The 55344-nt window shown below is 70.8% G+C and carries 59 protein-coding genes and 1 pseudogene (1 of these 60 only partly in view); 25 read left to right on the top strand and 35 right to left on the bottom strand.

What is annotated here, in order from left to right:
- The 5 genes in view from AB0J42_RS22505 to AB0J42_RS22485 are tightly spaced (at most 55 nt apart) and all read right to left on the bottom strand, a layout consistent with a single transcriptional unit that may run on beyond the window.
- A protein-coding gene (locus AB0J42_RS22505; RefSeq protein WP_364297371.1) for a cytochrome c biogenesis protein ResB crosses the window boundary here: on the bottom strand, positions 1 to 357 show its start. It extends 1200 nt beyond the left edge of the window; 357 of the gene's 1557 nt are visible here — the first part of the coding sequence; the start codon lies at positions 355 to 357; its stop codon lies off the left edge, out of view.
- Positions 357 to 1079, bottom strand: a complete 723-nt coding sequence (locus tag AB0J42_RS22500) for a cytochrome c biogenesis protein CcdA (protein WP_364297369.1) — start codon at positions 1077 to 1079, stop codon at positions 357 to 359. Before AB0J42_RS22500 ends, AB0J42_RS22505 begins: the two co-directional genes overlap by 1 nt.
- Complete coding sequence (locus AB0J42_RS22495) at positions 1072 to 1638, bottom strand: TlpA disulfide reductase family protein (protein WP_364297367.1); 567 nt, start codon at positions 1636 to 1638, stop codon at positions 1072 to 1074. Before AB0J42_RS22495 ends, AB0J42_RS22500 begins: the two co-directional genes overlap by 8 nt.
- A gap of 55 nt (positions 1639 to 1693) precedes the next feature.
- On the bottom strand, positions 1694 to 2335 hold the full coding sequence (locus tag AB0J42_RS22490; protein ID WP_364297365.1) for a histidine phosphatase family protein: 642 nt from the start codon (positions 2333 to 2335) through the stop codon (positions 1694 to 1696).
- Between the two features lie 53 nt (positions 2336 to 2388).
- On the bottom strand, positions 2389 to 3309 hold the full coding sequence (locus AB0J42_RS22485) for a LysR family transcriptional regulator (RefSeq protein WP_364297363.1): 921 nt from the start codon (positions 3307 to 3309) through the stop codon (positions 2389 to 2391).
- A gap of 190 nt (positions 3310 to 3499) precedes the next feature.
- Here AB0J42_RS22485 and AB0J42_RS22480 point away from each other — a divergent pair, with 190 nt between their 5' ends.
- Positions 3500 to 4402, top strand: a complete 903-nt coding sequence (locus AB0J42_RS22480; protein WP_364297361.1) for an EamA family transporter — start codon at positions 3500 to 3502, stop codon at positions 4400 to 4402.
- A 272-nt stretch (positions 4403 to 4674) separates the two neighbouring features.
- Positions 4675 to 5418, top strand: coding sequence for a tyrosine-protein phosphatase (locus AB0J42_RS22475; RefSeq protein WP_364297359.1), 744 nt, complete (start codon positions 4675 to 4677; stop codon positions 5416 to 5418).
- 208 nt (positions 5419 to 5626) lie between these two features.
- Here AB0J42_RS22475 and hemL read toward each other — a convergent pair whose 3' ends face one another.
- The 7 genes from hemL to AB0J42_RS22440 all read right to left on the bottom strand — a co-directional run bounded on the left by hemL (position 5627) and on the right by AB0J42_RS22440 (position 13056).
- Positions 5627 to 6916: a glutamate-1-semialdehyde 2,1-aminomutase gene (hemL, locus tag AB0J42_RS22470; RefSeq protein ID WP_364297357.1), complete on the bottom strand. Its 1290-nt coding sequence runs from the start codon at positions 6914 to 6916 to the stop codon at positions 5627 to 5629.
- 9 nt (positions 6917 to 6925) lie between these two features.
- Positions 6926 to 7558 (bottom strand): bifunctional DNA primase/polymerase, encoded by a 633-nt coding sequence (locus tag AB0J42_RS22465; protein ID WP_364297355.1) that lies wholly within the window; start codon positions 7556 to 7558, stop codon positions 6926 to 6928.
- A gap of 132 nt (positions 7559 to 7690) precedes the next feature.
- Entirely contained in the window at positions 7691 to 8674 is a 984-nt protein-coding gene (gene hemB, locus AB0J42_RS22460; RefSeq protein ID WP_364297353.1) for a porphobilinogen synthase, read from the bottom strand.
- Positions 8671 to 10218, bottom strand: a complete 1548-nt coding sequence (locus AB0J42_RS22455; RefSeq protein ID WP_364297351.1) for a uroporphyrinogen-III synthase — start codon at positions 10216 to 10218, stop codon at positions 8671 to 8673. Before AB0J42_RS22455 ends, hemB begins: the two co-directional genes overlap by 4 nt.
- The gene (gene hemC, locus AB0J42_RS22450; RefSeq protein WP_364297349.1) at positions 10215 to 11129 is read right to left on the bottom strand and encodes a hydroxymethylbilane synthase; all 915 of its coding nucleotides are present in this window, start codon (positions 11127 to 11129) and stop codon (positions 10215 to 10217) included. The genes AB0J42_RS22455 and hemC overlap by 4 nt, the downstream gene beginning before the upstream one ends.
- Positions 11126 to 12382 (bottom strand): glutamyl-tRNA reductase, encoded by a 1257-nt coding sequence (locus AB0J42_RS22445; RefSeq protein WP_364297347.1) that lies wholly within the window; start codon positions 12380 to 12382, stop codon positions 11126 to 11128. The genes hemC and AB0J42_RS22445 overlap by 4 nt, the downstream gene beginning before the upstream one ends.
- A complete protein-coding gene (locus tag AB0J42_RS22440; protein ID WP_364297345.1) occupies positions 12379 to 13056 on the bottom strand; it encodes a redox-sensing transcriptional repressor Rex in 678 nt (225 codons plus the stop codon). The genes AB0J42_RS22445 and AB0J42_RS22440 overlap by 4 nt, the downstream gene beginning before the upstream one ends.
- Before the next feature lie 127 nt (positions 13057 to 13183).
- Between AB0J42_RS22440 and AB0J42_RS22435 the strand changes: the two genes are divergently transcribed.
- Entirely contained in the window at positions 13184 to 13429 is a 246-nt protein-coding gene (locus AB0J42_RS22435) for a glutaredoxin family protein (RefSeq protein WP_364297343.1), read from the top strand.
- 30 nt (positions 13430 to 13459) lie between these two features.
- On the opposite strand, the gene AB0J42_RS22430 is transcribed toward AB0J42_RS22435, so the two are convergent.
- Positions 13460 to 15004, bottom strand: coding sequence for an antibiotic biosynthesis monooxygenase (locus AB0J42_RS22430; protein ID WP_364297341.1), 1545 nt, complete (start codon positions 15002 to 15004; stop codon positions 13460 to 13462).
- A gap of 179 nt (positions 15005 to 15183) precedes the next feature.
- On the opposite strand from AB0J42_RS22430, the gene AB0J42_RS22425 reads away from it, so the two are divergent.
- From AB0J42_RS22425 to AB0J42_RS22415, 3 genes are read left to right on the top strand one after another with little or no spacing between them, the layout of a single operon-like run.
- Complete coding sequence (locus AB0J42_RS22425; RefSeq protein ID WP_364297339.1) at positions 15184 to 15831, top strand: sigma-70 family RNA polymerase sigma factor; 648 nt, start codon at positions 15184 to 15186, stop codon at positions 15829 to 15831.
- Between the two features lie 54 nt (positions 15832 to 15885).
- On the top strand, positions 15886 to 16530 hold the full coding sequence (locus AB0J42_RS22420; RefSeq protein ID WP_364297337.1) for a DUF5667 domain-containing protein: 645 nt from the start codon (positions 15886 to 15888) through the stop codon (positions 16528 to 16530).
- Positions 16531 to 16539: 9 nt separating this feature from the next.
- Positions 16540 to 17412: an HAD-IB family hydrolase gene (locus AB0J42_RS22415; protein ID WP_364297335.1), complete on the top strand. Its 873-nt coding sequence runs from the start codon at positions 16540 to 16542 to the stop codon at positions 17410 to 17412.
- Here AB0J42_RS22415 and AB0J42_RS22410 read toward each other — a convergent pair.
- The 9 genes from AB0J42_RS22410 to AB0J42_RS22370 all read right to left on the bottom strand — a co-directional run bounded on the left by AB0J42_RS22410 (position 17409) and on the right by AB0J42_RS22370 (position 24700).
- A complete protein-coding gene (locus tag AB0J42_RS22410) occupies positions 17409 to 18416 on the bottom strand; it encodes an LCP family protein (RefSeq protein WP_364297333.1) in 1008 nt (335 codons plus the stop codon). The genes AB0J42_RS22415 and AB0J42_RS22410 overlap by 4 nt on opposite strands.
- A gap of 94 nt (positions 18417 to 18510) precedes the next feature.
- Complete coding sequence (locus tag AB0J42_RS22405) at positions 18511 to 19092, bottom strand: RNA polymerase sigma factor (protein ID WP_364297331.1); 582 nt, start codon at positions 19090 to 19092, stop codon at positions 18511 to 18513.
- Between the two features lie 68 nt (positions 19093 to 19160).
- Positions 19161 to 19955 carry an SDR family oxidoreductase gene (locus AB0J42_RS22400; RefSeq protein WP_364297329.1) on the bottom strand — a complete coding sequence of 265 codons (795 nt, stop codon included), beginning with the start codon at positions 19953 to 19955 and terminating at the stop codon, positions 19161 to 19163.
- A gap of 57 nt (positions 19956 to 20012) precedes the next feature.
- A complete protein-coding gene (locus AB0J42_RS22395) occupies positions 20013 to 20885 on the bottom strand; it encodes a lysophospholipid acyltransferase family protein (protein ID WP_364297541.1) in 873 nt (290 codons plus the stop codon).
- Positions 20886 to 20923: 38 nt separating this feature from the next.
- A complete protein-coding gene (locus AB0J42_RS22390; protein WP_364297327.1) occupies positions 20924 to 21931 on the bottom strand; it encodes an NAD-dependent epimerase/dehydratase family protein in 1008 nt (335 codons plus the stop codon).
- 22 nt (positions 21932 to 21953) lie between these two features.
- Positions 21954 to 22052, bottom strand: coding sequence for an AURKAIP1/COX24 domain-containing protein (locus AB0J42_RS22385; RefSeq protein WP_018654693.1), 99 nt, complete (start codon positions 22050 to 22052; stop codon positions 21954 to 21956).
- A gap of 176 nt (positions 22053 to 22228) precedes the next feature.
- Complete coding sequence (locus AB0J42_RS22380; RefSeq protein ID WP_026214222.1) at positions 22229 to 22432, bottom strand: helix-turn-helix domain-containing protein; 204 nt, start codon at positions 22430 to 22432, stop codon at positions 22229 to 22231.
- A 312-nt stretch (positions 22433 to 22744) separates the two neighbouring features.
- Positions 22745 to 23527, bottom strand: coding sequence for a phosphatase (locus AB0J42_RS22375; protein WP_364297325.1), 783 nt, complete (start codon positions 23525 to 23527; stop codon positions 22745 to 22747).
- A gap of 9 nt (positions 23528 to 23536) precedes the next feature.
- On the bottom strand, positions 23537 to 24700 hold the full coding sequence (locus AB0J42_RS22370) for an acetoin utilization protein AcuC (protein ID WP_364297323.1): 1164 nt from the start codon (positions 24698 to 24700) through the stop codon (positions 23537 to 23539).
- A gap of 109 nt (positions 24701 to 24809) precedes the next feature.
- Here AB0J42_RS22370 and AB0J42_RS22365 point away from each other — a divergent pair, with 109 nt between their 5' ends.
- The 4 genes from AB0J42_RS22365 to AB0J42_RS22350 all read left to right on the top strand — a co-directional run bounded on the left by AB0J42_RS22365 (position 24810) and on the right by AB0J42_RS22350 (position 28319).
- Complete coding sequence (locus tag AB0J42_RS22365) at positions 24810 to 25949, top strand: histidine kinase (protein WP_364297321.1); 1140 nt, start codon at positions 24810 to 24812, stop codon at positions 25947 to 25949.
- Entirely contained in the window at positions 25946 to 26611 is a 666-nt protein-coding gene (locus AB0J42_RS22360; RefSeq protein WP_364297319.1) for a response regulator transcription factor, read from the top strand. Before AB0J42_RS22365 ends, AB0J42_RS22360 begins: the two co-directional genes overlap by 4 nt.
- Positions 26612 to 26691: 80 nt before the next feature.
- Complete coding sequence (locus AB0J42_RS22355) at positions 26692 to 27582, top strand: ABC transporter ATP-binding protein (protein ID WP_364297317.1); 891 nt, start codon at positions 26692 to 26694, stop codon at positions 27580 to 27582.
- Positions 27579 to 28319: an ABC transporter permease gene (locus AB0J42_RS22350; RefSeq protein WP_364297315.1), complete on the top strand. Its 741-nt coding sequence runs from the start codon at positions 27579 to 27581 to the stop codon at positions 28317 to 28319. The genes AB0J42_RS22355 and AB0J42_RS22350 overlap by 4 nt, the downstream gene beginning before the upstream one ends.
- A 336-nt stretch (positions 28320 to 28655) precedes the next feature.
- On the opposite strand, the gene proC is transcribed toward AB0J42_RS22350, so the two are convergent.
- Together proC and AB0J42_RS22340 are read right to left on the bottom strand one after the other, a co-directional pair.
- Positions 28656 to 29450: a pyrroline-5-carboxylate reductase gene (proC, locus tag AB0J42_RS22345; RefSeq protein WP_364297313.1), complete on the bottom strand. Its 795-nt coding sequence runs from the start codon at positions 29448 to 29450 to the stop codon at positions 28656 to 28658.
- 166 nt (positions 29451 to 29616) lie between these two features.
- On the bottom strand, positions 29617 to 30498 hold the full coding sequence (locus tag AB0J42_RS22340) for a proline dehydrogenase family protein (RefSeq protein ID WP_364297311.1): 882 nt from the start codon (positions 30496 to 30498) through the stop codon (positions 29617 to 29619).
- A 137-nt stretch (positions 30499 to 30635) separates the two neighbouring features.
- On the opposite strand from AB0J42_RS22340, the gene AB0J42_RS22335 reads away from it, so the two are divergent.
- From AB0J42_RS22335 to AB0J42_RS22305, 7 genes and pseudogenes are all read left to right on the top strand, one after another.
- Positions 30636 to 31091 (top strand): hypothetical protein, encoded by a 456-nt coding sequence (locus AB0J42_RS22335; protein ID WP_364297309.1) that lies wholly within the window; start codon positions 30636 to 30638, stop codon positions 31089 to 31091.
- A 158-nt stretch (positions 31092 to 31249) separates the two neighbouring features.
- A complete protein-coding gene (gene dnaK / locus AB0J42_RS22330; RefSeq protein WP_364297307.1) occupies positions 31250 to 33121 on the top strand; it encodes a molecular chaperone DnaK in 1872 nt (623 codons plus the stop codon).
- Entirely contained in the window at positions 33118 to 33726 is a 609-nt protein-coding gene (gene grpE, locus AB0J42_RS22325) for a nucleotide exchange factor GrpE (RefSeq protein ID WP_364297305.1), read from the top strand. The genes dnaK and grpE overlap by 4 nt, the downstream gene beginning before the upstream one ends.
- 19 nt (positions 33727 to 33745) lie before the next feature.
- Positions 33746 to 34921, top strand: a complete 1176-nt coding sequence (dnaJ, locus tag AB0J42_RS22320) for a molecular chaperone DnaJ (RefSeq protein ID WP_364297303.1) — start codon at positions 33746 to 33748, stop codon at positions 34919 to 34921.
- 4 nt (positions 34922 to 34925) lie between these two features.
- A pseudogene (locus tag AB0J42_RS22315) lies at positions 34926 to 35228 on the top strand (helix-turn-helix transcriptional regulator); the annotation flags it as partial.
- Positions 35229 to 35276: 48 nt separating this feature from the next.
- Positions 35277 to 37847, top strand: coding sequence for an ATP-dependent chaperone ClpB (gene clpB, locus AB0J42_RS22310; RefSeq protein ID WP_364297301.1), 2571 nt, complete (start codon positions 35277 to 35279; stop codon positions 37845 to 37847).
- A 215-nt stretch (positions 37848 to 38062) separates the two neighbouring features.
- A complete protein-coding gene (locus tag AB0J42_RS22305; protein WP_364297299.1) occupies positions 38063 to 38659 on the top strand; it encodes a hypothetical protein in 597 nt (198 codons plus the stop codon).
- A 21-nt stretch (positions 38660 to 38680) separates the two neighbouring features.
- On the opposite strand, the gene AB0J42_RS22300 is transcribed toward AB0J42_RS22305, so the two are convergent.
- Positions 38681 to 39211, bottom strand: coding sequence for a tetratricopeptide repeat protein (locus AB0J42_RS22300; RefSeq protein WP_364297297.1), 531 nt, complete (start codon positions 39209 to 39211; stop codon positions 38681 to 38683).
- 162 nt (positions 39212 to 39373) lie between these two features.
- Between AB0J42_RS22300 and AB0J42_RS22295 the strand changes: the two genes are divergently transcribed.
- Entirely contained in the window at positions 39374 to 39631 is a 258-nt protein-coding gene (locus AB0J42_RS22295) for a hypothetical protein (protein WP_364297295.1), read from the top strand.
- Here the strand turns inward: AB0J42_RS22295 and AB0J42_RS22290 are convergent.
- The 4 genes from AB0J42_RS22290 to AB0J42_RS22275 form a co-directional block, all read right to left on the bottom strand.
- Complete coding sequence (locus tag AB0J42_RS22290) at positions 39628 to 40290, bottom strand: TetR family transcriptional regulator (RefSeq protein ID WP_364297293.1); 663 nt, start codon at positions 40288 to 40290, stop codon at positions 39628 to 39630. The genes AB0J42_RS22295 and AB0J42_RS22290 overlap by 4 nt on opposite strands.
- 74 nt (positions 40291 to 40364) lie before the next feature.
- Entirely contained in the window at positions 40365 to 41441 is a 1077-nt protein-coding gene (locus AB0J42_RS22285) for a CapA family protein (protein ID WP_364297291.1), read from the bottom strand.
- Positions 41442 to 41852: 411 nt separating this feature from the next.
- A complete protein-coding gene (locus AB0J42_RS22280) occupies positions 41853 to 42074 on the bottom strand; it encodes a DUF397 domain-containing protein (protein WP_364297289.1) in 222 nt (73 codons plus the stop codon).
- A 57-nt stretch (positions 42075 to 42131) separates the two neighbouring features.
- The gene (locus AB0J42_RS22275; RefSeq protein WP_364297287.1) at positions 42132 to 42995 is read right to left on the bottom strand and encodes a helix-turn-helix transcriptional regulator; all 864 of its coding nucleotides are present in this window, start codon (positions 42993 to 42995) and stop codon (positions 42132 to 42134) included.
- A gap of 862 nt (positions 42996 to 43857) precedes the next feature.
- Here AB0J42_RS22275 and AB0J42_RS22270 point away from each other — a divergent pair.
- The 5 genes from AB0J42_RS22270 to AB0J42_RS22250 all read left to right on the top strand — a co-directional run bounded on the left by AB0J42_RS22270 (position 43858) and on the right by AB0J42_RS22250 (position 48833).
- Complete coding sequence (locus AB0J42_RS22270; protein ID WP_364297285.1) at positions 43858 to 44472, top strand: hypothetical protein; 615 nt, start codon at positions 43858 to 43860, stop codon at positions 44470 to 44472.
- Between the two features lie 117 nt (positions 44473 to 44589).
- On the top strand, positions 44590 to 46776 hold the full coding sequence (locus AB0J42_RS22265; protein ID WP_364297283.1) for a molybdopterin-dependent oxidoreductase: 2187 nt from the start codon (positions 44590 to 44592) through the stop codon (positions 46774 to 46776).
- 1 nt (position 46777) lies between these two features.
- A complete protein-coding gene (locus AB0J42_RS22260; protein WP_364297281.1) occupies positions 46778 to 47389 on the top strand; it encodes an HD domain-containing protein in 612 nt (203 codons plus the stop codon).
- Positions 47390 to 47509: 120 nt separating this feature from the next.
- Positions 47510 to 48331 carry a Rieske (2Fe-2S) protein gene (locus tag AB0J42_RS22255; protein WP_364297279.1) on the top strand — a complete coding sequence of 274 codons (822 nt, stop codon included), beginning with the start codon at positions 47510 to 47512 and terminating at the stop codon, positions 48329 to 48331.
- 28 nt (positions 48332 to 48359) lie between these two features.
- On the top strand, positions 48360 to 48833 hold the full coding sequence (locus AB0J42_RS22250) for a hypothetical protein (protein WP_364297277.1): 474 nt from the start codon (positions 48360 to 48362) through the stop codon (positions 48831 to 48833).
- Here AB0J42_RS22250 and AB0J42_RS22245 read toward each other — a convergent pair.
- The 4 genes from AB0J42_RS22245 to AB0J42_RS22230 form a co-directional block, all read right to left on the bottom strand.
- Positions 48830 to 49051 carry a hypothetical protein gene (locus tag AB0J42_RS22245; RefSeq protein ID WP_364297275.1) on the bottom strand — a complete coding sequence of 74 codons (222 nt, stop codon included), beginning with the start codon at positions 49049 to 49051 and terminating at the stop codon, positions 48830 to 48832. The two genes, AB0J42_RS22250 and AB0J42_RS22245, sit on opposite strands and share 4 nt — an antisense overlap.
- Before the next feature lie 30 nt (positions 49052 to 49081).
- Positions 49082 to 49837, bottom strand: a complete 756-nt coding sequence (locus AB0J42_RS22240; protein ID WP_364297273.1) for a sulfite exporter TauE/SafE family protein — start codon at positions 49835 to 49837, stop codon at positions 49082 to 49084.
- Positions 49838 to 49891: 54 nt separating this feature from the next.
- Positions 49892 to 50815, bottom strand: coding sequence for an SPFH domain-containing protein (locus AB0J42_RS22235; protein ID WP_364297271.1), 924 nt, complete (start codon positions 50813 to 50815; stop codon positions 49892 to 49894).
- Between the two features lie 70 nt (positions 50816 to 50885).
- Positions 50886 to 51674, bottom strand: a complete 789-nt coding sequence (locus tag AB0J42_RS22230; RefSeq protein WP_364297269.1) for an ABC transporter ATP-binding protein — start codon at positions 51672 to 51674, stop codon at positions 50886 to 50888.
- A 97-nt stretch (positions 51675 to 51771) separates the two neighbouring features.
- Between AB0J42_RS22230 and AB0J42_RS22225 the strand changes: the two genes are divergently transcribed.
- On the top strand, positions 51772 to 52464 hold the full coding sequence (locus tag AB0J42_RS22225) for a hypothetical protein (RefSeq protein ID WP_364297267.1): 693 nt from the start codon (positions 51772 to 51774) through the stop codon (positions 52462 to 52464).
- A 3-nt stretch (positions 52465 to 52467) separates the two neighbouring features.
- Here AB0J42_RS22225 and AB0J42_RS22220 read toward each other — a convergent pair whose 3' ends face one another.
- Both AB0J42_RS22220 and AB0J42_RS22215 read right to left on the bottom strand, forming a co-directional pair.
- Positions 52468 to 53082: a response regulator transcription factor gene (locus AB0J42_RS22220; protein WP_364297265.1), complete on the bottom strand. Its 615-nt coding sequence runs from the start codon at positions 53080 to 53082 to the stop codon at positions 52468 to 52470.
- Entirely contained in the window at positions 53079 to 54194 is a 1116-nt protein-coding gene (locus AB0J42_RS22215) for a GAF domain-containing sensor histidine kinase (RefSeq protein WP_364297263.1), read from the bottom strand. Before AB0J42_RS22215 ends, AB0J42_RS22220 begins: the two co-directional genes overlap by 4 nt.
- Before the next feature lie 238 nt (positions 54195 to 54432).
- Between AB0J42_RS22215 and AB0J42_RS22210 the strand changes: the two genes are divergently transcribed.
- Entirely contained in the window at positions 54433 to 55089 is a 657-nt protein-coding gene (locus tag AB0J42_RS22210) for an SDR family oxidoreductase (protein ID WP_364297261.1), read from the top strand.
- Positions 55090 to 55344 lie beyond the last annotated feature (255 nt).

Genomic DNA, 55344 nt, shown 5'->3' with positions numbered 1-55344 from the left:
GCGGCGCAGCTCGCGCAGGTACGTGACGGTACGCGGGACGATGCAGCCGATCAGCGAGGTGAACAGCAGCAGGTAGATGGCCGCGAACCAGACGGAGCTGAAGACGTCGAAGAGCTGGAACCGCTCGTACCACTCGGCCAGGCCGGGGCTCTCCTCGTACAGGAGCGCCACCTTGTCGGGCTCCACGCCGCGCTGCGGGATCAGCGAGCCGGGGATGCTGGCCAGCGCGAACAGGAACAGCAGGATCAGCGCCGTCTTCATCGAGGTGAGCGACCGCCAGGTCCAGCGCAGCCAGCCCACCGGCCCGAGCCCCGCCCTCCGGGGCTCCTGCTCCTTCTTCAGCTCGGAGACCGTCATCAGATCACCGGCCTGAAGCCGCCGATGAGGCCCTGCATGGCCGCGATCATCTCGCCCCACAGCCCGGTCACCAGGGCCAGGCCGACGGCGACCATCATGCCGCCGCCGATCCGGGTGATCAGCCGGGAGTGCTTGCGGATGGCGCGGAAGGTGCGCAGCGCCTTGCTGTAGGCCAGGGCGGCGGCCACGAACGGCAGCCCGAGCCCCAGCGCGTAGGCGACGGCCAGCAGCGCGCCGCGCGAGGCGCTGCCCTCGTTCAGCCCGAGCGTGAGCACCACCGCCAGGGTGGGCCCGATGCAGGGCGTCCAGCCGAGCCCGAACACCACGCCGAGCAGCGGCGCCCCGGCGAGCCCGGCGGCGGGCACCTTGTGGATCCGCACGTCGCGCATCAGCCACGGGAAGACGCCCAGGAACGCCAGCCCGAGCACGATCGTCAGCACGCCGAGCACCCGTGTGATGAGGTCGGCGTTGACCAGCAGCGTCTGCCCGAGCTGCCCGAACAGCGCGCCGCTGAGCACGAACACGGCCCCGAACCCGGCGACGAAGAGCGTGGTGCCGAGCACCAGCCGCCCCCGCCGGGGATCGTCGCTCATGCCCGTCACGTACGAGAGATAGCCCGGTACCAGCGGCAGCACGCACGGCGACAGGAACGACACCAGCCCCGCCAGCGCCGCGATCGGCACGGCCAGCAGCAGGGAGCCGGAGGCGACGAGCTCACTCATCACGCACCTTGACCACCGCGTCCTTCAGATCGGTGTAACGGACGGCGCCGAGCGCCCTGGCGGCGATCCTGCCCTGCTTGTCGATGATGAGCGTGGAGGGGATGGCGGCGGGCGGCACCGTGCCCTGGAAGGCCAGCGCGACCTTGCCCGGCTGGTCGTAGATGCTCGGGTAGCCCGTGTCCTGGGCGCGCTCGAAGGCCAGCGCGTCGGCCTTGCGGTCCTTGAAGTCGACGCCGAGGAACTCGACGCCGGTGTCCTTGGTCTCGGCCGCGACCTCCTTGAGCACCGGTGCCTCGGCCCGGCAGGGCGCGCACCAGGATGCCCAGAAGTTGAGCACGACGACCTTGCCCTTGTGCGCGGCAAGCGAGGCCGTGCCGCCGTCGAGGGTCGGGCCCTCGACCGCGGGCGCGGGCTTGCGCTCCGCGGCCTCGAACACCTGCATCTTCCCGTCGCCCGCGACGAATCGCGTGTCGCCCGCCTGCGGTTGCCCGCTCTGGCTGCCCGCGCATCCGGTCACCAGAGCGGCGAGAAGGATCAGGGAGATGGACTTCACGCGCACGGGAGAAGATCTCCTTGTACTACAACCGGTAGAGCTTGCAACTCTACCGGCGTCATCAGGCGCCCGGGACGCTGGGGCCCCGCTCGATCGACCCGGCCGGCTCGCTGTAGCCGACGCTGACGAGCCGGTCGCCCTCGAAGGTGAACGTGGTCAGGCTGGCCAGCGCGCACTGCCTGCGCCGGGGGTCGTGCCAGAGCCTGCGCCGGCCCTCCGCGGCCATCCGGACGGCCCAGATCGGCAGTTGGTGGCTGACCATGATGATCTCGTGGCCGCGCCATTCCTTCCGCGCGTCGTCGATGGCCGCGCGCATCCGCGCCACGATCGCGGGGTACGGCTCGCCCCAGGACGGGCGCATCGGGTTCCAGAAGTAGCGGTAGTTGCGCGGGCTGCGCAGGATCTGCAGGCCCTGGCCGACGGCCCGGCCCTGCAGCAGGTTCTCGGCCTCCAGCAGCCGGTCGTCGATGATCACCTCAAGCCCGTGGACGGCCGCGACCGGCGCCGCGGTCTCGCGGGCCCGTTCGAGCGGCGAGCTGTAGACGGCCGCGATGTCGCGGCCGGACACCGCCTTGGCGACGGTCTTGGCCATCAGCTCGCCCGTCTCGGACAGGTGATAGCCCGGCAGCCTGCCGTAGAGGATGCCGCCGGGGTTGTGCACCTCACCGTGGCGCAGCAGGTGGACGACGGTGGTTTCAGCCATGGTGCCGCCCAGCTTATCCGCTCTTGAGCGCCGTTCCCGGCTGCTGAGCGTCCTCAGCCGGACGCCCAGCCGTTCTCCGCGCCGCTGCTGGCCCGTACGAGGGCGTCGACCGTCGCCCTGATGGCCGGGCGGCGCGCCGCGTCGCTGCGCCAGAGCGCGGAGATGCGGCGGGTCTGCCGCGGCAGCAGGGGGATCAGGCGGACCCCCGGCGGCACCGGGTCGCGGCCCAGGCGCGGCACGATCGCGCAGCCGAGCCCGGCGGCGACCAGTGCGAGCTGGGTCGGGTACTCGTCGGCCATGTAGGTGATCTCGGGCTCCAGCTCGGCGCTGCGCAGCGTGAACACCAGCCAGTCGTGGCAGATGGTGCCGGGCGAGGAGCTGATCCACCGCTCGCCGGAGAGCGCCGACAGCTCGATCTCCTTGCTGCCGGCCAGCGGATGGTCCGCGGGGAGCGCCACGTCGGCCACGTCGTCGAGGAGCGTCTTCCTGGACAGGCCGTCGGGGAAGGGCATCGGCCGGTTCAGCCAGTCCTGCACGATCACCAGGTCCAGCTCTCCCCTGGCGACCTCGCGGATCACCCTCTCGGGCTCCCGCTCGTACAGCTGCACCGACAGGTCGGGGTGGCGCTGCCTGAGCTCGGCCAGCGCGGCCGGGAGCAGGCCGCGGGCGGCGGTCGGGAACGCGCCCACGTTGAGCCTGCCGACGACCTCGCCGCGCAGCGCCTCGAAGTCGGCCTCGGCGGTCTCGACCAGGGCGAGGATGCGCTCGGCGTGCTCGGCGAGCAGCCCTGCGGCGTCCGTCAGGCGGACCCCGCGCCCGTTCCGCTCGACCAGCCGCGCGCCCGTCTCCCGCTCCAGCTTGGCGATCTGCTGCGACACGGCCGAGGGGGTGACCATCAGCGCGTCGGCGGCGGCGCCCACCGAGCCGTAGACGTGCACGGCGTGCAGGGCCTTGAGCCGGTTCAGGTCCAACATGTAAGCGAGTCTAAAGCGTTGAGGGTAGAAAGTCTCGCTTGTCCTTCATTCTGTAGCAATGGAAAATAGTTGCCATGAGAATCCTTAAGCATAAGAAGAAGCCCTACCAGTCCACCCCCTACCTCAAGACCCTCGCCCAGCAGGCACGCGAGCTCCGCTCCCGCAAGACCGCCTGAGCCCGCGACCCGCCGTGACCACCCTCCGCCCCCTCCACCTGGCGCTCGCCATCGGGCTGGCGGCCGTATGGGGCGTCAACTTCGTCGTCATGCAGGTGGGGCTGGAACACTTCCCGCCCCTCCTCTACGCGGGCCTCCGGTTCGCGATGGCGGCCTTCCCCGCACTCCTCCTGGCCGGCCGCCCGGCGGTGCCCTGGCGCTGGGTCGCCGCCGTCGCCGCCACCCTCGGGGCCGGCCAGTTCGGCCTGCTGCTGGTCGGCATGCGGGCCGGCATGCCCGCCGGGCTCACCTCGCTGGTCCTGCAGATGCAGGTGCTCTTCACCATCCTGTTCGCGGTGACGCTCCTCGGCGAACGCCTCACCACCCGCCGCGTCCTCGGCCTGACCGCCGCCTTCGGCGGCCTCGCCCTCGTCGCCCTCGACTTCGGCGCCTCCGGCCCCATCGGCGCCTTCGCCCTCTGCGTCGCCGCCGCCGCGGCCTGGGGCCTCGGCAACGTCGCCCAGCGCAGAGCCGCCCCGCCGGACGCGCTCCGCTTCATGGTCTGGGTCAGCGCCCTGTCGTCCCCGCCGCTCCTGCTCCTGTCCCTCTGGCTGGAAGGCGTCCCCGACCTGGCCTCTCCCCTGGAGGGCTGGCTGTCCCTCCTGTACGTGGCCTTCATCTCGACACTCGGCGGCTTCGGCCTCTGGGGGTTCCTCCTGCGCCGCTACGACGCCTCCACAGTCGCCCCCTACACACTCCTGGTCCCCGTCTTCGGCATGACCTCGGCCGCCCTCTTCACCGGCGAGCCCCTCACCTGGCTCAGGATCGCGGCAGGCGCGTTGATCGTCACCGGCGTCCTCTACGCGGGCACCCGGCCCCGGCGTCGTGCCGAGGTCGTCAGCCCGCGAACCCGAGAGGAGATCGCGCTGGCGGAGTAGGGCGGATCCGGGGTCGGCAGATCGGGGATTGAGAGCTCGGCAGATCTGGGACTCGGAGCCCGGCAGATTCGGGACTCGGAGCCCGGCAGCTTGGCGACTCGATCTACGGCAGATTGGCGACTACAAGCCCGGCAAATCTGGGACTGGAGGCGCGGCAAGCTTGGGAAAGCGCCGACACCAGCCGACCTCAGAGCGACCCGATCTTCACCTCGCCGGTGATCAGACAAGCCACTGAGGTCGAACATAACCGGCTTTATCCACATCTATCGTTTATGGACTTCATCGATGTGGACAGCGAGCGGGAACGGCACCTCGACTGGGACGGCTGCTTCAACATCCGAGACCTCGGCGGCATCCCCATCCCCGGCGGCGGAACCACCCGGCGCAAGGCCGTCATCCGATCGGACAACCCCGAGCGGCTCACCCCCGAAGGATGGTCGGCCCTCGTCGCCCACGGCGTCCGGACCATCGTCGACCTGCGCGACCCCGCAGAGCACCGAGCCGACACCCACCCCAGGCCCGCAAGCCTGACCACCGTGCACGTGCCGCTGGACGACTCGGACGACACCCCGTTCTGGAACCGGATCCGGGACGACCAGCTCGACGGATCGCCGCTCTACTACCGGCCGTTCCTGGAGCACAAGGCCGAACGGTGCGCCGCCGCACTGACCGCCGTCGCCCGCGCCCAGCCGGGCGGCGTCCTCATCCACTGCGGACTCGGCCGCGACCGCACCGGCCTCATCGCCATGCTCCTGCTCGCCCTCGCCGGAGCCAGCCCGGACGACATCGCCGCCGACTACGAACTGAGCGCCTCCCGCCTTCCCCCGCTCTTCACCGCCCTGGGCCTCGACGACCAGACCGAGACGATCCGCAACATCCTGGCCCGCAGGAACACGACAGCCCGCGCCGCCCTGCTCGCCGCTCTGGACGGACTCGACGTGGCGGAACGGTTACAGCAGGCAGGCTTGTCCCCTCAGGATGCCCAGGCCATTCGTGGTCGCCTGCTCGACGCTTGAAAGAGACGCCTCACACACGGGGGTCAGGTCCAGCCCGCACTCGGCGGCACATTGGCCAGACCGAAGGGCCTCACACACGGGGGTGCAGGGGGCCGGGAGGCCCCTTGCCAAGGGGTGCGGGGAGCTCGGCTCCCCGCTGAGCACAGCCCGAGCACGATCGGCGCGGAGCGCCTGACGGGCGAGGACCTTGCTTTTCAGCCCGGCAAAGTCAGAGAACCGCCGCGGCGGCCTTGGCGGCGGCCGGGAGAGCCTCACCGATCCGGTTCAGGGCGGCGTCGTCGTGGGCGGCCGACAGGAACCACGCCTCGTAGGCCGACGGCGGCAGGTAGACGCCCCGGTCGAGCATGGCGTGGAAGAACGCCGTGTAGGCCGCCGTGTTCTGCGTCTGGGCGTCGGCGAAGTTCGTGACCTGGCGGTCGGTGAAGAAGATGGAGAACAGGCTGCCCGCCGTCTGCAGCCGGTGCGGCACCCCGGCGGCCGTCAGCGCCTCGGTGGCGGCCTGGGCGACGGTGCGGGCGGCGGCGTCCACCTTGGCGTAGGCGTCGTCGTCGAGGGCGCGCAGGGTGGCCAGCCCGGCGGCGCAGGCCAGCGGGTTACCCGACAGCGTCCCCGCCTGGTAGACGGGCCCCTCGGGCGCCAGATGAGCCATGACCTCGGCCCGCCCCCCGAAGGCCGCCGCAGGAAGCCCGCCGCCCATGACCTTGCCGAACGTCATCAGGTCAGCGTCGACCGGGTCCAGCCCGTACCAGCCGGAACGCGAGACCCGGAAGCCCGTCAGCACCTCGTCCACGATGAGCAGCGCCCCGTGCCGGTCGCACAGCTCGCGCAGCCGGGAGTTGAAGCCGTCGAGCGGCGGCACGACGCCCATGTTGGCCGGGCACGCCTCGGTGATCACGCAGGCGATCTCGGCCGCCGAGAAGGCCTGCTCCACGAGGTCGATCGCGTTGTAGGGCAGCACGATCGTGTCGGCCGCGGAGGCGCCGGTCACGCCGGGGGTGTCGGGCAGCCCGAACGTCGCCACCCCGGACCCGGCAGAGGCCAGCAGCGCGTCGACGTGCCCGTGGTAGCACCCGGCGAACTTGATCACCTTGGACCTCCCGGTGAACCCGCGGGCCAGCCGCACCGCGCTCATCGTCGCCTCGGTGCCGGAGCTGACCAGCCGCACCTTCTCCACGGGCGCCATCCGGGCGACGATCTCCTCGGCGAGCTCCACCTCTCCGGGGGTCGCGGTCCCGTACGAGAAGCCGCGCGCGGCGGCCTCGGCCACCGCCTCCGCGACCGCCGGGTGGCGGTGTCCCAGGATCATCGGCCCCCACGAGCACACCAGGTCGACGTACTCGTTGCCGTCGGCGTCGGTGATCGTGGCTCCCTGGCCGGAGACCATGAAGCGCGGCGTGCCGCCGACCGCGCCGAACGCGCGGACCGGCGAGTTCACCCCTCCCGGCACGACGGCGCTGGCGCGGGCGAACAGGTCCTCGGAGTTCTGTGTACGGCTCACGCGACCAGGTTAGTCGGCCAGTACCTCGAGGACCCTGAGCGGGTCGGGGAGCGGGCGGCCGTCGGGCGGCCGGAGCCAGGAGACGGGCTGGCCGGTGGGAAGGGTGGAGGGCGGTGCCAGAACGTAGCTGTCGCGGCAGTGCCAGCGCAGGCCGGGGGTGTCTTCGATGGTGGCCGGGACGCAGTCGAGCTGGCAGGTCCACCACTCGTCCTCGTCCTCGGGGTTGCCCCGGGTGGCCACGTAGAACAGAACCCGGTCGCCGTTGGCGGCGACCGGGCCCGATGGAGTCTCTCCGCTGTCGATCTTGCTGAGGGCCGGCAGGCCGGCGGAGAGCGGCACGTCGAACACGTCGAACACGCGGCCGGTCGGCAGGATGATGTTGGCTTCGGGGTCGCTCTGCCACCAGCGGGTGAGCTGGGCCGTGTCGGTCGTGGCCTGGAGGCTCCAGGCGGGTGAGAGCGGGTGAGCGCCGGGGTTGGGACAGCCGACCCGGTCACAGGAACAGGCGCGCGGTCCGTGGCGCAGCGGGTGCGCGCCCCGCACGACAGGCCATCCCAGCGCCGCGTAGTTGAGTACGGATTCGAGTCGACTATGCCGCCGCGTCCGTTTTCTGGTACGGCGAGCCAGAGGTACCCCCACCATGGTGTCTCCCGTCAAGATCCCCGTGCTTGCGGCAGCCCCGTTACCTGCGGCCTAGCGCGCACTCGGGACACACCAGCACTTCTCATGGCACTCTAACGCACAGGCCTCAGGGGTTGACCGGAAACCCCTGGGTTAGAGACGGCGCGCCACCTCGGTCGCCCAGTAGGTCAGGATCAGGCCAGCCCCGGCGCGTTTGATGGAGACCAGCGATTCCATGATCATCCGCTCGCGGTCGACCCAGCCGTTGGCGGCGGCGGCCTCGATCATCGCGTACTCGCCGCTCACCTGGTAGGCGGCGACGGGCACGTCCACCTCGTCGCGGAAGCGGCGGATGACGTCGAGGTAGGACAGCGCGGGCTTGACCATGACGATGTCGGCGCCTTCGGCCAGGTCGAGCCGGACCTCGCGGAGCGCCTCCTCCACCGCGCCCGCCGGATCCTGCTGGTGGCTGGCCCGGTCGCCGAACTGCGGCGCGCACTCGGCGGCGTCGCGGAACGGCCCGTAGAAGGCGGAGGCGTACTTCGCCGAGTAGGCCATGATCGGCAGCTCGGCGAAGCCCTCGGCGTCGAGCACCGCCCGGATGGCCCCGACCTGCCCGTCCATCATGCCGCTCGGCGCGATCACCTGGGCGCCCGCCCTGGCCTGCGCGACCGCGATGGACGCGTAGCGCTCCAGGGTGGCGTCGTTGTCGACCTCACCGGCGTCGGTGAGGATGCCGCAGTGGCCGTGATCGGTGAACTCGTCGAGGCAGGTGTCGGCCATCACCACGAGGGCGTCGCCTACCTCGGCGCTCACCTCGCGCAGCCCTGCCTGGAGGATGCCGTCGGGGTCGTCGGCGGCCGAGCCGCGGGCGTCCTTGACCGCGGGCACGCCGAACAGGATCACCCCGCCCACCCCGGCCTCGGCGGCCTCCAGCGCGGCCTTCCGCAGCGAGTCGAGGGTGTGCTGGTAGACGCCGGGCATCGAGGCGACCGGGTTCGGCTCGGTGATGCCCTCCTTGACGAACATCGGGAGGATCAGGTCGGCGGGGTGCAGCCGGGTGCCGGCGACCATCCTGCGCAGCGCCGGAGCGCGGCGCAGCCGCCGCGGGCGGGCCACCGGGAACTCGGCGCTCACTTGGCGGTCCTCCTCCTGGCTCCCCGGCGCATCTGGGACGGCTTGCGCAGCGTCTCGCCCGCGGCCAGGGCCGCCGACCGCCGCTTGGCGCCGAACTCCGCGAGCGCGGCCGCCAGGTGGGAGACGGACGGCTTGTCGGCCATGACGTCGACCCGCAGCCCGAACTCCTCGGCCGTCCGCGCCGTCTGCGTCCCGATCACCGCGATGACCGTGACGTTGTGCGGCTTGCCGGCGATGCCGACGAGGTTGCGTACGGTCGAGGACGAGGTGAACAGCACCGCGTCGAACCCGCCGCCCTTGATGGCCTCGCGGATCGGCGCGGGCGGCGGCGCGGCCCGGACGGTCCGGTAGGCGGTGACGTCGTCGCACTCCCAGCCCAGCTCGGTGAGCCCGGCCACGAGCACGTCGGTGGAGATGTCGGCCCTGGGCAGCAGCACCCGGTTGATCGGGTCGAGCATCGAGTCGTACGGCGGCCACTCCTCGACCAGGCCCTCCGACGACTGCTCGCCGGACGGCAGCAGGTCGGGCTTGACGCCGAAGTCGATCAGCGCCTGCGCGGTGGCGTCGCCGACCGCGGCGACCTTGAGCCCGGCGAAGGCACGCGCGTCGAGGCCGTACTCCTCGAACTTCTCGCGCACCGCCTTGACGGCGTTGGTGCTGGTGAAGGCGACCCACTCGTAGCGGCCGGTGACCAGGCCCTTGATGGCCCGGTCCATCTGCTGCGGGGTGCGCGGCGGCTCGACCGAGATGGTCGGCACCTCCTCCGGCACCGCCCCGTACGAGATGAGCTGCTCGGAGAGGGCCTGGGACTGCTCGCGGGTCCGCGGCACCAGCACCCGCCAGCCGAACAGCGGCTTGGTCTCGAACCACGACAGCGTGTCGCGCATGCCGACGCCCTCGCCCACGACGATGAGGGCGGGCTCGGTCAGCGCGGCGTTCTTCAGGTCTGCCTGCAGCTTGCCCAGCGTGGACACCACCGTGTGCTGGTCGGTGGTGGTGCCGGAGGCGGTGACGGCCACCGGCGTGGTGTCGGGCTTGCCCCCGGCGATCAGCGCCTTGGCGACCGGCGCCGCCTCGGCCACGCCCTGGTAGATGACGAGCGTGCCGGGACAGGCCGCGTGGGAGGCCCAGTCCTGGTCGCGGGCGGCGTTCACGATGCGGAACTCGGGCATCGACTCCGTGGTGGCGATGCCCGCGTAGCCGGGCACGGCGGTCGCCGACGGCACGCCGGGCACGACCTCGAAGTCCACCTCCGCCGCGGCGCAGGCCGCGGCCTCCTCGGAGATCGAAGAGAACAGCATGGGATCCCCCTCGCACAGACGCACCACGACGCGGCCGGCGGCGGCGTGGCGGAGATAGTCGCCCTCGACCACCTCCACCTCGGGCCGGCTGTGCCGCAGCAACGGCCGGTGCCTTTCGTCGCCCAGCACGACGACGTCGGCCTTGCCGAGCAGTTCGGCACCACGCAGGGTGAGGAGGTTCGGGTCACCGGGCCCGGCGCCTACGAACGCGACGAGTCCAGAGGTCGGACGATCGGAGCTCAATGGGAATGCTCCCCCATCAATCTGTCGGCTCCTTCGTGAAGCATCTCGGCCGCGAGCCGGCGTCCGAGATCGTCCGCTTCCGAAGGAGAGCCGGCGGTGGACTTGCGGACCGCCTGACGGCCGTCGATGGCGACGACCGCGGCGGTCAGGTGAAGAGTCTGCCCATCATCGATGCCGAACGCACCCACGGGGGCAGAACAGCCGGCTTCGAGCGCGGCCAGGATGGACCGCTCGGCGGTCACCGCGGAGCGGGTCCGCGGGTCGTCGAGCCGGCCCAGGAATTCGACCATATCCTCTCGTTCGGAGAGACACTCCACGGCGAGCGAGCCCTGGCCGGGCGACGGCAGCATCTCGTCGACCTCGAAGATGTTCGCGATCTCGGCCGTACGCCCGATCCGGGTCAGGCCCGCCGAGGCGAGCACGACCGCGTCCACCTCGCCGTCGGCGATCTTGCCGATGCGGGTCTCGGCGTTGCCGCGAATCGGCACGTACTCCAGGTCGGGCCGGAGCGCGCTGAGCATGGCGACGCGGCGCGGCGAGCCGGTGCCGACGCGGGCGCCCGCGGGCAGGTCGAAGAACTTGGTCGGCCCGACGAGCGCGTCGCGGTGGTCGTGGCGGACGGGCAGCGCGGCCAGCGAGATCCGCGGGTCGGGCTTGGTCGGCAGGTCCTTCAGCGAGTGGACGGCGAAGTCGATCTCGCCCTGCAGCAGCTTGTCGCGGAGCGCGCTGACGAACACGCCCGTGCCGCCGAGCTGGGCCAGGTGGGCCTTGCTCACGTCGCCGAACGTGGTCACGCCGACGAGCTCGATGGCGCGCCCGGTCTTCTCGGTGTACGCGTCGGCCACCATCCGCGACTGCGTGGTGGCCATGTTGCTGCGACGAGTGCCCAGCTTCAGGGGCTGCGAGGTCACAGCTCTACCTCCCTTACCGCTTCAGGCATCTTCGGATCGAGGTCGAACAGCTCACGCAGCGCTTCCGCGTAGTGATCACCGCCCGGCGAGGTGGCGAGCCGCTTGACCCGCACGGTCGGTTCGTGCAGGAGCTTGTCGACGACCCGCTGCACGGTCAGGGTCACCTCGTCCTTGGTCTTCTCGTCCAGGCCGGGCACCCTCATCATCAACCTGCCCAGCTCGGACTCGACCACGCCCGCTGCCTTGCTCCTTAGCGCCACCACGGTCGGGGTGACGCGGGCGGCGCGGGCGGCGTCGAGGTAGGCGGCCAGCTCCTCGGCGACGAGCTTGCGCACCTCGCGCACGGCGTCGCCCTCGCGGGAGCCGATGCCGGACTCACGGATCGTCTCCAGGTCGACCAGGGTGACGCCGGGGACGGCGCGCACGCCCGGGTCGATGTCGTGGGGCAGCGCCAGGTCCAGCATGAACACGCCGCGCGTCACCATGTCGGCGGTGATCACGTGGCGTCCGCCGCCGGTGCAGGTGATGACGAGGTCGGCGCGGGCCAGCTCCTCGCGGACCGCGGAGAACTTCACCGCCCGGCCGCCGACGGTCTCGGCCAGCCGCGCGCCTCGCTCGTACGTACGGTTGGCGATGACGATGTCGGTGACCCCGGCGCGCGCCAGCGTGGCGGCGGCCAGGGAGCTCATGGAGCCGGCGCCGATCACCAGGGCGCGCCGCCCGGGCAGCTCGCCGGCGAGGGCGAGACCGGCGGTCACGAGGGAGGCGCCGGCCTTGTCGATGCCGGTGTCGGTCTGGGCCCGCTTGCCCACGCGCAGCGCGTACTGGGCGAGCTCGTTGAGGGTGGCGCCGACGGTGCCGTGCTTCTGCGCGAGCTTGAGCGCCTGGCGGACCTGGCCGAGGATCTGGCCCTCGCCGACCACCATGGAGTCGAGGCCGCACACGACGGAGAACAGGTGCTCGACGGCCCGTTCCTCGTAGTGCACGTACAGGTGCGGGGTCAGCTCGTCGACGGGCACGCCGGAGTGGCGGCTCAGCAGCTCGGTGACGGCGGTGACGGCGGGGTGGAAGCGGTCGACGGCGACGTAGACCTCCACCCTGTTGCAGGTCGAGACCACGAAGGTCTCGGCCACGTTGGAGTCCTTCTGGACGTCGCCCAGGAGCTTGACCAGCGCTTCGCCGGCCACCGACACGCGCTCCAGCATGGCCACCGGTGCCGTCCGGTGGCTGAGCCCGATGGTCAGCACGCTCATTGCGTGTCCACTGCCATGAGTGGCCCCCCAGCCTTGCGTTGCTCGTGGAACGCGAGAATCTGCAGTTCGATGGAGAGATCGACCTTCCGGACGTCGACCGAGTCCGGGACCGTGAGCACGACAGGGGCGAAGTTGAGGATGCTGGTCACCCCAGCGGCAACTACACGATCGCACACTTCCTGTGCCGCTGCCGCCGGTGTCGCCAGAACCACGATCGAAACTCCACGCCGCTTGATCACGGCTTCCAAATCGTCGATATGGTCAACATTCAACCCCGCGATGGTGTCGCCCACTACTTCGGGGTCGGCATCGAGCATTGCAGCGATACGGAAACCCCGGGAAACGAACCCTCCGTAGTTGGCCAGGGCGCGCCCCAGGTTGCCGACGCCGATGATGGCGACGGCCCAGTCCTGGGTCAGGCCGAGCTCGCGGGATATCTGGTAGACGAGGTACTCCACGTCGTAGCCGACGCCGCGGGTGCCGTACGAGCCGAGGTGCGACAGGTCCTTACGGAGCTTCGCGGAGTTGACCCCGGCCGCGGAGGCCAGGTCCTCGGAGCTGACCGTCGGTATCCCGCGCTCGGCCAGTCCGTGCAGTGCCCGCAGGTAAAGCGGCAGCCTGGCGACCGTTGCGTCGGGAATGCCCCGATCGCGGGGATGGGACGGGCTCTTCACGTGCGGGAGCTCCAGGGGAACGGGCGGCCCGGGCCGCGGGGTGGCATCGAACTGTCTTTCAGGTTAATCCTTTTGTGAACCGATGCACAAAGTAATCACCCTGTCCAGGGGCGCTACGGTGGGTGATATGCATCGCATCACCCTCATCGGCAAGCCCGGCTGCCACCTGTGCGACGACGCCCGGGAGATCATCGCCCGGGTGGCCGGCGAGCTGGGCGTCACCTGGGAGGAACTGAACATCGAGACCTCCGAGGAGCTGCGCGAGCGCTACTGGGAGATGATCCCGGTGACGCTCGTCGACGGTGTCCAGCACGACTTCTGGCGCGTCTCCGAAGACCGGCTGCGGGCCGCGCTGACCGCGCCGCGCTCCTAGAACATCACCGCTCCTAGAACATCACCGCTCCTAGAACATCACCGTCGGCAGCGGCACCACCTTGGCCGCGTTGATGTCGAGCTCGATGACGTTGGTGGCCAGCACCATGGCCTGCCGCTCGTTGACGAACCGCTCCACGTGCGGCTGGCGCTGGTGGTCGCGGTAGGCCACCTCGTCGCGGTAGATCTCGTAGACGATGCGCTGCAGGGGCGCCGACTTGACCGAGTGGCAGGCGTACACGAGCGTGTCCGGCTCGTTCTTGCGCACCGCGTCGACGGTCTGCTCGGCGAGCTGGTCGAAGGCGGGGCCGGTGCCGTCGATGAGCGTGAAGACGGTGAGCATGCCGTAGATGTTCGGCGACAGCTTCCCCGACGGGCCCTGCCCGGCGGGCTGGACGGCCGGCTGCGGGCCGGTCACCGGCACGCGCGGGGTGAACACGTCCGCCCCCGGGTAGATCGCGCCGGTCGCGGGCCCCTCGTCGGCCATCGGCGGCGGCGCGGGCTCGGAGTGGACGCCGTTCATCACGTAGCCCGTGGCCGGGCCGGCGTCGGGCAGCGCGTGGTCCTGCGGCATCCTGCCCCCGTAGCCGGTCTCGGGCGGCGCGTGGCCCTGCGGCGTCCTGCCCCCGTAGCCGGCGTCAGGCTGGGCGTGGCCCTGCGGCGTCCTGCCTCCGTAGCCGGTCTCTCCCGTGGCCGGGCCCCGGGACATCCGGGCCGCGTAGTCGGTCTCGCCCGTGGCGCGGTACTCGGCCACCAGGTCGCCCAGCCCCGAGCTGCGCGGCCGCGGCGGGACCGGGGCGGGCCCGTGCGGGCTCGCGGCGACCGGCTCGGGCTCCATCCGGTGCCCCGCCGGGCGCCGTTCCTGGCGCGGCTCGTCGTCGAAGTCGTCGAAGTCGTCGTCGTCCTCGTACGGGGCCAGCGGGCGCAGCACGCAGTACCAGATCGCGGCGGCGGCGACGACCAGCAGCACGGTCGTGATCACGCCGGGCACCGCGAACCGCATCCCGCCCATCAGGGCCAGCCCGGACGGCACGATGACCAGCGAGGCGTGCAGGTTGTCGGTGTCGTACTCGTCGCCGTCGCGCCAGCGCAGCGCGGCCACCACCACCGCGACCGCCATGATCAGCGCCGCCACCACGTGCGCGCCGACCAGCAGGTAGTCGGGGATGATCGCCCAGTGCGTCGCCGCCTTCGGCAGGGTCTTGCCCATCTCATCGGAGCGGAGCGGGTCCATGATGAGGATCACCGACGCCGTGACCGTGTAGGCGCTGCCGAGCAGCCAGGCCAGGAACTTCGGCGGCGTCTTCTCCGCCAGCAGCTGGATCAGCCCGATGGCCATCCAGAGCGGCGCCAGCAGCGACCCGGTCAGCTGGAAGAGCTTGAACGTCACGGCGCCGAACCCCACCACGTGGCCGATCCCGATCACGGTGAGTGACAGGCACAGTGAGCCGGCTGCAACGGTCCAGGCGATCAGCCATCCCTCGCTCTCCTCACGCAACCGCGTGACCAGCGCGCCCGTGGCGATGGCGGCCAGGAGCGCACCTGCGAAAGCGATGACAGCAACGAGGATCTCCATGGTGACTCCAATGCTGCCGGACAAAGCCTCCCAGCCGGTAGCCGAAGAGGGAACTGGTTGGTCCCACACCGTATCTGCCGCTTACTGGAAGTCATGCCACGGGCAAGTGGATTGTGCAATTTCCGGTTGATTTCTAGAGTGTTCGAGCACGCCGCACCCCTTACCCGTAGGGATACCGGATGCCTGACTCGTGGCCGTTCTCCGGGGTCCTCGCGCCGGCTGTCGCCGCGCCGAGCCGGACGACCGAGCCTGACGTGCGTGAAGACCGTGACACCGCCGATGACGACCTGCGCACCCTGGTGCTGCATGCCAAGACCGGAGACTCGAACGCCTTTGGCACGCTCTACGACCGATATGTGGATCTCGTCTACCGCTACATCTATTTCCGGGTCGGCTCCCACCCGCTCGCCGAGGACCTGACCAGCGAGACCTTCCTGCGCGCGCTCCGCCGGATCGCCGATTTCACCTGGCAGGGCCGCGACTTCGGCGCGTGGCTCGTGACCATCGCCAGAAACCTGGTCACCGACCATTACAAATCCGGCCGCTACCGGCTGGAGATCTCCACCGGCGAGGTCCTCGACGTCCCGCTCGACGGGCCGCACATCCCGGAGAACGCCGTGGTCGACGCCATCATCAACGACCGGGTGCTGCGCGCGGTCCGCGACCTCAACCCGGAACAGCAGGAGTGCGTGGTGCTGCGGTTCCTGCACGGCCTGTCGCTCGCGGAGACCGCGCTGATCATGGGGAAGAAGAGTGGAGCGATCAAAGCCCTCCAGTTCCGGGCCGTGCGCTCGCTGGCCAGAGCACTCAAGCATGACCTCGCGTAACCCGCCGCCCCGCAGCGTCGTTAGGCAGGTGTCAAAGCAGCGCAGGGAGCGGCCATGAAGAGGGCGCGCAGATCGCGCGAACGGGTGCTCGACCACCTCACCGAGCTGAGCGAGCGCCCGCTGGGCGGCGGCCCCGACCCCGCCTTCCGCGAGCGCCTGCGCGCCGAACTCGCCTCCGCCCGCGCCCTGGACCAGGCCCCGTCCCCGCGGCACGCCAGGCCGGCGCACCGGCGGCCGCGCCGCAGGCGGCCGTTGCTCGCGCAGCTCGCCTCGGCCGGCGCGGTCGTCACCCTCCTCCTGTCGATGGTCTCCACCTACCAGGCGGTGCCGGGCGACACGCTGTACCCGCTCAAGCGCGCCGCCGAGAGCACGCTGGTCCGTCTCACGACCGACGACGTGGTACGGGCCGAACGCGAGCTGGTGTCGGCCAAGACGCGTGCCAAAGAGGTGGCCCAGCTCCTCGGCGAGTCCGGCGAGGGCCCCCTGGTGGGCAGGACGCTGAAGGAGATGGAGCAGTCCACCCGGGCGGGCATAACGCGGCTGGAACGGGTCGAGCCGCGCTCCCCGAAGATCGGAAAGTTCGCCGAGTCGCAGAAGAACATGGTCGAACCGATGATCGAGAAGCTCGACGGCGACGAGCAGGATCAGGCCGTCGGGTACCTCGATTACATCGAGGGCCTGGTACCCCCGTCTGGGTAAGCTGAGCCCATGTGGCGGCTCATACGACGACGTAACGGTGCCGAGGCCGAGATCGCGGGCGAGGCCGCGGCGGCGGCAGCGGTCGTCATGCCGCCGGCCGAGCCCGACCTGCAGGCGGCGGCGTTCTTCGACGTCGACAACACGATGATGCGCGGCGCCTCGATCTACCACTTCGCCAGGGGGCTGGCCACCCGCGGCATGTTCAACACCCGCGACCTGGCGAAGTTCGCGATCGGCCAGGCGGTGTTCCGGGTGCGCGGCGCCGAGAACCCCGAGCACATCGCGGTGGCCCGCGAGACCGCGCTGGCGTTCGTCGCGGGCGCCAAGGTCGACGACGTGGTCCGGCTCGGCGAGGAGATCTACGACGAGGTCATGGCCGACCGCATCTGGGCCGGCACCCGCGCGCTCGCGCAGAGCCACCTCGACCAGGGCCAGCGGGTGTGGCTGGTGACCGCCACCCCCGTCGAGCTGGCCCGGGTGATCGCCCAGCGGCTGGGCCTGACCGGCGCGCTCGGCACCGTCGCCGAGAGCAAGGACGGCATCTACACCGGCCGGCTGGTCGGCGACCTGCTCCACGGGCCGGCCAAGGCCGAGGCGGTGCGCGCGCTGGCCCGCCGCGAAGGACTCGACCTGACCCGCTGCACCGCCTACAGCGACTCGGCCAACGACCTGCCGATGCTGTCGCTGGTCGGCCACCCGGTGGCCATCAACCCCGACAGCGAGCTGCGCGAGCACGCCAAGAAGCACGACTGGCCGATCAAGGACTTCCGCACCGGCCGCAAGGCGACGCTGACGGCGCTGCCGATCGCGGCCGGGGTCGGCGCGGTGGCCGGCGGGGTCGCCGCCGGCGTCGCGCTCCGCAGGCTCTACCGCTCCCGCTAGCGGAGCGAGGCGAAGAGCCGGTCGGCCTCGGGCTGCTTCCAGGCGATCCGGTTCGGCTCCTCCGGATGGGGGGCCCACGGGACGGTGAGCAGCTTCACCTCGCTGTCCTCCAGCGACATGGCGATCCCGACCATGCGCTCCACGTCGAGCCCGGTATCGGTGGTGACCGACTCCGCCATCACGGACGCGAACTCTCGAAGCCTGTCCGGGTGGCCGAGCAGCGTCTTGGCCTTCTCCACCAGGGCCCGGACCACGACCTGCTGGCGCTTGATGCGGGCGGTGTCGGAGCCGTCGCCGTAGTCGCGCAGCCGCATGTAGGCGGCGGCCTGCTCGCCGTCGAGCAGGCTCTTGCCGGCCGGGAGCGTCAGCTTGGCCTTCCGGTCGTCGACCGGCCGCTTGAGAGTGACCTCGACGCCGCCGAGCGCGTCGACGAGCCGCCCGAACCCGGCGAAGTCCACCTCCAGCATGTGGTCGATCCGGACGCCGGTCAGGCTCTCCACGGCCTGCACGGTGCAGGTCAGCCCACCCCGGGCGTACGCTGAGTTGATCATGTCGGTGCGGGCGGGCGCCGACCCGCAGGCGGGGAGCGCCACGTACGAGTCGCGCGGGATGCTGATCGCCCTGGCCTGCCCCCGGTCGGCGGGCAGGTGCAGCAGGACGATCGAGTCGGTGCGGCCCGGGTCGTCGGTGACGCGGGGGGCGGACCCCCGGTCGGTCCCCACCAGCAGCACGTTCAGCGCCTCGGTCACCTTGGCCGGGCGCGGACCGGCGGGATACGCCGCCGTCGCGTGCGGGCCCCCGAGCAGGAGTGCCGGCACCGCGAAGGCGGCGACCGTGGCCATGGCCGCGGCGGCGACCAGCACGGCGGCCATCCAGCCGCCCCGCCGGCGCTCCTTCCGCCCGGCCGCGGCGCGGAGCAGCCGCTCCCGCTGGCGCACGAGCGTCGCGGGAGGCCGGTGTTCCAGCCGCCTCCCGAAGTCCGCGAGCTTCTCCAGGTCGTTCATCGTCACTCCCCTCCCAGCATCGGGTTGGCGTCGCCGAGGGCCGCGCGGACCTTCCGCCTGCCGAAGCCCGCGAGCTTCTCCAGGTCGTTCACCGTCACTCCCCTCCCAGCATCGGGTTGGCGTCGCCGAGGGCCGCGCGGACCTTCCGCCTGCCCCTGTTGAGGCGGGAGCGCACGGTGCCGATCGGGATGCCGAGCGCCCGCGCGGCTTCCTCGTACGAGAGATCGCCCCAGGCGATGAGCAGCAGCACGTCGCGGTCCTTGGCGGGCAGCGCGGCCAGCGCGCCGGCCAGGCCGGGACGGGCGGCCTGCGCGGTCACCCCGGCGGCGACCCGGTCGGCCGGCGACTCCACGTCGGGGTCGACGGGGGCGCGGAGCAGGGCCCGGTAGCGGGCGGCCTCGGTGCGGTGGTGCCGGGAGACGAGCTTGGTCAGGATGCCGAACAGCCACGGCCGCGCGTCGGGATAGGACAGGTCGTAGCTGCGGCGCCGGGAGAAGGCGACCAGGAACGTCTCGCCGACCAGGTCCTCGGCGGGCTCCGGGCCGAGGCGGCGCGAGACGTACCGGTAGAGCATGCCGGAGTAGCGGTCGAAGAGCTCGGCGAACGCCTCGGGTTCGGTCAGCGAGGCGCCGATGAGCTCCGCGTCCGCGGCCCGGGTGGCGGGTTGTGTGATCATCTCCGCCCTTCTGCGGGGGGATCGGTCGAAGATGTCTCGCCACAACCCGCCATCCGGGTTCACGGCGGCTACAGCTCCTTGCGGAAGCCGCCGTCGACGGCCAGGTCGGCCCCGGTCGTGCTGGCCGAGCGCGGCGAGGCGAGCAGCGCGACCGCGTCCGCCACCTCCTGCGGGCGCACCAGCCTGCCGGTGACCAGGCGCATCATCTCCGGCGCGACCGAGGTGACGACGGTGGCCGCGTCGGCCCCGGCCATCGCGCTGATGACGTCGGCGGCGCCGCCCTCCTTCGTCCACCAGTCGGTGAGCACCGGCCCGGGCGAGATGGTGTTCACCCTGATGCCGCGCGACCCGTACTCCTCGGAGACGGCCTTGCTCACGTGGTTCAGCGCGGCCTTGGCGGCGCCGTAGTCGACGTTCATCGCACCCGGTTGGACGGCCGAGCCCGAGGAGATGTTCACGATCGACCCGCCGCCGCGCTCCAGCATGACGGGCACGGCGGCCCGGATCACGCGCACGGCCGAGAACAGGTTGAACTCGAACATCGCCTGCCAGTCGGCGTCCTGCGGCGTGAGGAACCCCACCCGCGGCAGCGTCACCCCGGGCGGCGGCCCGCCCGCGTTGTTGACCAGGACGTCCAGCCCGCCGAACTCCTCCACGGCGCGGGCCACCGCCCGCGCCGGCGCCTGCGGATCCATCAGGTCGGCGGCGACGTGCACCGCCTTCTCGGGAAGCTCCGCGGTACGGGTGCGGGACACGGCCACGACGTGGGCCCCCTCGTCGGCGAGGGTCCGGGCGACGGCCAGGCCGATGCCCTTGGACGCGCCGGTGACGAGCGCGACGCGGCCGGAAAGCTCAAGATCCATGATGTTCCCCTTCTTCTCTGTCGCCTGGAGAACACCGGCGCCGCCCGGACGGTTGCGCTAGAGGAAGGGCGGGAAAGCGTGGCCGCGGCGCAGCCCGAGCTGGTCGAGCATCTGCTGGATGACCTCGCGGACATGGTCGGTGAGGTTGAAGACCAGCATCGGGTCGTCGGCCGCGCCCGGATCGTACTCGTCCGTACGGATCGGCTCGCCGAACTCGATCAGCCACTTCGACGGCAGCGGCACCAGCCCGAGCGGGCCCAGCAGCGGGAAGAACGGGGTGACCGGCAGGTAGGGCAGCCCCAGCAGCCGGGCCAGCGGCTTCAGGTCGCCGATCTTCGGATAGATCTCCTCCGAGCCCACGATCGCGGTCGGCACGATCGGCACCCCGGCCCTGATCGCCGCGGCGACGAACCCGCCGCGGCCGAACCGCTGCAGCTTGTAGCGCTCGGAGAACGGCTTGCCGACGCCCTTGAACCCCTCAGGGAACACGCCGACCAGCTCGCCCTTGCGCAGCAGCCGTCCGGCGTCTTCGGGGCAGGCCAGCGTGTGGCCGGTCTTGCGGGCCAGGTGGCTGAGGAACGGCAGCCGGTAGACCAGGTCGGCGCCGAGCAGCCGGAGCGCCCGCCCCGCCTCGTCGTGCAGCGCCACCTGCATCATCAGCGCGTCGACCGGGAGCGTGCCGGCGTGGTTGGCCACGACCAGCGCGCCGCCCTCCTCGGGGACGTTCTTCAGCTCCAGCGCCTCGACCCTGAACCAGTGGCGGTAGACGGGCCGCAGCAGCTCCAGCAGCACCTTGTCGGTCAGCTCGGGGTCGTAGCCGAACTCGTCGACCTCGTAGTCGCCGGTCAGCCGCCGCCGCAGGAACGCCAGCACCTCGGCGACCGGGTCGGCGTCCTCGCCGTCGCGGGAGTAGGACGGCGCCGCGCTGATCGGGACGACCTTCGCCCCGTCCTCCTCGCGGGGAACGCTCACCAGCGGTTACCTCCGAACGGGCCTCCGAATGGGCGCAGCCCACGCGAGCGGAGGAAGTCGTCGAACGCGGCCGCGGTGGTGAACTTCGGCCGCCAGCCCAGCTCGGACTCCAGCGCCCCGGTGTCGACCACGCGGCCGTGACTCATGAGGCGGAGCTGCTCGGGAGAGTACTCGACCAGCCCGGCGCCTCGCGCGACGTTGCCCAGCAGCCGGAACGCGGGCGACGGCATGGCCAGCGGCAGCCGCCCGGCCCTGCGCACGCACTGCGACAGCAGCAGCACGCCTGCCCCGGCCACGTTGAACGTGCCGGGGTGATCCTCGGTCGCCATCCGGCGCAGCACCTCGACCGCGTCGTCCTCGTGGACGAACTGCAGCCGCGGGTCGAAGCCGAGCACCGTCGGCAGGACCGGCTGGGTGAAGTAGCGGGTCAGCGGCGAATCGACGCCCGGACCCATGAAGTTGGCGAAACGCAGCAGCGACACGCGGACGTCGGGGCGGCGGCGCGCGAAACCCCGCACGTAGCCCTCGACCTCCACCGCGTCCTTGGCGTAGCCGTGCTCCGGGCTGTCGTGCGGCTCCAGATCCTCGCTGAACACCGCGGGGTCACGCGGCGAGGAACCGTAAACAGCCGTGGTCGAGCGGACCACCACGCGCCGCACGGTCGCCGACCGCTGGCAGGCGCCGAGCAGCTGCATGGTGCCGATGACGTTGTGCTCTTTCATCGCGGCCCGGCCGGTGCTCCTGGACGGGGCGCTCACCAGGCTCATATGGACGACGGTGTCGATGTCGGCGGCCGCGAACACCTGGGCGATGTCGGGGCTGCGCAGATCCACCCGGACGAACTCCGTCCGGCCGAGGGGGATGCCGCCGTCCCCACGGGACGAGGGGGGCGGCACGGTGTCCACTCCGATGACGCGGCCGATGCCCGGATCGGCGGCCAGGACACTCGCCACCCGGGCGCCGATGTGGCGCGAGACCCCGGTGACGAGCACGTTGTGGGTCATCTGCGCCTCGCAGCTGCGTCGTCTACTTCTTGTTGCGCCGCTGGATGCGCGTCTTCTTGAGCAGCTTGCGGTGCTTCTTCTTGGCCATCCGCTTGCGGCGCTTCTTGATCACAGAGCCCACGGGACCCCCAGGTCTTGGTAGCACGTAAAGAATGCGTGCGAGCGCACGCAGGCTCACAGACTACCGGCGATCGACGGTAGATCGCCCCTTGGGGGTGAGCACCCGGCCGCGCGCCGCGGCCGGGCCTCTCCCGCGACTGCACTCACGGCGTGTCGCGACACGCCGCTACACCTGACTCAACCGGCCTCGATGTAGGCCTCGCGAAGATAGTCGTGCACCGCCTGTTCCGGCACCCGGAACGAGCGGCCGACGCGGATGGCCGGCAACTCGCCCGAGTGCACCAGTCGGTAGACAGTCATCTTCGACACTCGCATGACGGTGGCCACTTCAGCCACTGTCAGGAACTTCACCTCACTGAGAGGTCTTTCGCCTGCACCCATCGGACGCCTCTTCCGCACGTGTTTCCGGGTTATCCCCACTGGTGCCATTGCTCACGCACGTGTACTGCCGTCAGCGTAAGTCGGGACTGCGAGTGCGCAAACCCCCTAGTTTCTCAGGACGTTGATCCGCTTGTCAGCCGAATCCGGGAAATGGCAGGTCAACCACCATGTTCAGCGGCTCGTAGAGGTCTTGGAACTGTCCAGACTGCCACACATAAGAGTCGCCCGCGCTGTATCAAAAGTTGGCATAGGGGCTGCGAGCCGCTGGGAATGCAGGGGCGAAAAGACGGTATGAGGATGACCGTTTTGGACTCATAGGGCTGCTGTGACGCGTGTGACGACGCGTTCTGTGAGCGGTTCGTAGTAGCGGGGTAGCACGTTGTCATCGAGCGGCACCACCACTTCGATCTTGCCCTCGGCCTCTCCGACGAAGAGCCCGGGGTCGTTGCAGTCGGCGAATGCCACAGTGGGCACTCCCGCCTCTCCCGCTGCCCCTGCCCAGCCGTGGTCGGCGATAACCAGATCGGGCCGCTCGTCTCCCAGCTCGGCCAGCATGCGCTCCATCGGCTCCGCGTCGTGGGTGTGGACGAACGCGCCCCGGTCGTCGAGCATGGCCACCTCGCCGAGGTAGCGGATACGGCGCGGGCGGCCGAACCCGGAGTTCGAGTAGGTCCAGCCCTCGGCCGGGGTCAGCAGCCGCGCCCCGCGCTCCATGGCGAACCGGGCCAGCGGCAGGTGGATCGCCAGCAGCCCGGTGGGGTGGCCGGTGGCGAACAGCAGCCGCGGCTCCGGACGCGCCAGCGCGCCGGCGATCCGGTCGGCCATCGCGTCGAGCGCGTCGATGGTCCGCTCCGGGTCGATCGTGTCCTGGCCCCAGCGGTGGCCGGGGTCGGCGCTCACCCCCGCCGACTTGACCATGAGCGCCAGCACGTCGCGGAAGCTCCACGACTGCTCGAACGTCAGCCCGAGCATGTAGTAGGGGTCGCCGTTGGCGAGCGAGCTGTAGTGGTCGAGGTTGTTCTCTCGGGGAGTCGCGACATCGCCGGCGATGCGCGTCCGGATCAGATGCTCGCGGAGTTGGTCGCGGCTCAGCACAGATCTTCCTTAAGGCATCGGATCGAGGCCGTGCAGCGGGAACACCGCGTTCCTGGTCGCCATGATCGCACGGTCGATCGGGTCCGCTGGGTCATAACCACCTGACAGGTCGGAATATTCGGGGTCGCGTCCGTCGGTCATCGTGAGCGGCGGCAACTCGCCCGTACGCTCCCGTACGAAACGGCGCCATTCCTCGCTCGTCGGCGTGGCCGGGTCGATCGGGTGGCCGGCGACTTCGGCGATCAGGTGGGTCCAGGCCCGGGGCACCACCTGGACCAGCTCATAGCCCCCGCCGCCGGTGGCGATCCAGCGGCCGCCCGCCGTCTCGTGGGCCAGGCGGTGCAGGTGGGCGTAGGCGGTGCGCTGGCCGTCGAGGCTGAGCATCAGGTTGGCGAGCGGGTCGAGGGCGTGGCTGTCGCAGCCGTGCTGCGTGACCAGGACCTCCGGACGGAACTCGTGCAGCAGCGGCGGCACCACCGAGGCGAAGGCCCGCAGCCAGCCGGCGTCGCCGCAGCCCGCCGGGAGCGCCACGTTGACCGCAGTGCCGTCGGCACCGGTCTCGCCCGGGAACCCGGTGCCGGGGAAGAGCGTGCGCGGGCTCTCGTGCAGGCTGATCGTCAGCACCCGCGGGTCGTCGTAGAACACGGCCTGCACGCCGTCGCCGTGGTGGACGTCGACGTCCACGTAGGCGACCCGGCGCGCGCCCTGGCGCAGCAGCCAGGCGATGGCCAGGGCCGGGTCGTTGTAGACGCAGAACCCGCTGGCCGTGGCGGGCATCGCGTGGTGGAGCCCGCCGGCCACGTTGACCGCGTGCTCGGCCGTACCCTCCCAGACCAGGCGGGCGGCGGCGAGCGAGGCGCCGGCGATCAGCGCGGACGCCTCGTGCACCCCCTTGAAGGCGGGGTTGTCGGTCGTGCCGAGCCCGGCCGACAGGTCGGGGCGGCCGTCGGCGGAGACGCGCTTGACGGCCTCGACGTAGCCGGGGTCGTGGACCATCGCCAGCTCGTCGTCGGTGGCGGGCGTGCAGCCGACCACCTCGACCTTGTCGAGCACGCCGAGCTCTCTGGCCAGCGCCATGGTCAGCTCGACCCGGACGGGCGCGAGCGGGTGTCCGGGGCCGAAGTCGTACGAGGTGAGAGCGTCGTCCCAGATGACCCGCGCCGGCTGGCTCATGCATGCTCCTGTTTCCCTCGCCTTGAGCTGACGTTACCGCAGCGTCAACGGCGGACGTCCATCCACCTCCCCCGGCAAATACCTAGAAACTTCCTTTAACCTCACAAGCATGGGCGTTGGGCGGCGTATCCGTGACGCATGGCGGTTTCTCCATCGCCCTCGGGTCTTCGACATCACCCTGGTGGTCCTGCTGGCCGTGCCGGCGGTCGTCGGCGGTGTCGTGACCTGGTCCCTCGGCGGCGACCTGTCCTTCCTGGTGCCCTACACGCTCAGCCTGCCGCTCCTGCTGATGCGGCGGCAGCGGCCTGTACTGACCGTCGTCCTGCTGCTCGGGATCGACATCGCCGGGATGTTCCTCGGGTCCCCCTCCCGCGTCCCGACGGTCCTGATCGGCTGCTACAGCCTCGGGCGTTACACGGACGGGCGCTGGGCCGCCATCGTCGGCGGAGCCGGCGGCTTCCTGTACGGGGCCGCGATCACGATCGCGAGCGCCCTGGATCCGGGGCCGGACCCGGAGGGGCTCTGGCTGGCCGGCCTGGGGAACGTCCTGCTCCCGGTGGGGCTGGGCCAGTTCGTCCGGATCCGGGCGGAGCTGCAGGAGCGGGCCCGGCGGGAGGCCGCCGACGAGGCGGTACGGGCCGAGCGGCGGCGGATCGCCCGCGAGCTGCACGACGTGGTGGCCCACCACCTGAGCGTGATCAACGCGCTGGTCGGCGGCGCCCGGGCCACGCTGCCTCCGGAGCAGGACGTCACCCGCGACGCGCTCCAGGGCGCCGAGGAGACGGCCCGCCAGGCGCTGGCCGAGATGCGCCAGCTCCTCGACGTGCTGCGGGCCGACGACGGCGGCGGCGCCGACGCGGCCACCGGGGTGGGCACCGCCCGGCTGCCCGCGCTGGTCGAGGAGGCCGGGACCGCGGGGCTGCCCGCCCAGCTGACCGTGCAGGGCGAACCGGTGCCGCTGCCCACCGCGGTCGACCACGCCGTGTACCGGATCGTCCAGGAGGCGCTGACCAACACGCGCAAGCACTCGGTGGGCGCGCGGGCCAGCGTGCGTCTCTCGTACGAGCCGGCGGCGATCGAGGTGGAGGTGCTCGACGACGGCATCGCCAAGCAGTCACCCGGGCAGGGCGGCTTCGGGCTCGGCGGCATGGCCGAGCGGGTGGCCCTGTGCGGTGGCAGGCTGTCGACGGGTCCCCGTGAGGAAGGCGGTTTCCGCGTGCACGCGCGCATCCCCCTGGAGAAGACGTGATCTCGGTGTTGCTGGTGGACGACCACGCGCTGGTCCGCAAGGGCTTCCGGCTGATGCTGGACGCGCAGCCCGACCTGACGGTCGTGGGCGAGGCGGGCGACGGACAGGAGGCGGTGCGGCTCAGCACGGAGCTGCGGCCCGACGTGGTGGTGATGGACCTGCACATGCCCGGCCTCGACGGGGTCCGCGCCACCGAGCTGATCACCCGCGAGCTGCCGGACGTGCGGGTCCTCGCGCTGAGCACGTTCGACCTGGACGAGAACGTGGTCGCGGCGCTGCGCGCGGGCGCCTGCGGGTTCCTGCCCAAGGACGTCTCGCCGGAGGAGCTGGTGGAGGGCGTACGGGTCGTGCACGCCGGTGAGGCGGCCCTGGCGCCCCGGCTGCTCACCCGGCTGATCGGCACGTTCGTCCGGGCCCCGGAGCCGCGCCGCGCCCCGCCGCGCGGGACGGCCAAGGTGGACGCGCTCACCGACCGCGAACGGGAGATCCTCACCCTGATCGCGCGCGGCCTGTCCAACGCGGAGCTCGCCGCCGAGCTGGGCGTCTCCCCCTCCACCGTCAAGAACCACGTCACCAGCCTGTTCGCCAAGCTGCAGGTGCGCGACCGCGCCCAGGCGGTGATCGTCGCGTACGAGTCCGCGCTGGTCAGCCCCGGAGAGTAGGACCACGGTCCTAGGGGCGCCGGCCGGAAACCGTACCCCGGGCCGACGATAACGATCTTGAACGCGGTCAGGCTGGACCCATGACCGCGATTCAGGCAACCAACCTGACCAAGCGCTACGGCAAGACCACCGCGGTGGACGACCTGTCGTTCGCTGTGCGGCCCGGCCAGGTGACCGGATTCCTGGGGCCGAACGGCGCGGGCAAGTCCACGACCATGCGCATGATCCTCGGCCTCGACCACCCGTCCGGCGGGTCCGTGCTGGTCGACGGCAAGCCCTACCGCGAGCTGCGCCACCCGCTGCGCAAAGTGGGCGCGCTGCTCGACGCCAAAGCCGTCCACGGCGGGCGCAGCGCCCGCAACCACCTGCTGGCCATCGCGCAGAGCAACGGCATCCCGGCCCGCCGGGTCGAGGAGGTGCTGGAGCTCGTCGGGCTCAGCGGCGTCGCCCGGCGGCGCGTCGGCGGCTTCTCGCTGGGCATGTCGCAGCGCCTCGGCATCGCCGCAGCCCTGCTCGGCGACCCGGAGATCCTGCTCTTCGACGAGCCCGTCAACGGGCTCGACCCCGACGGCATCCTGTGGATCCGCACCTTCATGCGCGACCTCGCCGCCGAGGGCCGCACGGTGTTCGTCTCCAGCCACCTCATGAGCGAGATGTCGCAGACCGCCGACCATCTGATCGTCATCGGCAAGGGACGGCTGATCGCCGACACCAGCACGGCCGACTTCATCGGCCGCAGCTCCCAGGGGTACGTGCTCGTGCGCTCGCCCCGGCTGGCCGAGGTGGCCGAGCTGATCAGGGTGGGCGAGCTGCACCCCGACCACCTCCGCGTGACCGGGGTGTCGCCGCTGGAGATCGGCACGATGACCGCCCGGGCGGGGCTGCCACTGGAGGAGCTGACCTACGTCAAGCCCTCGCTCGAAGCCGCCTACATGGAGCTCACCAAGGACAGTCTGGAGTACACGTCGTGATCGACATCATCCGGTCCGAGTGGACCAAGATCCGCTCCGTGCGGTCCACGCTGTGGACCCTCGCCACCGCCGCCGCCGTGATGCTGGGCATCGGCGCCCTCGTCAGCGCCTCGGTGAAGAGCATGGCCGAGGGGCCGATCCCGGGCTCCCAGGCGATCCCCCTCAGCCTCAACGGCGTGCTGCTCGCCGCCCTGGCGATGGCCGCGCTCGGCGTCCTGGTGATCTCCAGCGAGTACCGCACCGGCGGCATCCGCGTCTCACTTGCCGCCGTCCCCCGGCGCCTGCACCTGCTGACCGGCAAGATCGCCGTCTTCACGGCGGTGTCCCTCGTCGTCTGCCTGCTCGCGTCGGCCGCCGCCATCGCCGCCGGCCTGGCGATCATGCAACCCGAGTCCGTCGCCATGGCCGACGTCTGGCGGGCCGTGCTCGGCTCCGGCCTCTACCTGACCGCCTGCGGACTGTTCGGCCTCGGCCTGGGCGCCCTGGTCCGGCACACCCCGGGCGCCCTCGTCTCGGCCATCGCCCTCATGCTGGTCCTGCCCCCGCTGACCACCCAGCTCCCCGGCGAATGGGGCGCCGCCGTCTCCCGCCACTTCACCACCAACGCCGGCATGCTCATCGTCTCCGGCGAGACCAACGGCTCCCTGGGCCCCTGGAGCGGCTTCACCGTCTACCTCGCCTGGATCGCCGTAGCCATGCTCGCCGGCGCCATCCTCATGCACCGCCGCGACGCCTGACCCCTGGACAGCGCCCCGCCACCCCGGACCTCGCCACCCCGGGCGGTCGCCCCCACCCCGGACCTCGCCACCCCCCGGAGGTCACCCCCCGCACCGCCCGCCACGCCGAGTCCCACCGCAGCTCCAGGCGTCGCCCCCCACCGAACCTCGCCCTCCGCGCTGGCTGGGACCCACCTCGCGCAGTTGACGGACATCAAGTGGAAGCCGCGACAACTGATAGCAGTCGCCGCACAGGTGAAGGAGGTCACCGCCCTGGCACGAACACCGTCTCCGGCGGTGCCAGGATCACCTCGGCGAGCCTCAGGTGTCGGGAAGGCGAGCCAGGTAACGGATGGTTCAGCCGGAGGCGAGTGCGCGGCCTCGGTCGCGGGCCGCCTCGATGGCCGCCAGGAAGGCCGCGCGGACGCTGTGGCGCTCCAGTTCGGCGATGGCGGCGATGGTGGTGCCGCCCGGGGAGGTGACCGCTTCGCGCAGGATGACCGGGTGTTCGCCGGAGTCGCGGAGCATGACGGCGGCGCCCACGATCGACTGGGTGACCATGTCGAGCGCCGCCGCCCGCGGCATGCCGAGCAGGATCCCGGCGTCGACCATCGCCTCGACCAGGTAGAAGAAGTAGGCGGGCCCGCTGCCCGACAGCGCCGTGGCGGCGTCCTGCTGCGCCTCGGGGATGCGCAGCACCTTGCCGACCGGCCGCAGCAGGTCTTCGGTGCGCCGCAGGTGTTCTTCCTCCGCGTGCGCGCCCCCGGAGATGACGCTCATCGCCTCGTCGAAGCGGATCGGCGTGTTCGACATCACCCTGACGACCGGGGTCTCCAGCCCGAGCCGCTCTTCCACGAAGGCGGTGGTGATGCCGGCCGCGGCGCTGATCACGAGGCGCCCGGCGGGCAGGTGGGGGGCGATCTCGGCGAGCAGCGCGGCCATGTCCTGCGGTTTGACGGCCAGGATCAGGGTGTCGGCGGTCTTGGCGGCCTCGGGGTTGGAGACGACCTTCACCCCGTAGCTCTCGGTCAGCGCCGCCGCCCGCTCGGGCCTGCGCGCGGTGGCCAGCACGTCGTCCGGCTTGAACCCGGCCCGCAGCAGCCCTGACAGCAGAGCCTCGCCCATCTTGCCGGTGCCCAGAATCGCGATCATCCGATGCCCCTCATCGCAGTAGTCGCCGGACGCAGCCTACCGGCGTCCGGAGGGACGGCAGGCGCTGACCCAGGCCATGAAGCGGAGCGGGGCAAGCGTCCGGAGTCAGCCAGAGGGACAGGAGCAGGAGCGGCGGGGACGACAGGGCACCGGCCCAGACCCGGGGTCAGCACCGTGACAGCAGGGAGCGGGCGAAGAGGGCCAGGTTGGCGGGGCGTTCGGCCAGCCTGCGCATGAAGTAGCCGTACCAGCCGGCCCCGTACGGGACGTACACCCGTACCCGGGCCCCCTGTCCCGCCAGTCGTTCCTGCTCGTCGGGGCGCACCCCGTACAGCATCTGGTACTCGAAGCCGTTGTGGTCGCGCCCCTCCAGCACGGCCAGCGTGGCGGCGATGCCGAGCAGCCGCGGGTCGTGGGTGGCGACCATCGGGTAGGCGGTGCCGGCCATCAGCACGCGCAGGCATCGTGCGTACGAGCGATCGACGTCGGCGGGCGAGGCGTGGCCGCCGGGCACCGTGAGGGCCCCCTTGCGGAGCCGCACCCTGGCCCCGTCGAGCTTCGCGCAGCGCTCGGCCGCGTCGGGCAGGCCGGCCTGGACCACGACGCCGACGCTCGGGTGTTCCTTGCGCAGGGTGTCGTGGATGGAGTGGAGGCCGGCGATCGTGTCGTGTTCCTCGGCGTCGAGGGTGACGGTGAGGCCCCGGGGCGCGGCGGCCTCGCAGATGGTCGCGGCGTTGTCGAGCGCGAGCTGCTCCGACAGCCGCAGCCCGAGCGCGGTGAGCCTGACGGACACGTCGGAGCCTTCCGGCAGCACCCGGAGCACGTCGAGATAGGCCCGGACCGCGCCCTCCGCCTGTGCCCGGTCGCGGACGTCGCCGCCCAGGTGGTCGACGGTGACGAGCAGACCCCGCCGGGTCAGTTCCTTGACCGTGTGGGCGACATCGTCGGCGACGTGACGCTTGACCACGCCGCGGGTCAGCGGCGACGCGGAGATGACGCGCTCGGCGCGCGCGCTCCGGGAGACGGCGAGTAGAGCCTGACGCAGCACGCCCCAACCCTACTCATCCGCGCACGACCCGCCGTCACAACGGTTCATGACCCGATCCGCGCACAGCCCGCCGCCACAACCGTTCATGACCCGCTGAACCGGTCGCCGGTCGGATCCGTCGTAGGGGTATGCGCACAGTGACAGCGACTCTCGTGGCCGGATGTCTCGTCTTCGCCGCCGGGTGCGGCGCGGAGCGGCCCGCCCAGCAGGCCGCCACCCCGGGGCCGGACACGCCGGTGTCCAGCTCGCCCGTGGCCGACTCGGCGATCACCACGCCGCCGTCGGCGAAGCCGCGCCCGGTCAAACCGACCGGCGACGCGGTCAACCCCCGCAAGGTGCGCTTCACGAAGGCCACCCCGGTCGACGAGGGACGCAAGGTCCGGCTCACCTGGTGGTCGGGCGTGGAGCCGTGCACGGTGCTCGACCGGGTGAAGGTGAAGGAGACGAAGAAGCGGGTGACGATCACCCTGTACGAGGGGCCGTCGGCCAAGGCGAGGAACGTCTCCTGCATCATGATCGCCATCGAGAAGACGACGACGGTGAAGCTGAAGTCCCCGCTCGGCAAGCGGAAGATCGTCGACGGCGCGGCCTGACAGAACGTCCGGGCGCGGCGACCCCTAGGGGACATCTCAGGGGAACAGAACGCCCACGTCAGGGGTTGAGCGCAGTAGGCTCAAGCTGTTTGACAAAGCTCAGTGGCAAACCATAGCTTGAGCGTGACCGACTCAACTTTGACTACAAGGACGTACTCATGGCACGTGCGGTAGGTATCGACCTGGGGACGACCAACTCTGTCGTCTCGATTCTCGAAGGCGGTGAGCCCACCGTCATCGCCAACGCGCAGGGTTCGCGGACCACGCCGTCCGTGGTCGCCTTCGCCAAGAACGGCGAGGTCCTGGTCGGTGAGGTCGCCAAGCGGCAGGCCGTCACCAACGTGGACCGGACGATCCGATCGGTCAAGCGCGAGATGGGCAGCTCCTGGTCCCAGGAGATCGACGGCAAGAAGTTCTCGCCGCAGCAGATCAGCGCCTTCGTCCTGCAGAAGCTCAAGCAGGACGCCGAGGCCTACCTGGGCGAGAAGATCACCGACGCGGTGATCACCGTCCCCGCTTACTTCAACGACGCCCAGCGCCAGGCCACCAAGGAGGCCGGCCAGATCGCGGGCCTCAACGTGCTCCGCATCATCAACGAGCCGACCGCGGCCGCGCTCGCCTACGGCCTCGACAAGGACCAGGACCAGACGATCCTGGTCTTCGACCTCGGCGGCGGCACCTTCGACGTGTCCCTGCTGGACGTCGGCCAGGAGGACGGCCACGGCTTCGTCGAGGTCAAGGCCACCAGCGGCGACAACCACCTCGGTGGTGACGACTGGGACCAGCGGGTCGTCGACGAGCTGGTCAAGCGCTTCCAGAACGCGCACGGCGTCGACCTGTCCAAGGACAAGATGGCCCTCCAGCGCCTGCGTGAGGCGGCTGAGAAGGCCAAGATCGAGCTGTCGGCCCAGTCCGAGACCTCGATCAACCTGCCCTACATCACGGCCTCGTCTGAGGGCCCGCTGCACCTCGACGAGAAGCTGACCCGCGCCGAGTTCCAGCGGCTCACGGCCGACCTGCTCGAGCGCTGCAAGGGCCCGTTCAACCAGGTCATCAAGGACGCCGGCATCAAGGTCTCCGACATCGCCCACGTGGTGCTGGTCGGCGGCTCGACCCGGATGCCCGCCGTCACCGACCTGGTCAAGGAGCTGACCGGCGGCAAGGAGCCCAACAAGGGCGTCAACCCGGACGAGGTCGTCGCGATCGGCGCCGCGCTCCAGGCCGGTGTGCTCAAGGGCGAGGTGAAGGACGTCCTGCTGCTCGACGTGACCCCGCTGTCGCTGGGCATCGAGACCAAGGGCGGCATCTTCACCAAGATCATCGAGCGGAACACCACGATCCCGACCAAGCGCTCCGAGGTCTTCACCACGGCCGAGGACAACCAGCCGTCGGTGCAGATCCAGGTGTTCCAGGGCGAGCGTGAGATCGCCGCGTACAACAAGAAGCTCGCCACGTTCGAGCTGACCGGCATCGCGCCGGCGCCGCGCGGCATCCCGCAGATCGAGGTCACCTTCGACATCGACGCCAACGGCATCGTCAACGTCTCCGCCAAGGACCTGGGCACGGGTAAGGAGCAGACGATGACGATCACCGGCGGCTCGGCGCTGCCGAAGGAAGACATCGACCGCATGATGCGCGAGGCCGAGTCGTACGCGGAGGAGGACCGCAAGCGCCGCGAGGAGGCGGAGGTCCGCAACAACGCCGACCAGCTCGCCTACCAGACGGAGAAGTTCCTCCGCGAGAACGACGACAAGGTCCCCGGCGACGTCAAGACCGAGGTCAACGACGCGCTCGCCGAGCTGAAGAAGGCTCTGGAGGGCACCGACGTCGACTCCATCCGCAACTCCGCGGAGAAGCTCGCGACCGTGAGCCAGAAGATGGGTTCCGCGATCTACGCGCAGAGCCAGGGCCAGGCCGCGGGTGACGGCGCCGCCCAGGACGGCTCCGCCGCGGGCGGTCAGGAGCAGAAGGCCGACGAGGACGTCGTCGAGGCCGAGATCGTGGATGACGAGCCGAAGAAGGACAAGTGAGGCCGTTGCGTGAGAACGGGCATGAGGAGCCGGTGATCCGCGACAACCGCAAGATCGACCCGGAGACGGGGGAGGTTAGGGTGCGAGCCGAAAACGACTCGGCCGAGCAGGTGCAGCAGCAGGCGCCGCCGGAGGAGACCGCTCCGGCCGTCGCCGAGCTGGAGGCCCAGCTGGCTGAGCGGACGGCCGACCTGCAACGAGTCCAAGCCGAGTACCAGAACTACCGCCGCCGCGTCGAGCGGGACCGGGTGGCCGTCCGCGAGCAGGCGACCGCCAACGTGCTCGTGGAGCTGCTGCCCGTGCTCGACGACATCGGCCGGGCCCGCGACCACGGCGAGCTCACCGGAGGCTTCCTCGCGGTGGCGGAGTCCCTGGAGTCCGTGCTCACCAAGCTGGGGCTCAGCCCCTTCGGTCAGAAGGGCGACCCGTTCGACCCGATGATCCACGAGGCGATGACGCACAGCTACTCGTCGGACGTGACCGAACCCACCGCGGTCGAGGTGCTGCAGCTCGGCTACCGGATGGGCGAGCGGATACTGCGCCCGGCCCGCGTGGCCGTGGCCGAGCCCGAGGACGCACCGGCGTCCGATGACGACGACAACTGACGAGGACGAAGGGCCGTAGATGAGCACCAAGGACTACCTGGAGAAGGACTACTACGCCGTCCTTGGTGTGCCCAAGTCAGCCACCGCCGACGAGATCAAGAAGGCGTACCGGAAGCTGGCCAGGCAGTACCACCCCGACACCAACCAGGGCGACGCGGCCAAGGAGAAGAAGTTCAAGGAAGTCTCCGAGGCCTACGACGTCCTGTCCGACAGCAAGCGCCGCAAGGAGTACGACGAGGCGCGCACGCTGTTCGGGTCCGGGGTGGGCGGCCAGCGTCCGGGTGGTGGTGGCGGCTTCCCGTTCGACTTCGGTGACCTGTTCGGCGGCTCCGGTCAGCAGACCGGCCACGGGGCGGGCGACCGCTTCAGCGACCTGTTCGGCGGGCTGTTCGGCCGGGGCGGCACGACCCGTACCGGCTCCGCCACCAGGCCGCGGCGCGGGCAGGACATCGAGTCGGAGGTCACGCTGTCGTTCACGGAGGCCGCGGAGGGCGCCACGGTGTCCCTCCGGCTGACGAGTTCGGCGGCGTGCGCCGCGTGCACCGGGACGGGCGCCAAGGCCGGCACCACCCCGCGGGTCTGCCCGACCTGCGAGGGCACCGGCGCGGCCAGTCGTAACCTGGGCAGCTTCGCCTTCTCCGAGCCATGCCGCGACTGCAAGGGCCGCGGGCTGCTGGTCGACGACCCCTGCCCGGTGTGCGAGGGCAGCGGGCGGGCCAAGAGCACGCGGACGATCCAGGCGCGGATCCCGGCCGGCGTGGCCGACGGCCAGCGGGTCAGGCTCAAGGGCAAGGGCGCACCGGGCGAGAACGGCGGCCCGGCCGGTGATCTCTACATCGTGACGCACGTCAAGCCGCACGCCGTCTTCGGAAGGTCGGGCGACAACCTGACCGTCACGGTTCCCGTGACGTTCTCGGAGGCGGCACTCGGCGCCGAGATCAAGGTGCCGACGCTCAAGGGGATGCCGGTGACCCTGCGCATACCCCCGGGCACGCCGAACGGGCGCACGTTCCGGATCCGCGGACGCGGCGTCACCCGCAAGGACGGCACCAAGGGCGACCTGCTCGCCACCGTCGAGGTCGTGGTGCCGAAGACGCTCGACGACAAGTCTCGTGAGCTGCTCACGGAGTTCAGCAACGCCTCGGCGGGCGAGGACCCCCGGGCCGAGCTCATTTTGAGAGCCAGAAGCGAGTGAGCCGATGGACGCCAAGTACTTCGACCTGTCCGATGACACTCCTGTTTATGTGATCTCGGTGGCCGCGCAGCTGTCGGGGCTGCATCCGCAGACCCTGCGGCAGTACGACCGGCTCGGCCTGGTATCCCCCGGCCGCACCGCGGGGCGCGGCCGCCTCTACTCCACAAGAGACATCATCATGCTGCGCGAGGTGCAGCGCCTCTCCCAAGAGGAGGGCATCAACCTCGCCGGCATCAAGCGGATCCTGGAGCTGGAGACCGAGACGCTGCGGTTGCGCGAGGAGGTTCACCGGCTCCGCGCCGAACTACAGACGATCAAGGCGCTGATCCGCTACGAGCTGCCACCGGGGGCGTAGATGGAATACAAGCTCACTCAGAAAAGTCAGGAGGCGATCTCGGGCGCCATGCGGCGGGCGGCCGCCGAGGGCAACCCCGAGATCTCTCCGGTCCACCTGCTGACCACGCTGCTCTCGCAGACGGGCGGCACCGCCGTCCCGCTGCTGGAGGCGGTCGGCGCCGACTGGCGGGCGCTGCGGGCCAAGGCCGAGGAGCAGCTCGCGGCGCTGCCCAAGGCGCAGGGCGCGACGGTGGGTGCGCCGACGAGCTCACGTCACCTGCTCACGGTGCTCAACACCGCGGCCCAGCGCGCCAAGCAGATGGAGGACCTGTACGTCTCCACCGAGCACCTGCTGGTGGGCCTGGCCGCCGACGGCGGCCAGGTCGCCGACCTGCTGAAGTCTCAGGGCGCCACGCCGCAGGCGCTGCTCGACGCGTTCGAGAAGGTACGGGGTCACGCCCGTGTCACCAGTGAGACGCCGGAGGACACCTACCAGGCGCTGGAGAAGTACGGCGTCGACCTGACCGAGCGGGCCCGCGCGGGCAAGCTCGACCCGGTCATCGGCCGTGACTCCGAGATCCGGCGGGTGGTGCAGGTGCTCAGCCGCCGCACCAAGAACAACCCGGTGCTGATCGGCGAGCCCGGCGTCGGCAAGACGGCCGTGGTCGAGGGCCTGGCCCAGCGGATCGTGGCCGGTGACGTGCCGGAGTCGCTGCGCGACAAGCGGCTGATCGCGCTCGACCTGGGCGCGATGGTCGCCGGCGCGAAGTACCGGGGCGAGTTCGAGGAGCGGCTCAAGGCCGTGCTCTCCGAGATCAAGGAGAGCGACGGCCAGGTCGTGACGTTCATCGACGAGCTCCACACCGTCGTCGGCGCGGGCGCCGCCGAAGGCGCGATGGACGCGGGCAACATGCTCAAGCCGATGCTGGCCCGCGGCGAGCTGCGCATGATCGGCGCGACCACGCTCGACGAGTACCGCGAGCGCATCGAGAAGGACCCGGCGCTGGAGCGCCGCTTCCAGCAGGTGTACGTGGGCGAGCCCACGGTCGAGGACACCATCGCGATCCTGCGCGGGCTGAAGGGCCGCTACGAGGCCCATCACCAGGTGCAGATCGCCGACAGCGCGCTCGTCTCCGCGGCGGCGCTGTCCGACCGCTACATCACCAGCCGGTTCCTGCCCGACAAGGCCATCGACCTGGTCGACGAGGCCGCCTCCCGGCTGCGTATGGAGATCGACTCCCGTCCGGTGGAGATCGACCAGCTCCAGCGTGCCGTCGACCGGATGAAGATGGAGGAGCTGGCGCTGTCCAAGGAGACCGACGAGGCCTCCGTGCAGCGCCTGGAGCGGCTCCGCCAGGAGCTGGCCGACCGCCAGGAGGAGCTGAACGCCCTGGTCGGCCGGTGGGAGCAGGAGAAGGCCGGGCTCAACAAGGTCGGTGAGCTGAAGAAGCAGCTCGACGAGGCGCGCGGCCTGGCCGAGCGGGCGCAGCGCGACGGCGACTTCGAGACCGCCTCCCGCATCATGTACGGCGAGGTGCCGCGGCTGGAGCAGGCGCTGCAGGCCGCCTCCGAGGCCGCCCCGGCCGAGAACTCGATGGTCAAGGAGGAGGTCGGCCCCGACGACATCGCCGAGGTGATCTCGTCGTGGACCGGCATCCCGGCGGGCCGCCTGCTGGAGGGCGAGACGGCCAAGCTGCTGCGCATGGAGGAGGAGCTGGGCAAGCGCCTCATCGGCCAGCACGAGGCCGTGCGGGCCACGTCCGACGCGGTGCGGCGCAGCCGGGCGGGCATCGCCGACCCCGACCGGCCGACTGGATCGTTCCTGTTCCTCGGCCCGACCGGTGTCGGCAAGACCGAGCTGGCCAAGGCGCTGGCGGAGTTCCTGTTCGACGACGAGCGGGCGATGACCCGTATCGACATGAGCGAGTACTCCGAGAAGCACAGCGTCGCCCGGCTGGTCGGCGCGCCTCCCGGCTACGTCGGCTACGAGGAGGGCGGCCAGCTCACCGAGGCCGTCCGGCGCCGCCCGTACACGGTGGTGCTGCTGGACGAGGTCGAGAAGGCCCACCCTGAGGTCTTCGACATCCTGCTCCAGGTGCTCGACGACGGGCGGCTGACCGACGGCCAGGGCCGCACGGTCGACTTCCGCAACACGATCCTGATCCTGACCTCCAACCTCGGCTCGAACTACCTGGTCGACCCGACGCTGGAGAGCGGCGCGAAGCGCGACGCGGTGATGGGCGCGGTGCGCAGCGCGTTCAAGCCGGAGTTCCTCAACCGGCTGGACGACGTGATCCTGTTCGACGCGCTCGGCTCCGAGGAACTGGCGCAGATCGTGGACCTTCAGGTGGATCGGCTCGCCCGGCGGCTGTCCGACCGCAGGCTGACACTGGAGGTCACGCCGGCGGCCCGCGAGTGGCTGGCCCTGACGGGCTACGACCCGATGTACGGGGCGCGCCCGCTGCGCCGCCTGGTCCAGTCGGCGATCGGCGACAAGCTGGCCAAGGCGGTGCTCTCGGGCGAGATCGCCGACGGCGACAAGGTCGTCGTCGACCTCGGCGACGACGAGCTGACCGTCCAGCGGGCCTGATCCCGCCTTCCCGAACGCCCGGAGGTGCAACCTCCGGGCGTTCGACGTTCCAGGCCAGGTCATCCCGATACCCCGTTGGGTAAGGAACGGGCCAGCCTTCCGGCAACCCGCCTCCCCGGTGCCGCGCATCTGGCTAGCTTCTGCGTTCGTCAGATCATTCAGAACGATCAGGGGGACGAGAAGTGCCGACACGAGGCATCCGGACCATCCTTGCCATGGCCACCTTGACCGCGGGCGTCACCTGGCTGGGCACCGGCCCCGCTGCCGCCGCCGCCCACGACTGCCGCACGGCCCACCTGGGCTCGCCCGCGGCGGCGCTCTGCGACGAGCTCACCGTCCTGCGGCTGAGCGACCGCCGCAGCCGCCCGCTGCTCGGCTCGGCCGACACCCACGAGGCCCTGGAGTCGGCCAGGCTGGCCGAGCGGCTCAACCTGACCGGGCTGGCCATCACCCGCTCCCGCACCGGCCTGTCGGACCTGGGCGGCTTCATGGGCACCTCGGAGATGCCGACCCTCACCCGGACCCCGTCGCGCGTGACGGAGGTGGACGTCGTCAAGCTGTCGCGCATGCCCGCGCTGCCCGGGTTCAAGCGGCACGAGGCGAAGAGCAGCAACCAGCGCACGCACGACCGCTGGAGGGGCTACAGCAACAACAGCATCCCGCTGGAGGTGACCCGCCCGGTCAACCGCATCAAGGACGAGGTCGTCCGGCGCACGCTGCCGAGGGCGACGAGGTCGTTCGACACGGGCACCGTCCCGACCGACTCGGTCGAGAGCGTGTCGCTCCTGCTGGGCAACATCAAGCTGCGCTGACCTTCCGGCACACGCGGAGGGTCAGGAGACGAGGGCGTCGATCTCGTCTTCAGGCAGACCCAGGTCCAGGCGGATGCGGTAGCGGGTGCGCAGCATCGACGCCCGCTCCGGATCGTCGGTGTCGCAGGTCAGCAGGGCCTGGGTGACCCACTCGTGACCCGCCTCCAGGTCACCGTAGGCGACGAGCGTCTCGGCGATGCTGTAGGCGGTCGCCGCCGAGACGCCGCCCTCGGCGCGGATCGTCTCGATGACCTCCCTCGCCTCATCCGTACGGTCGAGCTCGAAAAGCGTGTCGGCGATGCCGGCACGCGGATCGACGCCGGTCTCACCGCCGTCTTCGAGCGCGCGCTGGAAACACTCCAGCGCGCGGGCCGGCTGGCCGGCCGCACGCCACTCCTCGGCCGCCTGGACCAGGATGGCCGCCCTGGACACGTCGCCACTGGAGTAGTCGAGCGCGACGTCGTACAGCCGGCGGGCCAGCGCGGCGTGGTCGTCGGCCAGCAGCGCCTGCTCAAGCAGGCGATCAAGGTGCTCACGGGTCACATGCGCCACAACGCGAGACTACCGAGCGCCGTGCGGTTTTGCCCGCGCAATACGCATCGCCGATGCCTCTCTGAGACCGCTACGTGAGGTCATCAGAATCTCACGATACGCATATAACTGCAGGTCGTGGGCATATACCGGTCACTTCGCCGCGAGCGGAAGGGGCTGGAGATGGGCGGATCCAGGCAGATGACGCTCGCGCTGGCGGTCGGCGTCGTGCTGTCGGCGGTGGGGCCCGGAGTCGCAGGCTACGTTTCGGCCCGGCTGGAAGGGGCCGAAGCGGCCGAGCGAAGACTGCGGGTCCTTGAGGCCGAACTGCGGGCGCACGACCATGAGGTCCAGCCGGTGTCGTCCCCCGAGGCGTGCGTCCGGCGCGACGAACCCCACTGGCTGCCGGAGCTGCTCGAAGCGTGGGAGCGGACGCGCTAGTCGGGCTGCGGCGTGTACGACCGGAGCTGGCGCGACAGGAAGCCCCGCACGAGCTGCCGGGCCGCGTCGATGATCTCCTCGGAGCCGCCGGGGTCGTGGCGGAAGGCGAGCTTGAGCACCGCGTCGCCCGCCTCGACGGCCACCAGCGCGGCGACGTCGAGCTCGTGGCTGTCGGCCAGGCCGAACTCCGTGAGCAGCAGCTCGCGGAGCCGCCCCGCGATCACCGTGTTGTTGTCGGAGGCGGAGTCGAGCAGGTTGAGGTCGACCACGTCACCGAAGTGGACGCTCTTGAACCCGGGCACCGACCGGTGCATGTCGACGTACTCGTCGATGATCGCGTCGACCGCGTCCCACCAGCCCCGGTAGTCCTCCTCCATGAACCGGCGTCCCACCCGGGTGACGAACAGCTCGACGTTGCGCCTGGTCAGCTCCTGGGTGATGGCCCGCTTGTCAGGGAAGAACTGGTAGACCGAGCCGATGGCCACCCCCGCGCGGTCGGCGATGCGGGTGGTGGACAGTCCTTCGTAACCGACCTCGTCGAGGAGTTCGGCGCAGGCGTCGAGCATCCGCTCGACCCGTCGTGCGCTGCGGCGCTGCGTGGGCTGCCGCCGGAGCGGTTTCGGCGACGCACAGTCATCTTCCAGTTGCGGCGTGGACACGACCTCATCTTCCCCCGCCTGACCCGATCGTTACCCGCGTTTGACGGGATTTCCCGGGGAATCCGGTGAACAGTTCAGGGGCGGGAGGACAAACCGGTACAGGACCGCAGCGCCTTCCAGTCGGCCACCGCCTGCTTCCGCTCGGGCCCGGTCATCGGGACCGGCACCCCGCCCTGGATCGTGGCAGGGGTCCACTTGTCCTTGAGGATCTTGCGGCCGTTGATGGTGAGGGTCAGCACGCCGGTGCGGCCGGTCGTGGCGGGGTTGGAGTTGTAGAAGACGAAGTTGCCCATCCCGTAGCTGACGTAGGCCTTGCCCAGATACCCGGCCCCCAGCAGGATGTGCGCGTGCCCGCCGACCACCACGTCGGCGCCCGCCTTGACCAGCTTCGGCGCGAGGGAGAGCTGCGCGGGGTTGGGACACTGCTCCATCTCGGTGCCCCAGTGCAGGTGCACGATGACGGTGTCGGAGTTCTTGCGCGCCTGCCGTACCGCCTTGATCAGGCGCGGCTCGTCCTTCGCCGACGCCAGCCCGCCCTTGCCGGGGCCGGCCGTCCAGGCGCTGATGAACTCGGTGTCCATCACCTGCGTCGCGCCGATGATCGCCACCCGGTTGCCGTTCACCGTCTTCCGGAACGGCTTGTACGCCTGCTTGTCGTTCTTGCCGATGCCCACGACCGGGAACTTGGTCTCCTTGATCGCGGCGAGCGAGTCGGCCAGGCCGGTCTCCATGTAGTCCATGCCGTGGTTGTTGGCCATCGAGGCCACGTCCACCCCGGCCGCCTTGAGCGCGGTCAGCGCACTGGCCGGCGCCCGGAACGTGTACTGCTTGCCCGGCGCCGGAGTCCCGCCCTCGGTGATCGCGGTCTCCAGGTTGACCATCGCCAGGTCGGCCTTGCGCAGCACCGACGCGATCGGCCCCAGCGCGGTGCGCGGATTGTCCAGCCGGGCCCGCAGAAAGCCCTCGAAGTGCACATCCCCGCCGAAGGCGATGGTGTACGGCTGACGTTTCGGCTTGGCGGGGGCCGTCGGCTCGGGTGAGGAGGTGGCCGCGGCCTGCCGCTGCCGCTCGGGCGTCTCCGGAACGGCGGCTGTGCAGGCGGCGAGCGCGGCCATGACGGCCATCATCGAGAGTGCGCGGGGGAAGGTCATCGGGGGCGCCATCCAGCTCGATTGGGACTTTCGTCATCGAGCATGCCATGTGCGAACTATTACCGCGTAGCGCCCCTCCCTTGACTTAAACCGCCGATCGCCCGACTCCAGCTTGACGATCAGTCATTTCTCGAAGTGAGGACACGACCCCCGGCTTGCAGGCGAGGGACAAGCGGGCAGCACAGAACGCCGGCATGGTGAGGCGCAAGCGGGGGGAAGGCAGAGGACGGCTGGCGAGGGCGTCCGAGACAGTGCTGGGGGCGCGGACAGAACACGCGCCCGGGAGGGAAATACGGAGCCCGCCACAGGGCGTAATTGAGTCTTGCGCGCTCGATTTCGGCGGGACTATCGGAGCACGTTCACTGGGCGGCCCCAGCAGGTTGCGGTGACAACGTGCCAGGGCCGTTTCATTTATGCGCGGGCCAGTGTTTCGAGGTCGAATTCACCGTCGCGGACGCCTGCGGTGAATGCCTCCCACTCCGCGGGAGTGAAGACCAGGACGGGTCCGTCCTGCTGCTTGCTATCACGTAGGGCCACGTTGCCGTCGGCGAGCGGAGCGACCTCGACGCAGGCAGAAGCACCGTTGCAGCGCCCGCTTCTCCGCCAAGCCGCATTCGTGGTTTCGTTATACATTTCCCCTCAAATGGCGATATGGGGGCGCCTTTGCCCCGAATAGTTGAGTGATGATTTTCAGCGCTGCCATAGCATGGCTTTACGCTGGATGAGCACGCGAGATTCGTCCTCATCCAAGGCCTCTGACCTCAGATGGTCAAATGCCGCTTCGTATCCAGCCACCCGTTCGAGGTCTTCGACGAAGTGAGCCGTGTACAGATGTTCCAGATATACGACATCGTCGAAACCGGCAAACTTCAGATGGATGTACGCGCCGGTGTTCACCGGATGCAGCGAGTCGAGGGGCAGCACCCGGAGGCTGACGTTAGGCAGCAGGGATGACTCCAGGAGATGCTCCATCTGGGCGCGCATCACGGAAGGCTCCCCGAAGCGGCGCATCAGGGCCGACTCGTCGAGCACCACCTGAAACTCCGGCGGGTCGGGCCGTCGCAACACCCGCTGCTGCCGGTCGAGGCGGGCCTCGACTCGGCTGCGGACGCCGCTGTGGGTGATCCGCGTGATGCCCCGGGTAGCCAGGATGACCTCCCGCGCGTATTCCTCGGTCTGCAGCAGGCCGGTCACGACCTGGGGTTCCCAGGAGCGCTGGACTATGGCCTCAGCCTCAAGCCCGAGGAATCTTGTGTATTCCTCCGGCAGGGCGTCTTCGTAATCTTCCCACCAGCCGCGCTGATCCGCATCCCGCAACAGGCCGAAGAGCTCGTCAAGTTTCTCCTCGCCGGTGCGGTAGAGCTGCCCCATCGCCTTGATGTCGTCGGCGCTGGGCATGGTCTTGGCTGCTTCGATCCTCGAGACCTTGCTGGGGGACCAGCCGAGCTCCTTGGCGGCCTTGGCGCCGGTGATTTTGCGTCGCTCGCGGAGAAGCCTGAGCTCCTGGCCGAGCCTGAGCCTGCGGACAGTCGGACTGCCCTGCGTCGATGGCACCGTCGACTCTCCTTGCCGGGAATGGAGGTGTAGCCGGAAAGGACCGTTTCGAGCCCGCGGTCTTGGGCCGTTCGCTCAATCTTACACTGCAACTTGCACGAGCACTCCCATTTGGTATTGCCAGAAGGCTTTCACGGAGAGACGGTGTAAGGCAAGCAAACCTTCTACGGGGGAAGGGGCTCAGGGTAGCCCGTGCAAGTTGCACCGCAATCAGAAGGACACCTTGCGAAGAAAGAGGAATCTTTCTTGCAGAAAGCCTTGCCGCACGAGTGTCTCCGGGGGACGATCGAGGCCAGGAGGAGCTTTCCAGGGCTGAGGAGGCCGGATTGTTCGCCGCACGGCCTCGCCCGAAGAGCTTCCCGCCCAAGACCACCCGCGGCCGGTCAAGCCGCCCAACCGGCAACGGCGCCGTCCCCGATACCGATGTCGAAACGAGGGAGGCCGCCTGCCGGAAGGATCGCGCAGCCAGTTAAGAGTCACCGCCGCGTTCGTCGCTCGTAGCCGAGCACACTCAAGCCGGACCCAGGCCGAGCACTCACCCGCCGCCTCTGGGCTGCCACCCGGCGGCGCCGGTCGCCGGCCTGCAGTCCGGCGCAAGAAGCCACCTCTGTGATGCCGCGAAAGGGGTCTTCTGTGTATTCACAAAGTACCAAGGGAGTCCGCCGACGCAAGTCCTCCATAGTCACTCACATTCAGGACCTGATGGCCTGTGCGGATCGCGAAATCTGCCTGGAATATGACGAGTTCGCCTACCGCCGGGGCTGGACGGTCGCCAGGGCGGGCTTCGGATGCCGCCTTTACCGTGACCCGCGCTTCGACCAGCTCAGGATTCCGCCACGGGTGACCGAGGAGGTGTCCTGAGATGCAGATCCACCAGGGCTGCGCTCCGCACCGCGCCGGCCCGCTCACCCGCCTCTGGCGGATCCGCGCCGAACTGCTGCTCGCCGCCGGGGCCGCGCTGCTCGTGCTGACCTTCGCGGGGGTCGCCCAGGAGGGCCGGTGGCTGCCGTTCGCCCTGCTGAGCAGCGCCGTCACGGCGCCGGTCGTCACCCGTTCCGGCCGAAACCGGGCAGTCGCGCACTTCTGGTGCGTGGTCTCCCGCCACCGGCTGCGCCGGGTCTGCCTGGAGACCACCATGCACACCCGCTCGGGCCGCATCCCGCTGGTGCTCTGGATCACCCCGACCGCCACCGGCGAGAAGGCCCTGATCCTGACCAGGGCCGGCATCTGCGCCGAGGAGTTCGAGGCCTACGCCGGGGAGATCGCCGCCGCGTGCTGGGCCAGGGCCGTCATGGTCTACAAGCACCGCACCCGCGCGAACCTGGTGATCGTCGAGATCGTCCGGCGCGACGAGCGTCCCGGGGCCCTCTCCCCCGGCTTCGCCAGGCTCTACGGCCGGGCCTGGACGCCGCTCCGGAGCGACCTCGAGGAGCCGTCCGATCCGCACCGCCTGCCGGCTCTCCAGCGGGCGGCCTGAAGACCTAGGGATCCGCGCCTCCCTAGGAAAGGCCCCGGAGACCGCGGGGGCTCCGGGGCTTCCCCTTGTCCCACGTACGGGCCAAGATGAGTTCATCTGACGAACTCAGGAGTCGTGATGACCTCGACCGTCCACCGGACCTGCCCCCTGTGCGAGGCCGTCTGCGGCCTGACGCTGACCCTCGGCGACGACGGCCGCGTGACCAGGGTGCGCGGCGACAAGGAGGACCCGTTCAGCAAGGGCTTCATCTGCCCGAAGGGCGCCAGCCTCGGCAGGCTGGACGAGGACCCCGACCGGCTGCGCGAGCCGCTGATCAGGGAGGGCTCTCGGTGGCGGGAGGCGACCTGGGACGAGGCGTTCGCCGCCGTCGAGCGGGGGCTGGCCGAGGTGACCGCCGCGCACGGCCGCGGGTCGACCGCCGTCTACCTGGGCAACCCGAACGCGCACACGATGGCCGGCGCCCTCTACGCCGGGCCGATGATCAAGGCGTTCGGGACCCGTAACGTCTTCTCCGCCAGCACCGCCGACCAGATGCCCAAGCACGTGTCCTGCGGGCTGATGTTCGGCCACCCGCTCGCCATCCCGGTCCCCGACCTGGACCGGACCGGCTACCTGCTGATGCTGGGCGCCAACCCGCTGGAGTCCAACGGCTCGCTCTGCACCGCGCCCGACTTCCCCGGCCGGCTCAAGGCGCTGCGCCGGCGCGGCGGCCGACTCGTCGTGGTCGACCCGCGGCGCACCCGGACGGCCGCCCTCGCCGATGAGCACGTGTTCGTGCGCCCCGGCACGGACGCCTACCTGCTGTTCGGCATCGTCCACACGCTCTTCGCCGAGGACCTGGTCACGCCCGCCTGCGAGGTGAACGGGCTGGCGGAGGTGCGCGAGGCCGCCGGGCACTTCCCGCCGGACGCGGTGTCCCGCCGCACGGGCGTGCCCGCCGAGGTGATCGTACGGCTCGCGCGCGAGCTGGCGGCCGCCGAGCGGGCGGCGGTGTACGCGCGGATCGGCACCTGCACGGCCGAGTTCGGCACGCTCGCCCAATGGCTGGTGGACGTGGTGAACACGCTGACCGGCAACCTGGACCGGCCCGGCGGTGTGATGTTCCCCAAGGCGGCGACCGAACCGGCCGTCAGGCGCGGGCCGTACCGGGTGGGGCGGTGGAAGAGCCGGGTGCGCGGCCTGCCCGAGGCGAACGGCGAGCTGCCCGTGGCCACGCTCGCCGACGAGATCGAGACGCCGGGCGAGGGGCAGGTCAGGTTCCTGGTCACGGTGGCGGGCAACCCGGTGCTGTCGGCCCCGGACGGCGACCGCCTGGACCGGGCGCTGGCCGGGCTCGACTTCATGGTGAGCGTGGACCCGTACCTGAACGAGACCACCAGGCACGCGCACGTCATCCTGCCGCCGCCGCGGGTGCTGCAGTCGGGACACTACGACTTCTCGCTGCTGAACTTCGCGGTGCGCAACTACGCGCGCTACTCGCGGCCGGCGCTGCCGCTGGACGGGCGGCCGTCGGAGGCGGAGATCCTGGCCCGGCTGGCCACGATCGCCTCCGGTGTGGAGGGCGACCTGGACGAGTTCGTGATCGCGCAGCTGCTGCGCAAGGCGGTGGACAGACCCGGGTCGGGGGTGGCGGGCCGCGACCCGGATGAGCTGCGCGCGCTGCTGGACGGCGAGACCGGCGCCGAGCGGCGGCTGGACCTGATGCTCCGGCTCGGCCCGTACGGCGAGTGGGCGGGCGGCGACCTGTCGCTGCGCAAGCTGCTCGACCACCCGCACGGCATCGACCTGGGCCCGCTGGAGCCGCGGCTGCCCGAGGTGCTGAGGACCGCCTCGGGCCTGGTCGAGCTGGCGCCGGAGCCGATCATGGCGGACGTGGACCGGCTCCGCGCCGGGCTGGACGCCGAGCCGCCGGAGATGGTGCTGATCGGGCGGCGCCACCTGCGTTCCAACAACAGCTGGATGCATAACGTCGCCCCGCTGGTGGGCGGGAGCAACGCCTGCACGCTCCAGATCAACCCGGACGACGTGGCCCGGCTCGGGCTCGGGGACGAGGCCGTGGTCCGCTCGGTCGCCGGCGAACTTACGGTGCCGCTGGAGCCGACCGACACGATCATGCCGGGCGTGGTCAGCCTGCCGCACGGCTGGGGACATCAGGGCAGCTCGCAGCGGGTGGCGGCGAAGCACCCCGGCGTCAGCGCGAACACGCTGACCGATGCGTCCGCCTTGGACGTTCCGTCTGGTAACGCAGTGTTCAACGGGGTTGCAGTGAGTATTTCACCTACCAGTCTGATCAGGGCACATTAAGGTGTCGCGCGTGACTATCGTGCCAGCAGAGGACCGCCTGACCCCCCAGATCGCCTTCGCCGTAGAGATCGACAAGTTGAAGCGGATTCTCCGCCGCAACCTGCTGATGGACGGTTCCAGGCGGGAGAACGACGCGGAGCATTCCTGGTACGTGGCCACGCTGGCGCTGATATTGGCCGAGCACGCGCCCCCGGGCACCGACATCCAGCGGGTCGTGGCCATGCTGCTCGTCCACGACCTGGTCGAGATCGACGCGGGCGACACGTTCATCTACGACCCGGTGGCGGTGGCCGCGCAGGCGGAGGCCGAGCGCGCCGCCGCCGACCGCATCTTCGCGCTGCTGCCCGGCGAGCAGGGCGCCGGGCTGCGGGAGCTGTGGGAGGAGTTCGAGGACCGCAAGACACCGGAGGCGAAATTCGCCAGGGCGCTGGACCGTTTCGCCCCGATCCTGGCCAACCACCACACCGAGGGCGGCACCTGGCAGCTGTTCAAGGTGAGGGCCGCCCAGGTGCGGGAGAAGGTCCGGCTCATCGAGGAGGGCTCGCCGTCGCTCGGCGCGTACGCGCGCGCGATCGTCGAGGAGTCGGTCGCGCGGGGCCACCTTCCCGAGTGACGTCCGCACCCCTGGGGTAGGGGACTTGTCGTGAAAGAGACAGTACGGGCGAGACGTCGGTACTTGGGGCGTTTCGCCGGACCAGTAGACCTCACTGACCGGCTAGAGAAGACCACATCCATGGACCGGCCGATCAGGGCGCTGGCGAAGGCGGTGCGCGAGCGGATCCCCCGGGGGTTCGTCCGCGACCTGCTGCACGGGGTGCCTACGGGCAAGCCCGCGCACCCGCCGCTGGCCGGTGTGAGCCTGGGCTGCTGGATGTCGGCCGCGCTGCTCGACGCGGCCAGGGCCGACCCGCGCGCCGTGCGGCTGCTGCTGGCCACCGGCATCGCCAACGCGGTGCCCGCGGCCGCCGCCGGCCTCACCGACTGGTCCTCGCTCCACAAGGAGCAGCAGCGGGTGGGGTTCGTGCACATGGCGACCAACCTGGTCGCGCTCGGGCTGTTCTCGGGGTCCCTGCTGGCCCGGATACGCGGCCGGGAGAGCGCCGGACGTGCGCTGTCGTGCGCGGGCCTGGTGGCCGGCGGGGTCGGCGGCTACCTGGGCGGCCATCTGGCCTACCGGATGGCGGCGGGGGCCAACCACGCGCCCCAGGTCTCCCACCTGGTGCCGCTCGGCTGGCACGACCTGTGCCTGCTGAAGGACCTGCCCGACGGCCGCCCGGTGTCGCGGCGGCTCGGCTACATCTCGCTCTTCGTGCTGCGGCGCGGCGAGCGGGTGACCGTGATGGTGGACAACTGCCCGCACCTGTCGGGCCCGCTCCACCAGGGCAGGGTGGTCGAGGAGGACGGCGAGGCGTGCGTGGTGTGCCCGTGGCACGGCAGCACGTTCCGGCTGGACGACGGCTCGGTCAAGCACGGCCCGGCCACCGCGCCCGCGCCCACGTTCGAGGCCCGCACCCTCAAGGACGGCACCGTCCAGGTGAAGCCGAGCTTGACCTGAAGTCGACTTCAGGTTCTACGGTCGCGGCATGGACACGATTCTGGTGACCGGCGCGACCGGCAACGTCGGCCGGCACGTGGTGAGCGAGCTGGCGCGGGCGGGTGGAGGTGGACGAGGCGTTCCTGGTGTGGCCCGGCTTCGCGACCAACACCCTCGGCTGGGCCGGCCAGATCAGGAAGGGCCTCGTACGCTGACCGTACGGGCCGGCGGGGCGGCCTATCCGATCAGCGGGCCCGAGCTGCTCACCCAGGCCGAGCAGGTGCGGATCATCGGCGAGGTGGTCGGCCGCGAGGTGCGGTGGGAGGACCAGCCGCCGGAGGAGGCGCGCGAGCACCTGCTGGCGGCCTGGGGCGACGCGGGCTTCGTGGAGTCCGCGCTGGCGGGCTGGCGGAGCTTCGTGGACTCCCCCGAGGAGGTCACGGACGTGGTGGAGAAGCTGCTGGGCCGGCCCGCGCTGCCGTTCCGGTCCTGGGTACGCGACCACGAGGCCGACTTCCGTTAGCCCTTCTCGTCGGCGGGGTGCTCGACCAGGGCGAGGATGCGGCTGGACATGAACCGGGCGGTCCGGACGACGGTGCCGCTCCGGGTCACCTCGCTGACCTCGACGAGCCCTCGCCGCGTGGCGATCTCGACCCGGCGGCCCGCGCGGGTGGCGGCGATCTCGTAGGTGCGCGGGGTGCCTCCCGCATCGATGACGATCTCTACTCGATCACCCTTCATGTACGGATTTGTACCCAGATAGTGGGGATTTCATCCGTACACCAGTTTGACAATCGCCACGATCCCCACCACCACGATCACCACCCGCAGCAGCGGCGCGGGGATGCGGCGGCCGACCTTCGCTCCCACGAAACCGCCGATCACCGCGCCCAGCGCCACGGCCAGCACCGCCCACCAGTCGATCTCCGCGATGAGCACGAAGAGCACGGCGGCGGTGAAGTTCACCACCAGCGAGAGCACGTTCTTGGCCGCGTTCACCCGCTGCAGGTGCTCGGTCAGGAAGCTGCCCAGCAGCCCGATCAGCAGCACGCCCTGGGCGGCGCCGAAGTAGCCCCCGTAGACGCCCGCCCCGAACACCCCGAGCCACAGGGCCGCGCCGCCGTCCGGGTGGGCGTTCGCGCGCCGGACGGCCAGCCAGTCGTTGAGCCTCGGCTGGATGACGACCAGCACGCAGGCCAGCCCGATGAGCACCGGGACGACCACCTCGAACACGTCCGGATCGAGGTAGAGCAGCAGGATCCCGCCCGTCAGCGAGCCGAGCGCCGACCCGATCGCGAGCCGGACCAGCCGGTCACGCTGGCCGCGCAGCTCCACGCGGTAGCCGTAGGCGCCGGTGAAGGAGCCGGGGACCAGGCCGATGTTGTTGGACACGTTCGCCACGACCGGATCGACGCCGACGGCCACCAGCGTCGGGAAGGTGATCAGGCTGCCCGAACCGACCACCGCGTTGATCGCCCCGGCCGCCATCCCGGCGGCCCACACGGCGAGCGCCTCCCAGACCGTCACCGCGACCCCTTCCTCTGATCCGGACAGGGTGAGCCTAGGGGCGCGGCCGCGGGCCTACGCCTCCGGGGTGTTCCGGGAGCCGCCGAACAGGCCACCGAGGTTCTCCAGCGCCCGGCTCATCTCCGAAGGGACGATCCAGATCTTGTTGGCGTCGCCCTTGGCGATCTCGGGCAGGGTCTGCAGGTACTGGTAGGCCAGCAGGTTCTGGTCGGGGTTGCCCTCGTGGATGGCCTTGAACACCATCCCGATCGCGTCCGCCTGCCCCTTGGCCCGCATCGCCTCGGCCTCAGCCTCGGCCTGGGCGCGCAGCACCGCCGCCTCCGCGTCGCCCTTGGCCCGTAACACCGCCGCCCGCTGCTCGCCCTCGGCCGTCAGGATGGCCGCCTGCCGCTGCCCCTCCGCGGTGAGCACGGCCGCCCGCTTGTCGCGGTCGGCGCGCATCTGCTTCTCCATCGAGTCCTGGATCGAGGCCGGCGGGTCGATGGACTTGAGCTCCACCCGGTTGACCCGGATGCCCCACCTGCCGGTCGCCTCGTCGAGCGTGCCGCGCAGCTCGGTGTTGATCTCCTCGCGGGAGGTCAGCGTGCGCTCCAGGTCCATGCCGCCGACGACGTTGCGCAGCGTGGTGACGGTCAGCTGCTCGACGCCGGTGAGGAAGTTCGCGATCTCGTACGTGGCCGCCTTCGGGTTGGTGACCTGGAAGTAGATCACGGTGTCGATGCTGACCACCAGGTTGTCGGAGGTGATCACCGGCTGCGGCGGGAACGAGACCACCTGCTCGCGCAGGTCGATCAGCTCCTTGATGCGGTCGATGAACGGCACCACCAGGTTGAGCCCCGGGTCGAGGGTGCGGTGGTAGCGGCCCAGCCGCTCCACGATCGCCGCCGTGGCCTGCGGGACGATCCTGATGCTCCGCGCCACCGCGAAACCCACCGCCGCGACCACGACGACGGCGACGACGAGCTGCTCCACGGACATGGCGACGCTCCGAAATCAGACGGGCCCGATCCGCTGAATGATATTTCGTCCGGAGTGTCGCGCGGGCCCGCTAGAACGGACGGACGTACCAGCGCCCCTGAGAGCTCCGATCCAGCGCGAGCGGCACCCCGAACGTCTGCGACAGGTTCTCGCCCGTCATGACGTGTTCCAGCGGCCCCTGGGCCACGACCGATCCGTGGCGGAGCAGCAGGCCGTGGGTGAACCCGGCCGGGATCTCCTCCACATGATGCGTCACCAGGACCAGCGCCGGCGAACGGTGGTCGTCGGCCAGCACCGCCAGCCGCCGCACCAGGTCCTCGCGGGCGCCCACGTCGAGCCCGGCGGCCGGCTCGTCCAGCAGCAGCACCTCCGGGTCGGGCATCAGCGCGCGGGCGATCTGCACCCGCTTGCGCTCACCCTCCGACAGCGAGGCGAACCGCCGCCTGATCAGATGGGCCGCCCCCATCATGTCGATCAGCTCGACCGCGCGGGTGACGTCGTTGGAGTCGTACTCCTCCGTCCACCGCCCGAGCAGCGCGTACGAGGCCGTCAGCACCAGGTCGATGACCTTCTCGTCCGGCGGGATGCGCTCGGCCAGCGCGGAGCTGCACAGCCCGATGCGCGGACGCAGGTCGAACACGTCCGCCTCGCCGATGCGCTCCCCCAGCACCTCCACCGACCCGTCGCTGGGGAACAGCAACGTGGCCGCGAGCTGCAGCAGCGTCGTCTTTCCCGCCCCGTTCGGCCCGAGCACGACCCATCGTTCGTCCTCTTCGACCGTCCAGTCGATGCCGCGCAGCAGGGTCGCCCCGTCGCGTCTGTAGGCGACGTCCTGGAACCGCAGCACCTGACCACCCATCCCCGATCCCCTCCTTGAGGAGTAACCCTGGGGACAAACCTATTGCAGGGCGAGCGCTTATCGTGGATCGGTGCGCCCTGAATCGCCTATCTGTCCCGTGCTCGTCGCCTGGGGTAACGCCTGGCTCACCGGCCACACCGGCCTGGACGAGGCGGCCGACCACGTCGAAGAGGTCGGCGGCCCCACCGTGGTGGGCGACGTTCCGCTCCGTAAATACCTGGCCAACCTTCGCTCCGGCGGGCTGAGCGGCTTCCGCCTCGCGCTGCCCGCGCCCGGCGACCCGCTCGGGCTTTCGGGGCCGCCGCCCTTCAACTCGGCGGCCGTGGACGCCGGGCAGGCCGCCGTCGCCGTGCTCGGCGACACCCGGCTCGGGCTGGTGCCCTCGCTCGATCTGCGCGGCTCCTCGTACGTGGGAGTCAGGCTGGACGTGCACGAGGCCGGACCGGTACGGCAGGACCTGCCGTCGGTCGCCGAGGCCGAGCGCGAGCTGTCCGAGGCGATGCGGGAGGCGACCCAGGCGCTGGCCGCCGCGGGCGGTCCCGCGCAGGAACGCCCCCCGCGCGTCGGCGACGGCGGCGGGGAGCTGGCGCCCGGCTACCCGCCGCGCGCCCACCGCGTGTCGGCGCTGGCCACCCGGCTGGGCACGGTGCTGCGCCTGGCGGAGGAGCGCGGGCTCACCTCCGGCGAGCTCGCCTCCAGCGCCGCCGCGCTGCGCGAACTGGACAGGGCCGTGCGCCGCGCGATCGTCGCCGCCCACCACGCCATCTTCGAGCCGGCACGACACACCTGACATTCAGGCCAGGCCGTGGCGGACGGCGTAGAGCGCGGCCTGGGTGCGGTCCTGCACGCCGAGCTTCATCAGCACGTTGGAGACGTGGGTCTTCACCGTCTTCTCGGCAACCGCGAGGCTGCGGGCGATCTCGCGGTTGGACCGGCCGGCCGCGATCAGCTTGAGCACCTCCCGCTCGCGGTCGGTCAGCGGCACCGGCGCGGGCGCGGCGTCGCCGCCCTCCAGCATCGCCTCGGCCGCCTCCGGCGCCAGCAGCACCTGCCCGCCGTGCACGGCCCGCACCGCCCGCACCAGCGCGACCGGGTCGACGTCCTTGTAGAGGAAACCGGACGCGCCCGCCCGCATCGCCGGGCTCACGTCCGACTTGTCGCTCACCGAGGTCAGCACCAGCACCCGGGTCGCGGCGCCGGACAGCTCGCCCAGCGCGCCCAGCCCGTCGAGCACCGGCATCTTCAGGTCGAGCAGCAGCACGTCGGGGTCGAGCTCGCGGACGAGTTCGACCGCCCGCGCCCCGTCACCCGCCTCCCCCACCACCGAGATGTCGTCCTGGAGGTCGAGGAAGGTCCGCAGCCCCTGCCGGACCACCGGATGGTCGTCGGCGATCAGCACCCGGATCACACGTCCACCTCCACCCGCACCCGCGTCCCCTCGCCGGGAGCGGAGTCGACGACCATCCGCCCGCCCACCGACTCCGCCCTCTCCTTCATCGAGACCAGCCCCAGCCCGCGCGAGGCGCCCTGCTCGAACCCGGTGCCGTCGTCCTCCACGGCCAGCGCCAGCCTGCCTCCCGCGTACGACAGCCGCACGGCCACCGTGGCGGCCTCCGCGTGACGCAGCGCGTTGTGCAGCGCCTCCTGGGCCACCCGGAACACGGCCACCTCCACCGCGGAGTCCAGCGGCGGCAGCCTGTCCGCCTCGAACGTGACCTTCGCGGGTTGCAGCCGGTCCAGCATCCGCACGTGCTTGCGGAGCGTCTCGGCCAGGCCGTGCCGGTCCAGCTCGGCCGGGCGCAGCTCCACGATCACCGCCCGCAGTTCGCCCAGCGCCTCACCCGCCAGCCGCTGCACCCGCTCCAGCTCGGCCGCGGCCTTGCCGGGCGCCGACTCGATCATCGCGCCCGCCGCCTGGGCGCTCAGCCGCAGCGAGAACAGCTTCTGGGTGACGGCGTCGTGCAGCTCACGGGCCACCCGGTTGCGCTCCTCCAGCATCGCCAGCTCGCGGCTCCGCTCGTACAGCCTGGCGTTCGCCAGCGCGATCGCGGCGTGCGCGGCGAAGACCTGGAGCAGGCTCTGGTCGGCCTCGGTGAACCCCTCGCCGGACCGCTTGTTGGCCAGGAAGATGATGCCCAGCACGTCGCCGTCGTCGGTGATGGGGACGCCGAGGAAGTCCTTCATCACCGGATGCGCCTTCGGCCAGTACTCGAACCTCGGGTCCGCCCGCAGATCGGGCAGCCGCACCGGGGCGCCCTCACGCAGCATCGCGCCCAGCATGCCGTGCTGGCGCGGAATGGGCCCGATCGCCTCCCACTGCTTGTCGGTGATGCCCTCCGCGACGAACTCCGCGAACGACCCATCGTCGTCCGGCACCCCTAACGCGGCATACCGGGCATCCAGCAACCGCTGCGCCGACCGTACGATGACCTGCAGCACCTCGCGCACCGACAGATGCCGCGTGACCGCCAGCACCGCGGAACTCACCGCTTGCAGGATCTCGTCGCGTTCCGCCGTCACGCCCACACTCTACTGACGCCCCACCGCCCACCCCCCGGCCCCGCGACGCCGCACCTCCGGCTCCTCACGAGGCAAGAGACCTGTTCCCGAGATCCTGCGGAACCCCGCGACCTACGCCTCCGGCCGGCTCCTCACCGGGACGGGCTGGATCTTGCGGAAGTCCTAGGACGATGTGCCCAGGTGAGGGCGGGCCCTGAGGCCGATGTGCGGGGGCTTTCGCGTTTCTAGCGTCGCGGGTATGACGAACATCGCACTCATCACCGGCGCCTCCCGCGGACTCGGCCTGGCGCTCGCGAGGACGCTGGCGAAGGCGGGCTGGCGGCTCGTGCTCACCGCCCGGGGCACGGACCAGTTGACCCGGGTCGCGGGCGAGCTGGGCGCAACGGCACTCCCCGGCGACGTCGCCGACCCCGCGCACGTGCGGCGCCTCGTGGACGCCGTCCCCGAGCTGGACCTCCTGGTCAACAATGCCAGCGGGCTCGGGGCCACGCCGCTGCCGCCGCTGGCGAACTACCCGTTGGACACGTTCCGCGCCCTGCTGGAGACCAACGTCACCGCGCCGCTCGCCCTCATCCAGGCCACGCTCCCCGCGCTGCGCGCCCGGCGGGGCGCCGTCGTCAACATCACCTCCGACGCCGCCACGGGGGCGTACGAGGGATGGGGCGGATACGGGGCCACCAAGGCGGCACTGGACCAGTTGTCGAACGTGCTCGCGGCGGAGGAGCCGGACCTCGCCGTCTGGTGGGCCGACCCCGGCGAGATGAACACCAGCATGCTGGCCGACGCCATCGGCGCCGAGGAGGCCGCCGCCGCCACCGACCCGGCGAAGGTGGCGACCGCCCTCCACGACCTCATCCGAACCCGCCCCAAGAGCGGCAGGGTGACCCTCCAGTGACCCCGGCAAGAACCACCAAGCCCCCCGCACCCACCCAAACGCCCACCGAGGCCGCCACACCACCCGCGCCCGCCCAAACGCCCGCCGAGGCCGCTGCACTGCCCGCGCCCTCTGAGAGGGCGATTCGTGAGTTGATGCCCCTTTGATCGCTTGCGCTGCGTGAGGAGTGCTGGTCACGGGCTCGTTGCCGGATTACGGACGCGGCTGAGCGAACAAGCCCGGCTCCGTTTCCACCAGAATGCCGAGGCTGACCAG

Origin of the sequence: Nonomuraea sp. NPDC049649 (assembly GCF_040675175.1) — a bacterium.
In the GTDB taxonomy this organism is placed as follows: domain Bacteria; phylum Actinomycetota; class Actinomycetes; order Streptosporangiales; family Streptosporangiaceae; genus Nonomuraea.
This window is presented reverse-complemented; position numbering and strand designations above follow the sequence as displayed.

Excerpts from the sequence above, each read along its gene's own strand:
- AB0J42_RS22435 (WP_364297343.1), top strand. The coding sequence starts at position 13,184 with ATGCATCGCATCACCCTCATCGGCAAGCCCGGCTGCCACCTGTGCGAC.
- AB0J42_RS22380 (WP_026214222.1), bottom strand. The coding sequence starts at position 22,432 with ATGGGTGCAGGCGAAAGACCTCTCAGTGAGGTGAAGTTCCTGACAGTG.
- AB0J42_RS22405 (WP_364297331.1), bottom strand. The coding sequence starts at position 19,092 with ATGATCACACAACCCGCCACCCGGGCCGCGGACGCGGAGCTCATCGGC.
- AB0J42_RS22475 (WP_364297359.1), top strand. The coding sequence starts at position 4,675 with ATGGACTTCATCGATGTGGACAGCGAGCGGGAACGGCACCTCGACTGG.
- AB0J42_RS22255 (WP_364297279.1), top strand. The coding sequence starts at position 47,510 with ATGGACCGGCCGATCAGGGCGCTGGCGAAGGCGGTGCGCGAGCGGATC.
- AB0J42_RS22370 (WP_364297323.1), bottom strand. The coding sequence starts at position 24,700 with ATGAGCCAGCCGGCGCGGGTCATCTGGGACGACGCTCTCACCTCGTAC.
- AB0J42_RS22490 (WP_364297365.1), bottom strand. The coding sequence starts at position 2,335 with ATGGCTGAAACCACCGTCGTCCACCTGCTGCGCCACGGTGAGGTGCAC.
- AB0J42_RS22410 (WP_364297333.1), bottom strand. The coding sequence starts at position 18,416 with ATGAACGACCTGGAGAAGCTCGCGGACTTCGGGAGGCGGCTGGAACAC.
- AB0J42_RS22445 (WP_364297347.1), bottom strand. The coding sequence starts at position 12,382 with ATGAGCGTGCTGACCATCGGGCTCAGCCACCGGACGGCACCGGTGGCC.
- AB0J42_RS22425 (WP_364297339.1), top strand. The coding sequence starts at position 15,184 with ATGCCTGACTCGTGGCCGTTCTCCGGGGTCCTCGCGCCGGCTGTCGCC.
- dnaJ (WP_364297303.1), top strand. The coding sequence starts at position 33,746 with ATGAGCACCAAGGACTACCTGGAGAAGGACTACTACGCCGTCCTTGGT.
- AB0J42_RS22415 (WP_364297335.1), top strand. The coding sequence starts at position 16,540 with ATGTGGCGGCTCATACGACGACGTAACGGTGCCGAGGCCGAGATCGCG.
- AB0J42_RS22250 (WP_364297277.1), top strand. The coding sequence starts at position 48,360 with ATGGACACGATTCTGGTGACCGGCGCGACCGGCAACGTCGGCCGGCAC.
- AB0J42_RS22365 (WP_364297321.1), top strand. The coding sequence starts at position 24,810 with ATGGGCGTTGGGCGGCGTATCCGTGACGCATGGCGGTTTCTCCATCGC.
- AB0J42_RS22295 (WP_364297295.1), top strand. The coding sequence starts at position 39,374 with ATGGGCGGATCCAGGCAGATGACGCTCGCGCTGGCGGTCGGCGTCGTG.
- AB0J42_RS22400 (WP_364297329.1), bottom strand. The coding sequence starts at position 19,955 with ATGGATCTTGAGCTTTCCGGCCGCGTCGCGCTCGTCACCGGCGCGTCC.
- AB0J42_RS22355 (WP_364297317.1), top strand. The coding sequence starts at position 26,692 with ATGACCGCGATTCAGGCAACCAACCTGACCAAGCGCTACGGCAAGACC.
- AB0J42_RS22390 (WP_364297327.1), bottom strand. The coding sequence starts at position 21,931 with ATGACCCACAACGTGCTCGTCACCGGGGTCTCGCGCCACATCGGCGCC.
- AB0J42_RS22305 (WP_364297299.1), top strand. The coding sequence starts at position 38,063 with ATGGCCACCTTGACCGCGGGCGTCACCTGGCTGGGCACCGGCCCCGCT.
- clpB (WP_364297301.1), top strand. The coding sequence starts at position 35,277 with ATGGAATACAAGCTCACTCAGAAAAGTCAGGAGGCGATCTCGGGCGCC.
- AB0J42_RS22465 (WP_364297355.1), bottom strand. The coding sequence starts at position 7,558 with ATGGTGGGGGTACCTCTGGCTCGCCGTACCAGAAAACGGACGCGGCGG.
- AB0J42_RS22420 (WP_364297337.1), top strand. The coding sequence starts at position 15,886 with ATGAAGAGGGCGCGCAGATCGCGCGAACGGGTGCTCGACCACCTCACC.
- AB0J42_RS22230 (WP_364297269.1), bottom strand. The coding sequence starts at position 51,674 with ATGGGTGGTCAGGTGCTGCGGTTCCAGGACGTCGCCTACAGACGCGAC.
- AB0J42_RS22245 (WP_364297275.1), bottom strand. The coding sequence starts at position 49,051 with ATGAAGGGTGATCGAGTAGAGATCGTCATCGATGCGGGAGGCACCCCG.
- AB0J42_RS22210 (WP_364297261.1), top strand. The coding sequence starts at position 54,433 with ATGACGAACATCGCACTCATCACCGGCGCCTCCCGCGGACTCGGCCTG.
- AB0J42_RS22280 (WP_364297289.1), bottom strand. The coding sequence starts at position 42,074 with ATGTATAACGAAACCACGAATGCGGCTTGGCGGAGAAGCGGGCGCTGC.
- AB0J42_RS22500 (WP_364297369.1), bottom strand. The coding sequence starts at position 1,079 with ATGAGTGAGCTCGTCGCCTCCGGCTCCCTGCTGCTGGCCGTGCCGATC.
- AB0J42_RS22485 (WP_364297363.1), bottom strand. The coding sequence starts at position 3,309 with ATGTTGGACCTGAACCGGCTCAAGGCCCTGCACGCCGTGCACGTCTAC.
- AB0J42_RS22285 (WP_364297291.1), bottom strand. The coding sequence starts at position 41,441 with ATGACCTTCCCCCGCGCACTCTCGATGATGGCCGTCATGGCCGCGCTC.
- AB0J42_RS22265 (WP_364297283.1), top strand. The coding sequence starts at position 44,590 with ATGACCTCGACCGTCCACCGGACCTGCCCCCTGTGCGAGGCCGTCTGC.
- AB0J42_RS22235 (WP_364297271.1), bottom strand. The coding sequence starts at position 50,815 with ATGTCCGTGGAGCAGCTCGTCGTCGCCGTCGTCGTGGTCGCGGCGGTG.
- proC (WP_364297313.1), bottom strand. The coding sequence starts at position 29,450 with ATGATCGCGATTCTGGGCACCGGCAAGATGGGCGAGGCTCTGCTGTCA.
- dnaK (WP_364297307.1), top strand. The coding sequence starts at position 31,250 with ATGGCACGTGCGGTAGGTATCGACCTGGGGACGACCAACTCTGTCGTC.
- AB0J42_RS22270 (WP_364297285.1), top strand. The coding sequence starts at position 43,858 with ATGCAGATCCACCAGGGCTGCGCTCCGCACCGCGCCGGCCCGCTCACC.
- AB0J42_RS22430 (WP_364297341.1), bottom strand. The coding sequence starts at position 15,004 with ATGGAGATCCTCGTTGCTGTCATCGCTTTCGCAGGTGCGCTCCTGGCC.